Source organism: Alteromonas sp. 5NW40-0090, from assembly GCF_057552975.1.
In genome coordinates this window covers 403,700-461,370 of sequence record NZ_BAAJLT010000001.1, presented here as the reverse complement: position 1 = coordinate 461,370, position 57,671 = coordinate 403,700, and the positions used below count along the sequence as shown (strand labels likewise).

Genomic DNA, 57,671 nt, shown 5'->3' with positions numbered 1-57,671 from the left:
GCAAACGAAGCGGGTTCTGCCCTCATTACAGGGGCTTACAAACCGAGAGAAAGATGTATTGAATGGTATTTTGGAAGGGTTAAGCAATAAAGAGATAGCAAGAGAGCACGGTATTACTGAGCGTACCGTTAAAGAGTATGTCGGTACGCTCCTTCACAAGTTTGAAGCGAAAGACCGGATAAGCTTATTGCTTCGCTTAGGTGAGTTTAGTCATCTAAAAGATGCTCTATAACTTCAATATGAGAAACCACACCATCTATCCCTAATTCAATGAATAATTCTTGATGATCTGAGCGTTTAACGCCATCTGCATAGACCTTTATACCAAAAGTATGAGCAAGAGAGCAGAAACCACGTATAAAGGCGTGATTGGCTGGATTGAAATCGATATCTGCCATAAAGGCTGAATCAATTTTCACGTAGTCTAGACCCATCTCTTGAACGTTCAATAGTTGCGAAAAGGATTCTCCAACTCGCTTTAAACCCACTTCGCATTCTTTGGCTTTAAGCGTTGTACAAAAGTCTCTAAACTCATCGGGGAAGCGCGTAGCGGTGGATTCTCGCACCTCAAGGCATAATTGTTTTGCAGCTTTTTCGTTGGTTCCAATTTGATAATAAAGTTGAGCAAGAACTTCAGGATTAAGCATCAATTGCTCAGAACACAAAAAGGCAAACTTCGAGTCTGTATTGGTGCGGTTTATATAGTTAATTAAGCTGGTAACCGTAGTTAGCTCAAGCTGGGGTAAAAGCCCCAGATAGCGAGCCCAGTGGGTATAATAACCACTTTTTCTTAGTTCGCCATCTATCGTTACTCCCGCCCAACTTTGGTAGTGAACCAAATTGCGATCAATATCCAAAACGGGGAAGTTAAAGGTTTTTACGCCACATTCGTCAATAGTATTTTGTAATTCTTTTTCCCAGCGCTTTTGCTCTACTAAGCTAATAAATTCTTTGAGCGTTGACTCTATGAAGGGTTCGTCCATATCTAACAATTCTGCTTCGTCAATCATCGCATCTGCCCGCATTAACAAGGCAGAAAAACTGTCGTCAGCGCGGAGTTTAACAACGGATTGGAATACTTTCGGATCGCCAGCTTCACTGAATGCACTTAAGCAAGCGCCGTGGACTGCTTCTGAAATACCCATAGCGTCATGGGTTTCTGTAAGCAGAATAGCAAACTCGTTCTTCTGCATTCTTGCAATTCGACTGTCGGTAAACTGATGATGATGTAGTGATAAGCAGTCGTTAATTTCCTCGACGAAATCGCGAATACGCTTTTTTCTAATATTCGCCGGTGAGCGCAAAAAGCCTTCGCCTTCAGTGAATCTAACAAAGAACAGGCAGTTCACACCTTCTGTGTCTCTAAAAGCCAGCTGTCCTTTTAGAATTGAGATGAAATAATCCCTATTTGCTACACCAGACTCGTCATCGAATTGTGTTTTGTAGCGCATAAGGTCAAGACGCGTGTTCTCTTCCTCCATGATCTTTCTAGAATTAGTGGCGAGAAAATTCATCGCGCGAACAACGCGCTTGAGCTCTAATGTGCGAGGCTCTTTGAGCTGGATAAATTGCATTTTCTGGAATGATTCAGCCTGGCGCACAACACCGTCTAGAGGGCGAATAATGAAGCGTAATGCCCAGCCTCCCAATAGGCCCGCACATATACCTACAAGTGATAAACCGAAAATAAGTCGCTGTGTAGCTCGCCACATAGATGCAACCGCAAAGCTAGTGTCGGTTTCTACATAAACCGTGCCGTACTGACCCCAACCTTCGCTTACTTGAGCAATGCCTGGTTTGACGATGGGGGAAAAGTTGTGTGAGAACCACTGTGGCGTATCCTTATCTAATTGCACTTCATGTGTATGCGCAGAGACAATTTCGCCATCAGATTTTTGAAGTACGATAGAGGCATAATGACCAATATCAAATTGGGACATGATAAAGAGGTCTAGAGAAACTGGGTCTTTTTCAAGGCCACTTAACGTAAGAGCAAGCATGCTCGCATTGTCTAAGTTTTTTGAATAGAGTTGTTCTTCTACGTATTGTTTCGTAGTAAACCCATGAATTGTGACACTACCCGCAATTGCAACAAGGACGACAACTGCTATGGCAAGCCATAATTCTCTTGTTATTGACATAAAATCCTAAGACCTTCTGCTAATCCCCTCTTGCTTCATGCGTTCAATAACGTCACGCCACCTTGATAGTCTGCTTGTAGAAGTCGAGACTTGCGTCGTTTTCCCAGGCTGCCAAATACCTGAATCATTAAAACTGAAAACAGGAATTAAGTCTGTCCGTTGAGAGCCTGGCAACACATTAGACACTAAGCTGTCGAGCACTAGAGGATCCGATGAAGGGGTGTCATAGTATCCTAAAACCATGTGTGCTTGGGTTACCCGGCTTCTACCAATCTTTGCTTTAACATAAATTAAGCGAAGTTTAGAACTATCGATACCTAAGTGTAGCAGAGCTACGTATTTTGCAATGGCATAATCCTCACAATCTCCGCGAGAATGGCCAAAAAGTTCAGAAGGTGTTGCCCAATAGTCTTTTTCTTTAAAAACGACATCGTCAGTGGCGTACTGGATATGCTCGTCAAAGAAAGCGTTTACACCGATAAGCTGCTCTTTAACGGCCTTGTTTTCAAGGTCGTGAAGTTTAATTTCTAGCGCGCTCACATGTAATGCTTTGTCCGCGCCAAAATTATTTTTAACTTCCTGTTCGAGTTTTGGGAACTCGATTACGTAGTGATCCCTCAGTTGTTGTCCAGCCAGTAGCAAGGCTAATAATGCTAAGCAATGCGACGCAAACAGAGAAAGGGTCATATTTGATTTGTGTAGGTCATACTAAAGTATAAGGTAGAGTACTTGTCTTTACCTAAATTTTAAGTATCGAATATAATACGTTGTTATAGGTATAACACGGCCTTGTTGATATTCCAACCATAGCGATAAGTAATTGATAAAGAGAAAGCTGACTTACTTCTTAACTACAAAATCGTTTTCCTGAATATTCGCTGTAATACCCGTCGTGGCGTTGACTACCACAGACGAATTGCCAAATGCACTATCAACAATAAAGGTACCGGGGTAGAGCGTATACTGAAGATATTTTCTACCGCGATTGTCGACCACCTCTTTAGCCTGATAAAGATATAGTTCATCTTTTTCAGAAATGCCATTATCTCGCCCGAGAGATACCGAAATTTTATTGTTCGCAATACTGATGACTCGCCCAGTGACTGGTTGGCAGGCTGTCGCTTCTTTAATATCTTCTATTAATTGATTGATCGCCCCGTCTATTGCTTGGCCGTAGCGCGACTGCCAAAAGGTTGACGAAAATTCATCGACGTCTTCAAACCTATCAAATGCCCACTCTTCATTAGTATCGTAAGAGGAACTGAACAAAAGACCGCCGTTTATTCCGTCATAAACTTGTACAGACATCGCAAACGCACGATGTGAAGTGTCGCTTCGCCACGGTGTAAACACGGATGCCTCTTTTTGCGTGACGCTTAAATCATCAATAACCCCGATAATAACGAATTGCGTGTTACTTTGATCTGATAACGTACGAACGTTTTGGTCGGTATAGCGGCTATCAAACTTTGCAGTATGGGGCGCAACGTAAGTAAGGCTCAGATTATCCGTCTGTTCTTGCATTGCCTTAGCTAATCGCTGTGTAAACGCCTTATCAAAGTGCGGAATATTTCCTTGGGTTAATTGCGCTCTGTTTCTTATCCTAAAATGTGTCGTTGCAAAGTGTTTTTCGTCGTGCTGTGCTGAGCATATTTCGCCTCTAGGAAAAATGTCTGCGCGCACACTAACTGTGACTACATCACCGTTGTAAGTCTCGCTCACGAGCTCTAATTGCTCAACTTCGCCCGTTGTTCGGATCGTCATTTCTTCGTTTTTCAGAAGCCCATTGGTGAGTTTGGCTACACTTTGTACTGATGCCCCTGCAAATAACATAGCTTGTTTAAGAGCTTCTTGAGTTGCTGCGCGTTTTGCCGCTTCCTTGTTACCGTTCATTACCACGGCTTGTCCTGTGGCTTCATACCAAACGGCATGGGCTTGCCCCGCTACCAGGCCAAGTAGGCAAAGTGCCGCCATGGTTCTACTTAAACATGTCATAAGCGCTGTTCTGCTCGGTTGTCGCACATTGCACCTCTGTGGTTGCTTAGTTGTTGCGCTGAAATAATGTCGTAATCTTGGTGGAAACTATGCGAAAAAAGTGCCAATTAAAGAGAGAAGTTGTCTTTGAAAGAAAACGGGCGCATTTATTGCTTGTTTCCCTATTATTAAGATGTGTGACTGCAAAGCGACTTTATGGAGTTTAACGTTATCCATAAAACTTTGATGAAATGCTATTAGCCTATAAAGGTTAATAAACTCAACATTTAAATGTCACTAATTCGTTACTGATGCATACAGAGGTTTTAAGTTATGTGGTTGAACAGACTAAAGCATTCAAAGTTACTTTTGCGGTCTTCCATATTTGGCCTAGCAATCTCATTGAGCGGTTGCGGCATTATCGATAAACACGTTGAATGGGAAACTGTTGAGCCTGAAACTTATCCTGTTTTAAAGGCTGTAGGCTATGCGCCTATTTCATCGCAAAATGGCGAGTCCGACAGTATGAAATTGATCATGGCAATGAAAGCGTCGAAATTAGATGCATACCGTGAGTTAACCGAGCAGGTATACGGTCAAAAAATTGAAGGTAGTCAGTCTGTATCTGGTCTTGTTGTTGACAGCGAAACATTACGCGCGTCGGTCGAAGGAGTGATAAGAGGTGCCGAGGTGATAAAGACTTATCCTGTGGGAGATGATACCTACGTTACCGAGCTTTCTCTAGACATGCAGCAGGTTTACGATATTTACTTGTCGACTGCAAAGCCTCGTCGAGTGAAGGATGTAAAGTATTACTAGAGGTAAACCCAAAAGAGAATCGCACCAGCAACCTTGTCATTCAGCACATAAAGATGCGTAATAAGGAAGTGAAATTACCTGCGGGTTCGACATAGATACCGCGGCGTAAACGCCTAAGCACTCACTCCAGAGCCCAAAGTTCCGCCTTTCGGTTTCCCCTTTTTGTCATAAGTAAGCGACTCTTTTGCCCGAACTTCCATCATCAAATTCCGCAAATGTGTGAGGCGTAGCTGTCCTTGCTCTACGGCTTTTTGATTGACCTGTGTTCGATACTTACAATCTTCGAGAAGCTTCTTAGCGTCAGCCATTAACGCTTCATCTTCTTCCGACATTGTAATTTCACTGCCGATAGCATTTTCGATACTGGCATCCAGCGCTTGGATAGACGTCAGAAGGGCTGTTTTTTCATCCAACAAATTCATTAAAGATTCAGCATCACGTGAGCTAATAAGCTGCAATTCTTTCTCAAGCAAAACGGCAAGTGAAGACATCTGCTCTACTTGACGTGATAATGCTTGTGTTAAATCGCTTGCTTGTTCTGTCACTGTACTTATCTCATGAAACGGGTATTAATTACTGCGATCGATTACGTAGGGCTGATTAAATTAGCGCAGTATTATTTAGCGCCAAAAATCTCGGATTCAAGTTTTGCTATTTTATTAGCCAACACTTCTGGATTTACTTTGTAATCACCGCTTTGGATCGCTTTCTTAAGGCGGTCCACTTTCTCTTGGTTCACAGGTGCTTCAGTCCCTTTCTTTTGAACTTGATTCAGCTGCTGAGCAGATTGCGTCAATGAAACCGAGTCTTGTCTTGGCGCTGGAGCTGTTTGTGCCGACTGCGCTGAAGCTTGTTGTTGAGATTGTTGCGTCTGATTTTGCTGCGCAACTTTCCCGTTATCAACGGGTGTTTTAGGTAACCCATTGTTTATATTGTTAATTGCCATATCTAGTCCTCACTACTCTTTCGCCTCTGTGATATATATCGGCCTTCAGGCTAATATCTTTAGCTAAATTGGAAACAAAATAGTAGATATTTCACGCTCACTTTTATAAGTGTATCACGACTTCTTCAGGGCTTGCGACTCTGGCTATTACGGCCTTCTGGCTACTGGCGTTAATCACCTTTATGTTATCGCCAACTACGCCATCTTGCTGCGCTATTCCTGCCGTCTTAACTTCCATTCCCGCAACCTCTGCGGTAATTGTAATTCTGTCGCCCTTACATACAAAGCATAGCATATTTGACTGTATAGCTTGACCACCGGTGATACGACGCTTCATTCTGGCGCCAATTAGCGAATCTAACTCCGTAAATGCGGTATGACGCAACCGTCGTACGTCAACTTTTGCCAGGGTTAAATTAGATGACGTTAAAACAGTTCCCGGGCTTATTGCGCCTTGAGTGACTACAATTTCTTTGGTTCGCGTTACCTGTCCGCTAGTGAACAAATACCATTCATTGTTTTTACAGCTTACTCTCACTGATATGTAAGATTGGCTAAGTGCTTCCTGCGATACATTGTATTGAAAGCCCGTTGGGCAGTCAGGAATATTTATCCTATCGTCTATCTTCACAATGTCGACATCAATGTTAGTATCCTGCGTAGTATCAATGAGTTGATTTATCAAATACTGCTTGGCACCTTCTTCAACTCGCTCATGGTTAGTCGTTGCCCCATAGCATTGTGCGCTAAGTAAACTGAGCACTAAGCTGGTGAACGAGCGATAAAATGTAATCCGCATTTTGTTGTTTATATTTTTCATCATGACTTTTCGTGTTCAGTTTGCGAGTTATTGACTATGCTTAATAAAATACATATTTGTGAATATCAGGTTTGGCGACAAAATAAACTTCAAAGGTTTGCTTAGAAAGCTTCAACAACGACTCATCTAGCGGATAACGTTAAAATGCATGTGAAGCTTAAATTAACCATAGGCGTCATTTTTCTGTCGTTTGACCTGCAAAAATTTAATGATATTGTCTATCTTTACCATAAGAGGCAATGATCATGCCCAGTATTACTTAGAGGTGACCTATGTCGGGGATTTTAGATTCGGTAAACCAGCGAACACAGCTTGTCGGGCAGAATCGCTTAGAGTTGTTGCTGTTTAGACTGAACGGTCGTCAACGGTTCGGTATTAACGTGTTTAAAGTACGTGAGGTGCTTCAGTGCCCGCCGCTTACTGCAATGCCGAAATTAAATCCATTGGTTCGCGGTGTAGCGCATATTCGCGGCCAAACTATTTCGGTCATCGATTTAAGTATGGCAACTCGTGGTCGCAAAATTGAAGATCTTTCTAATGCTTTTATCGTAATTGCTGAATACAACCGTTCTGTTCAAGGTTTTTTGGTGGGGGCTGTCGAACGTATTATTAATACCAACTGGGATGCCATTATGCCACCGCCACAGGGTACAGGGCGAGCAAGCTATTTGACGGCAGTGACCGAAGTTGAAAACGAACTCATTGAAATTCTAGACGTGGAAAAAATTCTAAACGAGATTTCTCCGCTAAATGCTGAAGTGAGTGCAGACGTTGCTGAAGGTCTGACTACCGAAGGGCAAGAAAATAAAATTATCTTCATTGCCGATGACTCGGCAGTAGCGAGAAATCAGGTGAAAAAGGCACTTACATCGCTAGGCCTTGAAATTGAGCTTGCGAAAAATGGTCTTGAAGCACTCAAGCGACTTAAAGAAATTGCCGAAGAGTACGGCGATGTAACAAATCGTGTAGGTGTATTAGTCTCAGATATCGAAATGCCGGAAATGGATGGCTATACCCTTACTGCAGAAATTAAAAATATACCTGAACTTCAGAAACTTCATGTGGTACTGCACACGTCGTTAAGCGGTGTTTTCAACCAAGCTATGGTACAGAAGGTCGGTGCGGATGACTTTATCGCGAAATTCCATCCAGACGAATTAGCGACAGCAGTTCAGAAATGGCTAATGACTGAGTGCGAGTAACGGAGCAAAAACGGATTGGCTAATAAAGACGTTTCGCCTGCAAGTTATCTAAAGTTTAGAGAGTTTCTTGAAAAGCAATGCGGCATAGTATTGGGGGAGAATAAACAATATCTTGTTCGGAGTCGTTTGGCTTCGTTGCTTTTTAAGCATAAATATGGGTCAGCAGACGAACTCATTGATGTTGTTGTACGTGGTTTTGATAGGACCCTGTTGCAAAGCGTTATCGACGCGATGACTACTAACGAAACATTATGGTTTCGCGATAATTATCCCTTTGATCTTCTTATAAAAGATCTATTGCCGTCCCTATCAACGAAAAATCAGAAAATCCGTATTTGGAGTGCTGCGTGTTCTTCTGGTCAGGAACCCTATTCCATTGCCATGTGCGTGCTTGAATTTCAACGTCAACGCCCAGGAGCCTTGAGAGCTGGTGTTGAAATAGTGGCGACTGATTTATCATCTGAAATGTTGCAGAAGTGCGAATCTGGCATTTACGATGAATTGTCGTTGGCGAGAGGTTTATCTCCTCAGCGAAGACAAGCATTTTTTCAACAAAACGAAGAAGGTCTAATGCAGGTAAAACCTGAAGTTCGCCGTATGGTGAGCTTTAGAAGTTTAAACCTGCTCACGAGTTATGCAGCACTTGGCCGCTTTGATATTGTATTTTGCCGCAACGTTTTGATTTATTTTTCAGCAGAAGTAAAACAACGGATCCTGCAACAAATTGCCGGGCAATTGCAGCCAGAGGGCGTGCTATTCCTTGGCGCATCGGAATCTATCAGTGCTGCAAGCGATATATACAGCATGGTAAAATGCCACCCTGGCCTTTACTACCAAAAAAAATAACTTAATTCACTGACCTGATTAATAAAGGCTTTTATAGGTCAGGTCAGAATTATAACGACTATATTTCTCTTCAAAATCTCATTCTGGCATCTGCCTTGCTAACTATTTCTACAAACGACAGTAAAACGGCAAAAGTCTGACTTTAAATACGCGCGTTTAGTCTGTCATCAGGAAATATTTTTAAGTTTGTCAGAGGTCATGTTATGGCTATTAACCTAGATAAGTTGGTGGGTTTTCACGAATCAGCGCTCACTATACGTACCGAGCGTATGGAAGTGATTGCCGGTAATTTGGCCAACGCTAATACGCCTGGTTATAAAGCACGAGACATCGATTTCAATAAAGCTATGCAATCTGCTATGCAAGAGGCGTCAGGCAGTTCAACAGGGCACTCTTCAAAAATGGTGCGGACTAATGAGCGCCACCTAAGCGGCAATTCCACGTCAGTGGCGGCAAATTTTGACATGCAGTACCGCATTCCGACTCAGCCAGACACTGGTGACGGGAATACGGTGGAAGTTCAAGCGGAAAGAAACCGATTTTTAGATAATGGTTTGCGTTACCAAGCTAGCCTCGAATTTTTAAACGGAAAAATTAAAGGCATGAAAAAAGCGCTTAGCTCAGGAGGTCAATAGTCATGAGTTTATTTAATGTTATGCAAATCTCGAGCACTGGTATGGAGGCAGAAAATGTTCGCCTTAACACCACGGCTAGTAATATCGCCAACGCAAACTCGGTAAGCAGCAGTTACGACGAAACCTACCGAGCTCGCCATCCAGTTTTCGCAACAGCATTACAAGACGCCATGCGCGATCAGTCCAAAGGGGCAGGTGTTCAGGTTAAAGGCATTGTAGAAAGTGACGCACCGCTTAATGTGGAGTATTCGCCTAATAATCCAATGGCAGATGAAAACGGATATATCTATAAGCCAAACGTCAACATAGTCGAGGAGATGGCAAACATGATGTCGGCGTCTAAGGCGTATGAAACAAACGTACAAGTAGCGGATACCACTAAGCGAATCTTCCGCCGCGTATTGCAATTAGGTCAAGGGCAGTAATTTGCCGCTTGAATAATGTGAGGATTTATCTGTGAACACCATAAATAACAGCGGCTTAAATACTGATCTGTATTGGCAGGAAGAAACCGTCAAAATTGCTGATGGTACAGAGCAGCAGTTAACTCAGGAAGATTTCTTTTCAATGTTGACTGAACAACTGGCGAACCAGGATCCCACGGCACCGGTTGATAATGATCAGATGGTGGCGCAGATGACATCATTTACTATGGCAGACGGCATTTCTCAGCTTAACGAGAAGTTCGAATCTTTCGCCGCTTCAATGACATCAAATCAAGCACTGCAGGCGTCGAGTCTCATAGGACAAAACGTGCTAGTTCAAGGCAACGTTGGTTACATGGCAAATGAAGGTGATGGAATCTCAGGCGTCATCGTAAATGAGAAAACGGTTCAAAACATGACAATTAGCATTGAGAACCAGTTTGGTGAAGTGATTAAAACCATTGATGCAGGTACACAAAGTGCAGGCAACATAGAGTTTGAATGGGACGGCAAAGATAAACATGGCAACCAGATGGCGCCGGGTGAATATGTTATCAGTGCCACTGGCGAACTAAACGGTGAAGGTGTGCAGCTTAATACTGCCGTTAATCGTCATGTTGGAAGTGTAAGCTTGGCCGGCAGCGGTCAGGGCGTAATTTTGAATTTGGATGGTGATGTCAGTATCAATCTTGATGACGTCATTCAAATCGGCAGTTAGTAGGAGAATCAATAATGTCTTTTAATATTGCACTGAGTGGCGTATCGGCCGCGCAAAAAGATTTGGATGTAACCGCCAACAACATCGCAAACGTTAATACTGTTGGCTTTAAAGAATCTCGTGCTGAATTTGGCGATGTTTATGCGGCATCACTGTTAGCAGGTGGTAAAACGAAAGTGGGTGACGGTGTACTAACTCAGGAAGTTGCACAGCAATTTTCTCAAGGTAGCCTTCAGTTTACTAATACGTCGTTAGACCTAGCGATTACAGGTAACGGTTTCTTTGCGACAGTACCTGAAATTACATCACGTGACTTTTCATTTACTCGTGCCGGCCAGTTTAAGCTCGATAGTGACAACTTCGTGGTAAACAGTAATGGCGACAACCTTCTGGGCTTCCCGGTAAATGCTGATGGAACCAGTGCATCTGTTGCGCTAAGTACTACCGAGCCTGTTCGTATTCCTGACTCTTCGGGTTCACCGCAACAAACCTCAGAGGTTGATATTCGTATGAACCTTCCTGCTGGCGACGCAGGTCTTGATCCACAAGACTTTAACCCTGAAGATCCATTGACTTATAACGCGGCCACGTCGGTTACTGTGTATGATTCACTGGGTGATAGCCACGTTATGACCTATTACTTCATCAAAGACGGTTCACCTGGCGTTGATAATGAATGGTACGTGGCTACAGCAGTTGACGATACCCTCGTTGATATGACAGATTCAACGGGTGCTGACACCGACCCAGCTACAGCTGTTAACTCAGTTGGCGGAAATACAGGTAATGCCGTAACCGCGTCTAAGCTTATTTTCTCTCAAGGTGGTGATTTCTCGGGTATGGAAACACCCGATGGCTTAGCGACGCTGGATTTTAAAATGCAAACTGAAGCACTAGGCGCAGGCATTCTTGCAAATGGTTCAGATCCGACGCAACAGATAAGTATAGATTTTAACCTTGATGTGAATAACGCTACGCCTAATGAGCCGACTCAGTTCGCTTCAGCGTTTGAAGTAACGTCATTGGAGCAAGATGGTCTGCCAGTAGGCCGGCTAACGGGTATCGATATCGGCCCTGATGGCCTAGTTCGCGCTACTTTCTCTAACGGAACCTCTGAGCCTATTGTTCGTGTTGCACTGGTGCGTTTTTCTAACGAACAAGGCCTAACACAAGAGAGCAGCACACAGTGGAAAGAGAGTATTCTGTCAGGTGAGGCTCTAGCGGGTGAAGCAACAACCGGTACCTTCGGTGAGATTAATTCATCAGCTCTTGAACAAGCCAACGTTAACCTGACCACCGAGCTAATAGATATGATCATTGCTCAGCGTAACTTCCAGGCTAACTCGCGAGCGCTTGAAGTTAATAATTCACTGAACCAGACTATTCTGAACATTCGATAGTTAGCGTTTAGACTTGTTTAATAACACAAAAAAGCGGCAATGATTAGACCGGTAAATTTTCTATCGTTGCCGTTATTAGAAAGAGCCGCCGCACAGCGGCTCTTTTATTTTCCTATAAATATCAATTCAGTACCTTTCATATTGTCTATCTGACGTAAAAATCCACAGATTGGCATCGCCTTTGCAAAATCTCGTTTAAGGTTTAATCAGAGTCAAAAGTCAGTCATGGACAAACTTCTCTACATTTCAGCGAGTGGCGCCTCCCAAGACCTATTAGGAACGGGGATTAGAGCCAATAATTTAGCTAACGCACAGACGACGGGTTTTAGAGCTCAGTTAGAGCAAGCTAGATCAATGCCGGCCTACGGCGAAGGCTTGCCAACCCGCGTGTTTTCTATGACTGAAAGCCCGTCTAACAATTATGAATCGGGCCCTATGATTAAAACGGATCGCGATTTAGATGTGGCTATTCAAGGGGATGGTTGGTTCGCGGTACAAGATCAAAATGGTCAAGAAGCCTATTCCCGTGATGGTAACTTTAAATTAGGCGATGACGGAATTTTGACAGACATTCACGACCGTGTCGTGTTAGGGGACAACGGGCCGATTTTTTTACCTGTGCCTCTTGATAACCTAAATATTGCCGCCGACGGTACCTTGTCGATGAGGCAGTTAGGCGCCCCGGCCAATGTTATCGAAGAAGTAGGCCGCCTTAAATTGGTTAGTCCTAACTACGCTGATATGGAACGTGGCAACGATGGCTTATTTAGGATGGAAGATGGCTCAATTGCCCCAGCTAATGCAAATGTCAAAGTAATGTCTGGCATGCTTGAAGGCTCAAACGTTAATGCCGTTGAAGAGATGGTGGACATGATAAGCCTTCAACGTCATTACGAGTTACAAGTCAAAATGATGAAGCAAGCAGAAGAGCTTGATACTCGCGGTAACCAGTTACTACGCATCTTGTAAAAGAATTTTTATCACCGTTGCCCTATGAGCAACGTCGGAGGTTAACATGCATCCAGCATTGTGGATTAGTAAAACCGGACTAGACGCCGCACAGACCGATGTGGCAGTGGTGTCTAACAACCTTGCGAACGCTTCAACAGTGGGCTTTAAAAAAGACCGCGCGGTGTTTGAAGATTTGCTTTATCAGAATATCAATCAGCCAGGAGGGCGTTCCTCTGCTGATACAGAGTTGCCATCTGGACTTATGCTTGGTTCAGGTTCGAAAGTGGTCGCTACGCAAAAAGCGCATACACAAGGCAACTTGCTCACCACTGAAAACGCGTTGGATATGTCAATTCAAGGCCGAGGTTACTTTGAAATTTTGCAGCCTGACGGCACTATCGCTTATTCACGAAATGGTCAATTTTCATTAAATGACCAAGGGCAAATCGTTACATCTGGTGCTGGTTTCTTGCTTCAGCCTGAAATTGCAGTTCCTGAAGATGCACAGCAGATTACTATTTCTCAAGATGGTGAAATTAGCGTGAGCATACGGGGTCAAGCTGAACCCCAGGTACTCGGTCAGCTTAATATTTCCGACTTTGTTAACCCGACCGGCTTACAACCAACTGGGCAGAACCTTTATGTCGAGACGGCGTCAAGCGGTGCACCTATTCAGGGGATCCCTGGCTTACAAGGTTTGGGGTATATCTCTCAAGGCACGCTAGAGACATCTAACGTGAACGTGACCGAAGAATTAGTAAACCTTATCGAAAGCCAGCGTTTGTATGAGATGAACTCGAAAGTTATCTCGTCAGTTGACCAAATGCTTGGTCAGGTTATTCAGCAACTTTAATTAGGTAGCATCATGCGTATTTTAGGTTTATCTGCTGCACTACTTTTACTTGGCGGTTGTGCCAGTACAAATGAGCCCCCCGTTCAGGCAAATGATCCCTCGTTTGCGCCAGTAGTGCCAGATTACCCGCGTGAAACCGTGGTAGAAGACGGATCGTTATTCCGGTCGCATATGGCTAACAGTTTGTATTCGGATGTTACCGCGAGAAGAGTAGGCGACATTATCACTGTGACGTTAAGTGAAAATACGCAAGCGAGTAAATCAGCAGATACCAGTACAGCGAAGGATACCAACGTTAATCTTAATCCTATTACAGGGCTAGCGGGTCAAGCTATAAATATTGGCGGTCAGTCTGTACAGCTAGGTATAAGCTCATCGCGTGACTTCACGGGCGATGCGGCTGCTAATCAAAGTAATAGTTTGATTGGTGCTATTTCAGTTACGGTGGTGGATGTGCTGCCAAACAGTAACTTAGTTATTCGTGGCGAGAAGTGGTTAACCCTTAACCAAGGTGACGAATATATACGCTTGACTGGCATCATACGTCCCGCTGATATCAGTCCAGAAAATGAAATTGTTTCTACAAAAGTGGCTAACGCACGCATCCAATACTCAGGGACTGGCAGTTTTGCTCGCGCCCAAGAGAAAGGCTGGTTAACCAAATTCTTTGATTCAACTTGGTGGCCTCTTTAGGTTTTAGGATAGGAGAGTAAAAATGCGTTTATTTTCAGTTGCATTAGCCGTACTGACGCTGCTTTTATCTTCACAAGCAGCGGCGCAGCGCATAAAAGATCTAGCAAGTATTCAAGGCGTGCGTAGCAACCAATTGGTAGGCTATGGACTTGTCGTTGGCTTGCCCGGCACCGGTGAGCAGAGTCCTTTTACTGAACAAAGCTTCAGAACCATGCTAAGCAATTTTGGTATCAGCCTTGATGCTAATACCAAACCAAAAATCAAAAATGTCGCGGCGGTTGCTGTTCACGCAGAGCTTCCCGCTTTTGCCAAGCCAGGTCAAACGATTGACATTACAGTGTCGTCGGTGGGCGAGGCGTCGAGTCTTCAAGGTGGAACCTTGCTTCAAACGTTTCTTCGCGGTGTTGACGGTAAGGTCTACGCGGTAGCGCAAGGCAGCTTGGTTGTTAGTGGTTTTGGTGCACAGGGCGGCGATGGGTCGCGTATTGTTGTTAATACGCCTACCGTGGGCAGGATTCCAAATGGCGCAATGGTAGAGCAGTCTGTACCAAGTGGCTTCGCTAATGGCGACACGCTAACACTTAACCTGCATTATCCAGACTTTTCAACAGCCAAAGCGCTGGCAGATACCATCAACGAGCGTTTAGGCGCACAACCTGAAAACGGTTACGTCATTGCTAAACCTATTGATGCTGCGTCTGTGCGCGTGACTGCCCCTCGCGATGTGGGTCAGCGCGTGGGCTTTTTAGCTACGCTTGAAAACTTTGAATTCACGCCTGCTGATGCGCCGGCGCGGGTAGTCATTAACAGCCGAACGGGCACCATTGTTATTGGCAGCGACGTACGTTTACTTCCTGCGGCAATTACTCACGGTGGCTTAACCGTGACTATTTCTGAAAACCAGCAGGTTGCTCAACCTAATGCCTTTGGCGAGGGCGAAACTGTAGTGACCACTCAATCAATAGTTGATGTCGACTTGGCTGATAGCAGAATGTTTAAGTTTGAGCCTGGCGTTACCCTCGACCAATTGGTGCGTGCAGTTAACGAAGTTGGCGCGGCACCAGGCGACTTAATGGCGATTTTAGAAGCACTTCGCCAAGCGGGCGCATTGCGCGGTGAGCTCGTGATTATCTAAACGAACTAATCACACCAATAATAGCTCGCGAGAAAAATAGGTATCAGCGGAACAAATACGATGGAAGCATTAAGTACAAAAAATCAGCTTGATATGGCGCGCAACGTTCATGATTTGGGCAGCATCAACAAAATGCGTGAAGCCATTGCGTCAGGCGATGAAACGGTATTGCAAGAAGCTGCCCAGCAGTTCGAGGCAATATTTGTGCAAATGATGCTCAAATCTATGCGTAAAGCACAAGATGCCCTTGCTGATGAGAACAGCCCATTTAATTCGCAACAAGTGAAGTTTTATCGCGATATGCACGACCAACAGCTTGCTACAGATTTAACATCAGGCGGTGGCTTGGGGTTGGCTGATGTGATTGTGAAGCAGCTGGGCCAAACCGAAAACAGCTATACGCCGGCAAGTGTCATCAGAAGTGACGGTGATATTTCATCGTTAAATAGAAACCGTGAATACAAGGTCGCCCAAGCACAAGACATGGCGCTTTCTTCAAACTCAATTAAAACGCCGTCGGCACAAAAAAACGCTATGTTCGAAAGTCCAGAGCAGTTTGTTGAGAGCCTTATGCCTATTGCCGAAAAAGTAGCGGCCAAGTATGGCATGGATCCAAAAGCGATAATTTCCCAAGCAGCCGTAGAGACGGGTTGGGGAAAATTTGTCATTCACAAATCCGACGGTACTAGCTCTCACAATCTATTTGGCATAAAGGCTAACAAAGGCTGGCAAGGGGAACAGGCGGTGGTGGATACATTGGAATTCAATAATGGACTGCCTCAGAAACAAAAAGCGGCATTTAGATCTTACTCATCAGTAGAAGACGCGATGGAAGATTACGGACGCTTTATTTCCACACAGCCTCGCTATAGCCAAGCTGTCGAAAATGCTTCTGACGCTGCGCGTTACACAAGTGCGCTTCAGGAGGCGGGCTACGCTACCGACCCTGAATACGCGAGCAAGATAATGGCTGTGTATAACAGCGAACGTCTTAGCGCGTTAATGCCGTAGTCGAGGGGCCATAGGTGAGGAGAATACAGTGAGTTCTGTTGATTTATATTCATTAGCCACAAGCGGCGTAAACGCTAGCAGCAAGTTACTTCAAACAACGAGTAACAATATCGCCAACGTCAACACGCCAGGCTATGTTCGCGAGCGCACTGAGCTTCAAAACAGCCAAGTTTTTGGTGTGGAGATCGGCAATACTGAGCGTATTATCAACGTTTTTGCACAAAATCAGCTGCGTCGCGACATAACAGCGGTAGGAGAACTGGAAGCCTTTTCTAGCAAAACAACGGCTATTGATAACCTGTTGGCAAGTGAAGCGAACTCAATTTCAAAAGGACTGAGTGAGTATTTCTCTGCTTTACAAACGGCAGCAGATGACCCAACTAATTTGGCGTCACGCGAACAAGTACTGAGTAAATCCGAGTCTTTGTATAACCGAATGAGAACGTTATCGGATTATATGCTAGAAAAAGAGGAAGAGCTCAACCTAGAGTTCACGTCGATGGTGAATCGAGCAAACACCTTGATTGGCAATATTGGCGACTTGAACCGCAACATAGTTATCGCCAATGGTAACAATACGAGCGATCAACCAAGCGCTCTGCTCAACGAAAGAGACCAGGCTATCGACGAGCTTGCTTCTATCATGGGTATTACGGTTAAAGAGAGCACTACGCAAAATGGTGCTGTAACCATTAATCTTACGTCAGGTGAGTCACTCGTTCTTGAAAACGGTGCATTCAACCTTTTTGAGTTAAGCTCTAGTGCGGATTTAACGACGAAAGAAATTAAGTTAGAAACTGACTTTGGCTCACAAACCAAAAACAACGCATCATTACGAATTTTGGAAAGTGATCTTGGCGGCGCATTGGGTGGGTTGTTTGAGTATCGCAATGAAGTGTTAGGGCCAACAATGCGTGATGTAGGTCAGCTCTCCGTCGCTTTCGCCGATGCGATGAATACTCAAAATAAATTGGGTATGGATTTAGACGGTCAAATCGGCACTAACATTTTCGATATTCCTTCGTTCAGAGGTTTAGCCTACGAAGATACCAATGGCGACTATGTTGTTACTGCGCAGATTACCGAGGGTAAAGGTGCTGAATTAACTGACGCCGATTATAAAATTGAAGTGACTGCTGTTGCTGCAGGCGTGCCCAGCGAAATAGAAATTACGTTTTTAAATCCAGATGGCACACCGAAAAAAGATGGTTCAGGTAATGACATCATTTTTTCAAACTTTGCTGTAACCCCTGGTTTTAACGAACTACCTGGTGGCATTGAAATCGACTTTTCAGGCAGTGACCCTTACACCGTTGGCAATGAGTTTCTAATTCAACCCACTAAAGACGTGGCTTCAAAAATAAGTTTAGCCACTAATCGTCCAGAAGATTTAGCCTTTGCAAACCCGGTAAGAGCGGGGGCTGATAGCACTAACTTGGGCAGTGCCAACGTAACAGATGTAACTGTGTCAAATACGGAATTGGGCACTTCTGCTTTTGATGGTGCGGGTGGCCTTTTAAACTCAGCTCCCGCTCAAATTAGCTTTACCGCTGCAGATACTTATGAGGTGTTGGATGGAAGCGGTATGGTGTTAGCTACGGTCACAGGAACAACAAATTTAAATAACCTTATCAGTCAGGCGGGAATAAGCCCAGATCCTGGATTTGACCTAAGCTTAGACGGTGTGCCAAAAGCTGGGGATAGTTTTTCGATTAGCTATAACACTGATGGCTTTAACGACAATAGTAACGCGCTCAATTTAGCAGCTATTCAAAACGAAAATAAAGTTCAGGTAAGTAGCGAAGCCACTAATACACCGAGAACCTTCCAAGATGCATACGCATCTATGGTAGGACGTATTGGTGAAGATGCATCAATGGCTAGTGTCTCATTGGCTTCCGCTGAAGCAATGAAAGTACAATCGCAAAATTGGTTTGAATCTGTGTCGGGCGTAAGCTTAGACGAAGAAGCGGCAAACTTGATAAAATATCAACAGAGCTATGCTGCTGCAGCACGTATCTTGTCTACGGCTCAAGAATTATTTAATACCATTTTGCAGTCAGCAAGGTAGGTGAACTATGCGTATATCAACGAATCAAATTTATGATCAAAACATGCGCTCGATTATGCAAAATCAGGGCGATTTGGCAAAGACTCAAGAGCAACTTGCTTCCGGTAAACGCATTATTACGCCCAGTGACGACCCTGTTGGCGCTGCGAAGGTACTTCGTTTAACCGAAGAAATTGATGAGCTTAATCAGTTCCAGCGGAATAACGATTTGGTAACAGGTTCACTTGAGCAGCAAGAGGCTGTGCTAACGAACATTACCGACTCTATTAACCGTGCCCGCACGCTTATCGTTCAGTCTGGCAATGGCATATTGTCTGACCCAGATAAGCGCGCAATTGGCGCTGAATTAGAGCAAATCAAACTCGAAGTGTTTGACCTGATGAACACCCAAGATGCAGACGGCAATTATTTATATGCAGGTTTTCAATCTGGCAATCAGGCATTTGAATATAATCCCGCAGCGGGTGGGAATGCCATTACCTTTGCAGGCGACCCCGGTGTGAGCTTTGTTCAGCTATCTAATAGCTCGAAGATTCAATCAACCAGTAACGGATATGAAGTTTTTGAAAACGTGCTATCGCGATTTAAGTTTTCAGTTGATGGCACTACTGGCGCTACGATAAATACAGCCGCGGTTAAGCAGCAGGGCACATTTGATACCTTTTTTGACAAAAATTATGACCCGGTCAATGCTGCAAATAACGATTATCGCATTAATTTTTTAGCGTCAGGGCAGGCTGAACTTGTCAATCAAGGAACCGGTACGGTTGTCGATTCTGTTTCCTATACCTCTGGACAGCCTTTTACCATTAAAGGAATGGAATTCGACGCCACAGCAGCTCCTGGTGATAGCATCGATCTATCGTTTGATGCCCCAGAGAAAAAAAGCATGGCCCAGTCAATTCACGAAATTCAAACCATTCTAATGGATTCCACGATTGATAATTCAGCGCTTCAGGAGTCGATTGCAGATGCATTAGTGGGTTTAGATAACGGGCTTGAAAAGCTTTCCTTAGAACGGGCTTCCATCGGTAGCCGTTTGAATATCGCTGAGAGTACTTATGAAAGTAACCTTGATATGGAAATTGCGGCAAAGGCACAGCGCTCATCTATTCAGGATGTGGATTATGCAGAAGCATCGACTGAGTTCGCAAAGCAGGAAACTGCATTAAGTGCTGCGTTGGCTACTTTCCCTAAAGTAGCTAACTTGTCGCTATTTGATTTTGTTTAACGGTCTTAATTTATCAAGTCATTAATACCGCTCAAGTGCGCCATGTAGACTCTGGCTTGATTGTCGATATGGCAAGAGTAGTAAGAGATATAAAGGTTGTCTCCTTCAATCACCAAGCCAGGATAACTTGTATCTCCTCCGCTTGGCAGCGTTTTTAGTTCAGTTAATATTTTAGTTACGCTATCAAATAGCCATACCCTAGTTGTAAATTGATGTGACCCCCAATCTATATGTCGTCCTGCAACGATATATAGGTTTTCACTTAATGCCACAGCTGCGGGACCACCAATATAGATCCCCAAATCATGCCAGTTCCATTTGGTATAAGGCGGTTTTGACGTACCAAATTGCGCACTGAATGTATCGGCATCTCGTCTTAAAAATACCGAGGCATTTCCGTAATCATCAAACAAGATCGTGCTTTCATTGGGGTAACCCTTACCTTGTTTGTCCAAACAAAAAGCCTCCTCCTTGTGAACGTGCATTGAACGTGTTGGGTCACCCTTATAGAGCGAAACTGAGTTCGCTCGTCGATTGTATGCAAAGCCATAAGCTTCTGAGTTATAAAAAGTATTGTTCCACAACCACCAACCGCTTCTACCGTGACTATTCCCTGCAGACCATGAATAGCCGGTGGTTGAGAAAAAAGTCACCATTTTTGTGACCACTTTTCTATTATCAAGGAAGGATTTTGCATAGGTAGTAAGCATGAGACGAGAGCCATCGTATGAGAACTTCGGATCTCGTAGGTCTGCATTATTCTCTCTAATAACTACTCTGTTGCGAACTTGAAACGAAGTTTTATCAAGAGTTAATACAATAACCACACCGTCAGTACTGACATGGTCGGTAGCTTGTCGGTAACAGCACATCAAGGTTTTACGACTTTTGTCGAACGGATTTTCTATTAAATCAGTGAAAGCGCAATGGGTTGCAGGCTTGGATATGCGCTTTATGTTGAACAGCATCAAACTATTTTTCACGCTAAATCTCCCTTAAAAATCCACCAGTTATGTCGTGTCTTACCGTCAATCTACGGCAATATCTTACCGCCTATCGGCAAAAATCGTAATTTTTTCTAAAGGGATTCTAAATGATGTCGATACAGTTTCTGAGAGAGCCAGTTCATCAATTACCCCTCAGGTCTTGATGACTACTAAAACAAAACGTCGGCAATGCCGACAGCCAGCGCACGCTGGACTGAGAGTGTAGGAGAGACTTTATGTCTATGTTCGTTAATACCAATGTATCCTCATTGAATGCCCAGCGTCAGCTTTTTGATGTTAGTAATTCTTTGAGTACGTCTTTTGAGCGCCTTTCTTCAGGCTTCCGTATCAACAGCGCTGCTGATGATGCCGCAGGTCTTCAGATTACCGACCGAATGACTTCACAAGTCCAAGGACTTAACCAAGCCGTACGTAACGCAAACGATGCGATTTCACTGTCGCAAACTGCAGAAGGTGCGCTTTCTGAAACTACGACTGCGTTACAGCGTATTCGTACGCTAGCGGTTCAATCACAAAATGGCATCAATAGTGACTCTGATAGAGAAGCGCTACAAAAAGAAGTCGATGCTTTACGTACAGAGATTTCGCGCATAGCTACAACAACTCAATTCGCGGGTGTTGATGTTCTGTCTGGGGCATTTTCAGCTAAGTTTCTTGTTGGGGCTAATTCGGGCCAGACTATATCTGTAAATCTTTCTAGCCAAGCCTTAACTCGGGCCAACGTTCAAGGTTTCAGTGCAACGGGACTTGGCCTTGTTGGTGGAAACAATGATGTTTTAACAAGCGAAAACGCTTCCGCGATGATGGCGTCTATTGACAACGCTATCTCAGCAATTGGTGGACTTCGCGCAGACTTGGGGGCGCTGCAAAATCGTTTCCAGTCCACTATTCGTAATCTAAGCAATATCTCAGAAAATGTATCTGCTGCTCGTTCACAGATTAAAGATACAGATTTCGCTACAGAAACTGCGAATTTGACGCGAAATCAGATTATTCAGCAGGCAAGTACTACTGTTTTAGCGCAGGCTAATCAGCGCCCACAGGCTGCATTGTCTCTATTGGGTTAATTGTTTAGCGAGAGTGGAGTCAGGAGGTAGTGCTCTAGGCCACGAGTCGATGGAAAAAAGCCGATACTCTTATGGGGTATCGGCTTTTTTATTTTAAAGTCATGTAAAACCATCGCTTACGTAGAACATGATATAGCGCATTCCTAACCAATTTACTAGCCGCTCTTCCTGGTTAACGACTTCATCGCTTACTTGAAAGCCCTAGGGCGCCAATGACTGAAGTCTAACGGCACCTTAATATTAATTTTTTAGTTACCTGTCTGAATATAGTGAGTTTTTACTTACTTATCATTTGCCACCAAAAAAATCCCAAAAAAGACTAAAGTAATTTTCCGAAAGTGACGATAACTATTACAAAGGGCGATATAACTTGTTTTATGTCTCCTAGGTCAAAAAAAAGATGGTTTACATTATGGTTTTTTGAATCCTGGTATGTGTTTTTTTTCTTTTATTTGACTTAAAGTTTAATAAAAACATTATGTTACATGTCGAAAATAAATTTTTAAAAATATCTAAAGAAAATTTGTTTGAATGACGATAAATAGGAAGGTTTGCTAAGAGTGGAGCTGCTGACTGGCAAGAATGAAGCCAGGAGGTAGTGAGAGGTTTGAGGTCTGGAACATCAAACCCACCAGTCAGCAAAGAGAAGTAACTTCTCTATGTAGCAATTTTACCGGTTAGTGTGCCGATAAAATGTCAGATTAAACTGACACCTTAATGAAGCACAGGCTATGCCAAAATTTTTTAACTACTGCGCACATAATAAAACCAATAGCGCAACACTCGAAACTGTTAGGAGAGACCCATGAGTCTATTTGTAAATACCAATGTGTCATCGCTAAATGCACAACGCCAACTATTCACAACAGGCAATAACTTAAGCACTGCTTTTGAACGTCTATCATCTGGTTTTCGAATCAATAGTGCTGCTGACGACGCTGCTGGTCTTCAAATTACTGACCGTATGACATCTCAGATTCAAGGTCTGAACCAAGCGGTACGAAACGCAAATGATGGTATATCGCTTGCGCAAACAGCTGAAGGCGCCATGGCTGAAACGACAACTGCACTTCAACGTATTCGTACATTAGCAATTCAGTCGCAAAATGGTATTAACAGTGATGCTGATCGCGAAGCTCTTCAAAAAGAAGTTGACGCATTGCGAACAGAGATCTCACGAATCGCCACGACAACACAGTTTGCTGGTGTGGACGTATTGTCAGGGGCATTTTCTGCAAAGTTCTTGGTAGGAGCAAATGCAGGTCAAACCATATCTGTTAATTTATCTGCCCCTGCTTTGACAAGAGCTAATGTTGCTGGCTTTAGTGCTACAGGTCTTGGTATCACAAGCGCTGACGTATTAACCGAAAGCAGTGCTTCAAGTTTGTTAACTGCTGTAGATACAGCAATATCTGCTATAGGTGGTCTACGTGCTGATTTGGGTGCACTACAAAATCGATTCCAGTCGACTATCCGTAACTTGAGTAACATTTCTGAAAACGTGTCTGCGGCAAGATCGCGTATCAAAGATGCTGACTTTGCCACCGAAACGGCAGAATTAAGCCGTAACCAGATATTACAGCAGGCAAGTACCACTGTTTTAGCACAGGCAAATCAGCGCCCTCAGGCTGCATTGTCACTGCTAGGCTAATAGTCCTAGTTGATGTTAAGCGCTATTTGGGAAGGAGTTGAGAGGCCATCCCCTGAAGAAAGGAATGCGGCCATTAAGGCCGCCCCTTTGAGAAAGCGCCGACTAACAGGACTGAGAGTGTAGAAGTGTTGGTTGAGAGGCCAGTTTATCCTACTAAACCCTGCCAGCCGACAGAAACTGAATTTGCTCTATCTCCTAACGTGAGCAAATTGGCCGAGATATCGTTGTCTCGGCCTTTTTTTATTTTTTACCGAAACATCTCACCAATTTCAAACTACGGTAGAGCAACGCCGTAGTCCACTTAAAATTATGCATATTAAGTGCCAACTTCTGTAACTCTATCACCTGAATATTCCTCAAAAGTACTGTTTTCCGATAAGGCTGGGTTATTGTATGCAATTGATAGAGCACCAAGGCAACGATTATTTCTAGAATAAGTGTGTCTTGTACCAATCCACGTAGATCATTATCCACTTAGATTTCGAAAAATTACTGTAAATATTGAAAAACTAAATTTATTAATATTTCGAATAATCAATAATTTATTTGTATTTTAGTAAATTTTTTAAAAAAACAACAAAAAAAGCTAAAGAACCTAAAGCATTGGCCGATACCTATTGTTGAGGGGTAATTTAATTTACTTTTATATTGAGGTGTTGGCGGGAGTAGTGACCCAGCTAATATGAACTGGAAGGATTTGATGATAGCAGGTTTGCCGTCGAATCCCTAGGAGGTAATCTAATGTCTTTATTTGTAAATACAAATGTTTCAGCTATTAACGCTCAACGTCAGCTTTTTGACGTAAGTGATCGACTCAACACATCCTTTGAAAGGCTTTCGTCAGGTTTTCGTATCAATAGTGCATCCGATGATGCTGCGGGTCTTCAAATTTCAGATCGTCTCACATCACAGGTACAAGGGTTAAATCAAGCGGTAAGAAATGCTAACGACGCAATATCGCTGACTCAAACTGCGGAAGGTGCGTTGGGGGAAGTTACGACAAGTCTCCAACGTATTCGCCAACTGGCCGTGCAATCTCAAAACGGTATAAACAGTTCGGCTGATCGAGAAGCTTTACAAAAAGAAGTTACGGCTTTACGCACTGAAATTTCTCGCATAGCTACAACCACGCAGTTCGGTAATGTTAACCTCCTTGACGGAAACTTCTCTGCCAAGTTCTTAGTAGGGGCTAACGAAGGCCAAACTATCTCGGTTAATCTTTCGTCAACTAACCTCGGACAAATCAATGGTTTCAGTGCTACTGGTTTGGGGATTGTAAGCAATGATATTTCAACGGCGACCGGTGCATCAGCGTTGCTTGGTGATGTAGATGCAGCTATATCTGGGATAGGTGCTGTAAGAGCTGATTTAGGTGCTCTCCAAAATCGATTCCAATCAACAATTCGTAACTTAAGTAATATCAGCGAAAACTTGTCCGCTGCACGTTCTCAAATTATGGATACGGACTTTGCAGCTGAGACTGCGGAATTAACGCGAAACCAAATTGTTCAGCAAGCATCAATTTCTGTACTGAGCCAAGCAAATCAGCGCCCTCAAGCTGCTCTATCTTTGCTTGGATAAGCTATAATAAAAATTACCTTGGTTTAGATATTACGGGTGCTTGCTGTATGGCAGGGACCCGTTTTGTCTTTTAAAAAGAGGAGTTTGTTTTGGACATTGTAAATAATCAAAGCGGCCAGGATTTTGCTGGTCGACTGTCAACAGATAAAAACTTGGCAGTAGCAATAGACGGTAAAGAAAGAAAACAGAATAATGCTTCTGACCGAAGTGGAATATCGTCAAGCCCCCTGTCGCAACCAGAACAAGATAGTAAAAGTGTAGGTGGACGTGGCGAAATTGCTAAAGCTCCTCGTGAAGATGCCGATAATGAAAGAGAAACCGGAAACAAGTTAGCTCTTGAGAATGCTTTACGGGATGTTGAGTCCTTTGTACAAATGCAAAATCGTAATCTAACGTTTACTATTGACGAAGAAACGAAAAAGTCGGTAGTTACAGTTAAGGACTCGGCCTCAGGCGACGTTATCCGACAAATACCTTCCGAAGAGGTGCTAAAACTTGCTGAGCGGATTCAAAGTTTGCAAGAGGATGTCGGCAGTAGTGTTGGTGTTTTTATCAACAATCAAGTGTAGTGAGGTAGATTATGACAATTCAGTCGTTAGGAGTCGGTTCAGGATTAGCATTAGATGACTTGGTTCAGCAGCTTCTTCAAGCAGAGCGCGCACCGAAAGATGCGAGGCTAAACGAAAAAGAAGAACGAATAGAGGCCGAAATTTCTGGCTTAGGACAAATAAAGTCTAAATTATCAGCGTTTGAAGACGCGGTTGATGAGCTGAGAAGTGATGCAGATATTAATGGCCGCGAGCCTACTATTAATAATCCGTCAGAAGATAATGATGTGCTATCAGCTGATGCGTCAAACTCTGCTCTTCGTGGAAAATACGACATTACCGTAGAACAGCTTGCCTCTGGTAGTCGGATAACTACTGACGAAGGTGCTTTTACGTCTAGTAGCGATGCAGTCCTCAGTTCAGGGGCTGGCTCGCTCACCTTTGATGTTGGGGGGAGCGAAAGCTTCTCTATAAATGTTACCGCAGGAATGACTCTTACCGAGCTTCGTGAAGCCATTAACAATGCTGACGATAACTTTGGTGTTACTGCAAATATTATTGATACGGGCACGAGTGCGGGACCTCGTCTTGTGTATTCTTCAAACGAAACAGGTCTTGGAAACGACCTAGTGATAACGAATGATTCTGGTGCTGCTGAATTGGATAGATTATCTACGACAGGAGGAACCAGTAGCATTAGTTCAGGCAATGTACAGTCCGCAAAGAACGCTATTGCCTACATTGACGGTATCCAAGTGCAAAGTGAGTCGAACGAATTTGAAAATACCATCCAAAATGTGTCGTTTGAAATTAACGAGGTTTCACCTAAGGATGCTGCTGGTGAATTTCTTCCTACCACTCTTGAGATAGGCTACGACAAAGAAGGGTTGGAAAAGAAGATTCGCGATTTTGTTGATAACTATAACGCGTTAATAGATGAGATCGGTACTCTAACACGATACGGTGAATCTGAATTAGAAGAAGACGGCGCATTAGCTGGAGATTCTTTACTGAGAGGCATACAGACGACCATGGCTAATATTGCTGGAGGCAACGTCAGCTCGTCAGCGCTTGGTGGCTTATTTCAAGTTGGGATTGAGTTTACTGATGATGGCAAACTAGAAATTGGTACCACTGACTTTGGTTTAGGAACTGGCGAAGATCGTCTCAAAGATGCGCTAGAGGATAATTTTGACGAAATAGCAAAGCTGTTTACAGACGAGCAAGAGGGAATTGCAACCCGGCTCTATAATTTTGCTGATGAATATACTTCATTCGGTGGACTTATCAGCTTGAGAGAACAATCGGCGAAGGATAATCGCGAGGTTCTGTACGATGAAAGAGAAACATTAGAGCTGAGAATGCAGAGTTATGAAGACGTGCTACGTAGCAAGTATCTGAATCTTGACCAAACAGTAGCTCAGTTGAATCAAACTAGTTCAGCACTACTAGCATCGCTGGGCTAGGATCTATTGGAGTTTTTTATGTCACTTAAAGGTATTAATGCTTATAAAAAAGGGAATCTAAAACAGGATGTCGCTTCTGCGGACCCTCATAAGTTAACTCTTCTTTTACTTCAGGGGGCACTAGACCGTGTTGCCTACGCAAAAGGAGCTATGGAAAGAAAAGAGCTTTCATCAAAAGCAGACTTCATTTCAAAGGCCACTGCGATTCTTATTCATTTACGAGATACTTTGGACCTTGAGATTGGTGGTGAAGTAGCACAAAACCTATTCTCACTTTACAACTATATGATTGAACGTTTGAGCGATGCGCATATTAATAATAACTTGAATATACTCGATGAAGTGTCTAGCCTGTTAACACCAATTCGAGATGCTTGGGTTCAAATTCCTGAAGACGCCAAACAGGAAGCCTTTGAAGCTCAACGTCAAAAACGACAAGCTGTGTGACTGATATCGACCTAAACCACCCTTATACTCCAACTGCGCTGCGCGAACTCAACGACAAAATTGCGTCGCAGTTGGATGAATCATCTTCCTCTGATTTCTCACAATTACTCGAATTGGTTAACGAACGAGATAGCCTGATAAATTCCCATTTAGCTTCACTGAATGATGAAGATAAACAAGCGTTTGCAAAACATGAGATAGGCGTCAATAATAAGTTAAAGGAGCTGGCGCAAAGTTTGCTTGGGTCTTCAAAGGATGAAGTTACGCGGCTTGTTCGTGGCAAAGCCGCGGTTAAAAAATACAAGTAAGCTTGTTGGGCATAATTAAGCGGTGTGCTCTATTCAGCTATCCAACCGGTAGATAGGGATACGCGCTAACTGCCGTGTGATAAAAACTAGAACTTAGTGAGAGCCTCTAACATGGCAGATTTCAATGAAAAGTCTATTCTAATTACTGGAGGGACTGGCTCCTTCGGTAATCAATTTGTTCGCTATCTACTCGATAATTACTCCCCAAGAAAAATCATCATTTACTCTCGGGACGAGTTGAAGCAATTTGAGATGCAGCAGCGGTTTTCACAGTCTTGTATGCGTTTTTTTATAGGAGACGTAAGAGACAAAGAAAGGCTTAAAACCGCAATGAAAGACGTAGATTACGTAGTTCATGCCGCTGCCCTTAAGCAGGTTCCTGCTGCTGAATATAATCCAAATGAATGCATAAAGACTAATATCAACGGTGCGCAAAATGTTATTGATGCGGCTATTTTTAACAATGTGTCGAGTATCATAGCGCTTTCTACAGACAAAGCGGCCAACCCGGTTAATTTATACGGTGCGACAAAGCTCGCGTCAGATAAGCTTTTTGTAGCAGCAAACAACATATCGGGCGCTACTGGCCCTAGGTTTTCAGTCGTGCGATATGGCAATGTTGTCGGTTCTAGGGGGTCAGTTGTACCCTTCTATCGCAAATTACTCGCTGAGGGAGAAAAATCACTACCCGTGACTCACCCTGAAATGACCCGATTTTGGATTACGCTAGACGAAGGCGTGAGGTTCGTAGTTAAGAGTTTTTCACGTATGCAGGGTGGTGAAATATTTGTGCCTAAAATTCCCTCGGTACGTATCGTTGATTTAGTTGAAGCAATGAGCGGTAGAAAAGACTTCCATATTATAGGCATTCGCCCGGGAGAAAAGCTGCACGAAATTATGGTGCCAGAAGAAATGTCTCATCACACGGTGGAGTTTTCTGATCACTTTGTCATTGCTCCGGCGATCACTTTCTTTGACAAAAATTTGGATTACTTTAAAAACAAACTCAATGAATCGGGGACGCCTTCAAAGGAAAAATTTGAATATCATTCTGGCACCAACTCTCATTTTTTATCGGTCGATGAATTAAAGGAATTAGATAAGGTAACGCTATGATTCCGTATGGTAGACACACTCTTTATCCTGAAGATATCGAGTCTGTCACTCGCGTTCTCAACGAAGGATTTTTGACGCAAGGAGAGCAAGTTCCTTTATTTGAGGAATCAGTGTGCACCTACACAGGTGCGCGTTATGGCATTGCTTGCAACAGCGGTACATCAGGTCTACACATCGCCTGCTTGGCTGCTGGAGTTGAAAAAGGCGATTTAGTCTGGACGGTTCCTAACTCTTTTGCAGCTTCAGCGAACTGTGCGCGCTATTGCGGTGCTGATATAGACTTTGTCGATATTGATCCAGCGACCCGTAATCTAAGCTTATCAGCACTTGAACACAAACTAAGCGTGGCTAAATCGGAAGATCGGCTGCCGAAAGTTATCATTGTTGTTCATTTTGCGGGTAGCAGTTGCGATATGTCTGCAATAGCCGCATTAACGTCTGAGCTCGGAATTATTTTAATAGAAGACGCAGCTCATGCTCTAGGTGGAACAGATGTAAATGGTCATAAAGTGGGGCGATGTGAATATTCGTCGATGAGCGTTTTAAGCTTTCACCCGGTTAAGTCTATCACCAGTGCAGAAGGCGGAATGGTGGTCACCAATGATGAGAAAATCGCGTCATTACTTCGCCTTTATAGAAGCCATGGTATTTCTCGCGATACAGAGCGATATTTAGACCTACCATCTGACGAACCGTGGTTCTATGCGCAATATGAACTTGGCTATAATTACAGGTTGAGCGATATCCACGCGGCGCTGGGACGAGCGCAACTAAAGCATATTGAAAAGTTCGTGGACGCAAGATACGCCCTTGCAGAGCGTTACGACTCGATGTTGGCAACGCTTCCTCTTAAACGTCCAGTTTTAGATAAAAATAGTGCATGGCACCTCTATATGGTTGAACTTGAACGCCATGACAGAAAAGCGGTATTCAATGAGCTACGTGCCCGAGGCGTAGGCGTAAATGTGCACTACATTCCAATACACCTTCATCCGTATTACAAAAAACTGGGTTTTACCGAAGGAATGTTTCCGAATTCGGAGCGTTATTATGACGGCGCGTTAACACTGCCTCTTTTTCCTAGCCTAACGCTTGATGAGCAAGATTATGTTATTTCACAGCTCAATGAGATATTAAAATGAACGTTGCTGTTATCCCTGCTCGTGGTGGGAGCAAACGCATCAAACAAAAAAATATAAGAGCATTTGCAGGACAGCCCTTAATAGCCTATTCACTTGACGCGGCTAAACGCTCTTCTTTGTTCGACGATATTATTGTATCCACAGACTCAGAAGAGATTGCACGTGTGTCTCTCACGCATGGTGCCACCCACATTATACAGCGTGCGCCTGAGTTATCTGATGACTACACCGGCACGACCCCTGTTGTCCAAGATGCTATTAAGCGCTACGAATTAGCAACAGGTAACAAAACTACGCGAGTCTGTTGTATTTATGCAACCGCCCCGTTTCTTACTGCTAGTGCGTTAAAAAAGGGACACGATAAACTTGTTGGCAACGCAAATGCTAATTTTGCTTTTTCTGTTACCTCTTTCGCATTTCCGATCCAGCGCGCTATAAAAGTTGCCGGCTCTGGGGTTGAGCCTGTCTTTCCTGAGCACATTGGGAAGCGTTCTCAAGATTTAGAAGAGTGTTATCACGATGCAGGGCAGTTCTATTGGGGGATCAGAGAGGCATGGCTAGATAACGCGGGTATGTTTAAGTCTCACAGCTGCCCCGTGGTCCTTCCTCGTCATTTGGTTCAGGATATCGACACCTACGAAGATTGGCATCGCGCTGAGCTTATGTATTATGCATATGTAAAAAGACAAGATGATGAATAACTGGCAAAACGTATCAATAAATATTGGCGGCAGACTTGTAGGCGCCAATCATCCCCCTTTTATTATTGCTGAATTAAGCGGTAATCATAGTCAATCACTCGAAACTGCCTATGAAATGATAAAAGCGGCGAGTGAATGCGGCGCTGACGCTATAAAACTGCAGACGTATACCGCCGATAGCATGACACTTAATGTGCACACACCTGACTTTGTAATTAAAGAGCAAGATAGCCTATGGCATGGCGAAAACTTATACGGCCTGTATCAAAAAGCCGCAACGCCATACTCTTGGCACAAAGAGCTTTTCGACTACGCAAAGCAGTTGGGCATGTTAGCATTTAGCTCTCCTTTCGACGAAGCCGCGGTTGATTTTCTCGACGCATTGAATGTCCCCTGTTACAAAATTGCATCGTTTGAACTTACGGATGTACCGCTTGTGAGAAAAGCGGCAAGTAAAGGAAAACCGCTTATCATGTCTACAGGCATGGCAAGTCTCAGTGACATAGAGCTTGCTGTAAATACTGCAAGAAGCGCAGGGTGCAGCGACATTATATTACTTAAGTGTACGAGCACTTATCCCGCAGAGCCTATAAATACGAACCTTCTTACTATTCCCCATATGTCCGATGCATTTAAGTGCCCGGTGGGTTTAAGCGATCATACTGCAGGCCTTGGTGTGGCGGTTGCCGCCGTCAGCTTTGGCGTCCCTGTGATTGAAAAGCACTTCGTTTTAGACCGTTCAGCAGGTGGTGTTGACGCCGAGTTTTCGCTGGAACCCAACGAGCTTAGCGCCCTAGTGACCGAGACAAAACGTGCATGGCAATCCCTAGGGGAGGTGACGTACGGCGGTAGTCAAGCAGAAGAAAAAGCTAAGCAATATCGGCGCTCAGTCTATGCTAGCGAAGATATAGCGGCTGGCGAAACATTTGGCGCGCATAACTTAAAAATTGTTCGCCCTGCTTTTGGATTAGCGCCAAAGCATTGGGACAGCGTCATTGGGAAAAAGGCAACGGTAGCATTGGCAAAAGGGACCGCTTTGGCGTGGGAGCATGTGTCTTCATGAGCGAACTTTTGTTCGTCGTTGAAGTATCGTCAGAGTCAGGAATAGGGCACCTAATGCGTTGCTTAGCGTTGGCTCAAGCGGCGCAAGAACGTGGAATTGATAGCGTTTTCTTTGTGCCTGCCTTTGCGCAACGCATTTGTAAGTCGAGGCATGATTGGTGCGGTACGATTGTCGTTGCTGAGCAAAACTCATCGATAAGCCTTTCGTTAATTGAACAGCGCCTTCAGAAAAAGCGAGCGCTGGGGATCGTTGTAGACGGTTATCATTTTGAGCAAGCGTTTATAGAAAGGGTAAGTCAGCTTGGCTCCCCGCTTTTAGTACTTGATGATGTGAAGAGTCCGATATGTCAATATGCCAATCTTATAGCTAATCCCGCGGGTGTAGATTGGAAATCCGACTATCAGAGTATAAATCCTCACGCCACGTTGTGTTTGGGGCCGCGCTATCGATTGTTACGTCGTTCGTTTCGCCAGCCTCCCGCACTGCCGCTCTCACGTCGACATTGCCTTACAATTAGCTTCGGTGGAAGCGATCCTAAGCACTTTACCTTGCCTGTGCTCAGTGCAGTTGTAAAATATCTCCAAGATGTTCCCATTCGTGTTGTGACCGGCCCAGGCTTTACACAGAAAGCCGAGTTAGGTGAATTTTTGACATGTTGCGATGCACCCGTTCAACATATTCATAACGGCCAAGATATGGCAGATATTTGGGTAAACTCTCGACTAACAATCGCAGCTGCAGGTGGTTCTCAGTTTGAGCTCGTAGCGTGCTCAAGTCCTTCAGTTTTGGTTGTTGTTGCCGATAATCAAGTTAGTGCGACAACCCAAGCAGTAGAGCAGGGTTGGTGTGAATGGTGGGATGCTCGACAGGCGCTTAACGTTGATTTGTTGGCGCAGAAAATAAGCAACTTGTGGAATGATGAAAAACAATTGTCACAGATGTACGCTCGTTCGGAGCATGCTTCTTATCTTGCAGGCACCGATAATCTGCTTGATGCATTAATCTGCTATGAAGCTTAACGTAAAGGATGTGACAGTGAATAAGCAAACATTTACTGCTTATCAAGTAACGCTGACGCCGATAGCGCGTGAACATCAACATGTTCTTAGGCAATGGAGAAATGATCCAGAAATTCAGCAACAAATGTTCTCGTCAAACTATATTACAGAAGAACAACAACTTGCGTGGTTTAACCGAATTAATGACTGTAATACCCAGTGGCATTGGATCGTGTCATACAAAGGAGAGTTTATTGGCTCGACAAACATTAAAGCCATTGAAAAAGGGCAAAGCGTAGTTGAATCGCAAACGCTCGAGGCAGGCTTATATATTGGCGACGCTAGGTACAAAGGAAATGTTTTGGCTTTCGCGCCTACGCTGGCGATGTATGATTTTTGTTTTGAAAACTTAGCCACCAAAGAGTTCAAAGCGTTGGTTAAAACCACAAACAGCGCTGCCATTAATTACAACCAGAAGTTGGGGTATAAAATACAAGCGCAAAGCCCTGACACCGACGTGTGTGAGATGATACTAACGGAACAAGACTATCGATTGAACACAACGGTGTTAAAACAACTACTTTCAAGAGCAAAGAAGCAATAAAAGAGGAAAGTGTGAATAACAACGAGAAACTTATCAATGCGTTTACAACAGCACTTGGCATAGAAGCAGAAAATGTCACCGATGACCTGACTTACAACACAATACCTCAATGGGACTCTACCGCTCATATGGTACTCATCGCTGAAATTGAAAACGTGTTCGACGTTATGTTAGATACCGATGACATTATTGATTTAAGCTCGGTTGCACAAGCGAAAGTAATTTTACAAAAATATGACGTCAATACTTAATCAGTCTTCGCTAGCCGAGACAACGGTCGTAGTTACAGGTGCGACGGGCGGCATTGGTCAGGCTATTGCGTCTAAAGCCATTGCCAATGGTGCGTTTGTCATTGCATGCGGCAGAAACCGCGACAAACTGGAATGTTTGCACGAAGAACATACGGACCACGTACATACGCTTTGCTACGATGTAACAGATTCAAAAGCTACCGTTGATGCGTTTAAAAACATACAAAAAGGCGTGTCTGGCGACAAATGGCCAGCATTGTATGGGTTAGTGAATGGTGCGGGCGTCATGGCCGAATCTGTTTTGGCAATGACAAGCGACGCCGTGTTGCATCAACAAATGGCCGTTAATTTCTTTGCTGCTTATCATCATATGCAGCTTGCTAGTCGTCTTATGGCGAGACAAAAAGCAGGCAGCATAGTTAACATTGTGTCTCAAGTCGGTGAATTAGGAAGTGCTGGAATGAGCGCTTATTCTGCAAGTAAAGCGGCGCTATCAGGGGCGACCAAATCGCTTGCCAAAGAGCTGATGTCTACGGGCGTTCGCGTAAATGCCGTCGCGCCGGGTTTTATCAATACTGAGCTTACTGCCCATTATGACGAACAGGCAAAACAACGTGTGCATGAGCGTTGTGTAATGAAGAGGTCGGGAGAGGCGCACGAAGTAGCAGAAGCTGTCGCATTTCTTCTTTCCAAGCGGGCCAGTTATACAACAGGCCATATTCTGCCGGTAGATGGATTCTTTTACCCGTGAAGTCAAATTCAGTCAACAGTGCAAAAGGGCAAACCCAGAATGCTTTAACTATTCCCTTTATTTCGTCACACTCTGACAGCAGTGCTGTTGCAATAAAAGATGACAACGCCTGTTTAACGTATCGTGAACTAACGCATCTCGTTGCGCACCAAGCTAGCTTATGGCAAAAAAATATCGTTTCTAATGAAGCCATTTTTTTAACAGCGCGTGGCGCTTCTGCGCGACCGATAGTGATGCTGTTTATCGACAACACAATTCAAAGTGTTATCGATTATTTAGCGGCACTTTCTTTAAATTTTGTTGTGTTGCTACTAAATCCAAAGTGTTCAGCAAAAACAAAAGCACAGTATAAAAAGATGTTGCGGCCCAACGCTGAAATTCGACAAGGGGTGTTGTCGTTGTTTCACAGCGAACCGATAAACGTAGATCCGCGGCTATGTTTATTGTTATCTACCTCTGGTAGCACGGGAGCGAGTAAATGTGTCGCACTCTCGCTGCGAAATATCACAGCAAATTGCAATTCAATTTTGTCTTATCTGCCTATTTTAAGTGACGATAAGACGCTATTGACATTGCCGCTAAGCTACTCTTATGGACTGTCCGTTTTACACTCACATTTAAAAGCTGGCGCCACAGTATGTTTTACTTCATATGGTCCCTTTGACAAAGCATTTTGGCATGTCATAAAACAGCAGGGCATTAATTCTTTGTCGGGTGTGCCGTCGTTTTATGAAATGTTATCACGACTTAGGTTTACGACTATGCGCCTTCCTAAACTGAGGTACTTTACACAAGCGGGCGGAAAGTTAGCCGAATCATATGTAAAGCAATTCGCGAATTACGCTCATGAATCCGGCAAAGCATTTTACGTGATGTACGGACAGACAGAAGCCACTGCACGAATGGCTTATCTGTCGCCTGAAAAGGTCTTGTTTAAGCCCCAGTCAATAGGTCAAGCTATTGAGGGCGGAGAGTTCAAACTGGTAGGTGGCGGCGCCAGTGAAGGTAAAGGCGAGCTTTACTATCGCGGTGAGAATGTCATGTTGGGCTATGTATCCGAGGTATCAGATTTAAACCATTTAACCCAAGAAGAGTGGCTTGCAACGGGCGATTTAGCGCAAGTAGATCACGATGGTGACTATACCATTACCGGACGCATAAAAAGGATGATTAAAATTGCGGGTGAACGAGCAAGTTTAGACTTGGCTGAGCGGTCACTGGCTGAAATTACAGCGCAACAAGCACTTGATTTAACTACCTGTGTTATTGGAAAAGACGACAGGCTTGTTGCTGTATTTGCAGGGGAGTTGACGTCAGCGCAGTATGATTTAATCGTCGACAGCCTTTCGACGTCGCTGGCCATACCAAAACGAAATATTGCTCTGCATAAAGTAACCGCCATTCCGTTATTGGGTAATGGTAAAGTCGATTATGCAAAATTGTCTGGTCAAATATTGGGAGAAAATTAACGTGTTTTCCTATCCTACAGGAGTGTTTGATTTACCTGTTTACGGCGTTGCCAAAAAACAGAAGCAAACCATGTTAAATCAGATTATCCCTTTGCTCAGTCAATACCATTATCAACATAGTGATACTTATAAGCGATTAATAGATAGTCGCTTTTTTGATGTTGTTAGAGCCCCGCACGACCAACAGCTCCCCGTGGCATCGCGATTGTTTAAAGATTTGACGCTTACGAGTATTGCGCCTAGCGATGTGTTTCGGCAAATGCGCTCGTCCGGTACGACTGGCCACGCTTCCAAGATTACTCTTGATGGAGAGTCAGCAAAGCGCCAAAGTCGAGTGCTTGTGAAGATCCTGCAAAGTTGGGTAGGTAAACAACGGCGCCCTATGTTATTGATTGATGCGCCTTCCACAGTGAGAACCGCCGGCCCAATGACCGCCAGAGCAGCTGGGCTTCAAGGCCTGTCTTTTTTTGGTCGAGATCACTGCTACGCACTTAACGAAAACATGGAATTGGACCTTGAAAAGGTGCAGGCGTTTTGTGCTAAATATGCTGATGAACCCGTCTTAATATTTGGTTTTACTTTTATTGTTTGGCAGCAGTTTATTCAGGCACTGATTAACAACAATCTGAAATTAAACTTTTCTGATGCTATGCTGATCCACGGCGGCGGCTGGAAAAAAATGCAAGAGCAAGCGGTGACGGACAGCGAGTTCAAAACTGTAATTCGGCGCACACTGGGCCATGTAACTGTACATGATTATTACGGCATGGTTGAACAGACTGGCACCATCTATGTTCAGTGCCAAGAAGGGTTTCTTCACACGCCAGTTTGGTCTGATGTACTGGTGCGTAGTCCGCAAGACCTACGCTTACTGGAGCATGGTGAGTCTGGTCTGATTCAGGTTAATTCAATACTACCCACAAGCTACCCTGGCCACTGCATATTGACCGAAGATCGCGGGACAATTGTCGGAGAAGATGACTGCGCGTGCGGAAGGTTAGGTAAATATTTTAAGGTTCACGGACGGTTGCCGAAGGCACAGGTTAAAGGCTGCAGTGATACATTTAGATAATAGGCATGTAGAGTGGTGCATTCCACTCTGTGAGGCTAGCCGTAAAGATAAAAAGCTTACTCAAGATAAGCTGGTTGCTTCTGTAGCCGGCTTTTCTGCGTTTCTGTTAGCGCAGCCAGGTGTCAAGCAGTTTCCTGAAATTGTTGCACTTGCCTTTTGGTTTCGAAAAGCGCATTTGCAACAATTGGAACAAAAATTAATTACAGAGAAAGCCGATAACGAGGTGGATAAAGTCTTTCATATTGCGCCTGCGAACGTAGACACCGTGTTTATATATACCTTGCTTCTATCGGTATTATGCGGCAATACAAATATCGTCAGAATTAGCCACAGAAGCGGTGATATTACTCGTCAATTAGTCGACTTTCTTCACGCTTACCTAAAAACACCGAATGGTGAAGTGTTAGCCCCTTTTATCGGTGTTGTTCAGTATAATGCTGAACATGTCGATGTTACTGAGCGCCTCAGTAAGTGGTGCGACCTCAGAGTGGTATGGGGCGGCGATGCTGCTATTGAATCGGTATCGAGGCTTGCCCCTGAAACTCGTCAAATAAGTTTTCCAGACCGTTATTCCGTCGCGGTGTTACAACTCAATAACGAAGACGATATAGAACGCTGTGCCAATAGTTTTGTCAGTGATGTAGTGCCGTTTACGCAACAGGCATGCTCTTCACCGAAGGCGCTGTATTGGCTTAATACAAAGCAAGCGCTTCAAGAGCGCTTTTGGGATAAGGTGGGATCGGCGATAGTCCTCAGTAAACACAACTTTGAGACAATCCACAAAGTTGAGCAGCATATCGCGCTGCAGTATTTGAGCGGTTGTTTCGCGGTCGTGCTTCGGGACAGTATTGGCAAAAAACTTGCTGAATTTGCGCAGGTAACCAATGTTGGGCCGATTGCCAGATGTAAGGTCAAAACCTTGACGGCATCAATCTTAGAAGCACATGGCGGGAATGGTCTGGTGTTGGAAAGTGATATCGTGTCGCTTGAGGAAATTGCGTATTCTGCAAAACTACAAACGATAAGTTATGCATTACCTCATGGGTGGCAGGAAAGGTCAGGGCAATTTAAACGAGCAGTGCCTTTGGGAAAGGCTTTGGAATTCTCGCCAATATGGGATGGTGTGGATCTACTGCAATCCTTTAGTCAGTAATTTTAACAATAAGAGGAATGGTGATGTTAAAGGATATCCGCTTTCATTTAGCGGACGCAGAAGATGAACAAAAGGAAATGGAACAGGCGTTATCTCGGCATATAATTACAAATCATCGCCGAAGCGTGTTGGCTTTTTCACATCATGTTCCTTCGCTAGCCTCACAGGTTAAGGATGTAGCCACAAGCAATATCGCCTTGTTTGCAAACAAGTTTGGTAAGTTCAACATCGTCAATTATACAAGTGGGCGTACCCTATATGGCCTTGATCCTAAAAATGAGGTGCAAGAGCAGTACCGACTTTTCTCGCAACATGCATCCTATCTCTCTTTTAGCGACGATACTGCGCAAGATGAAGCATATGACCAAGAAAACATAAGAGACATCGCGAACGTATCTGATTTGCCTTACTTCAGGCGCCAAAAAAAATACGCTACATTGCCAGAATCTGTAAATGCACTGGTTGTAATGGGGTTAGGCCTCGGTTATCACATTGAAGAACTAATAAACAATCACACCATTCGACATTTGGTTATTTATGAGCCCGAGTTGCAATATTTTCAGTGCTCAGTCCTTGCATTAGACTGGCAAAGGCTGCTGCAAACTATGGCATCAAAGGGAACGGCGGTATATTTACTCATTGGTAATGATGGTAGCGGTATTGTAGATAATATCTCCGAGCTTCGCCAAGCTTATAATATTGAGGGTTTTTATTTTTACAAACATTACAATAATGATGTTTTTGACAATATAGATGTTGGTTTGAAGCTCAATAGCTGGGCGCAATATAAGGCTCGCCCCGTGGCGCGTCTAAATCAGAAAGGAGTGAACACTTTTTTGCCGGCGTGGACTGACAGTATTGATGTAGATACGATCAAGTCGGTCGATAAATCAAATGAGTTGTTCAGACGGAATTTATCCGCATTTCAAAAGTACTTTCCTGAAATTTACCAAGAATTTTCAGAATTTACGCCTGTAGATTGGTTGCCAATTATAGATGACTGCGGCGAAGTGAACGTTGTTTTAAAGGAATCGCTACAATTATTCGGTGGACGACTGCCGAAAAACAATGCAGTGGAACATTTAAATTACTTCTACCAAAAGCCGCAAAAAGATAGCCTCGTGCTAGGCTATAAAGGCACGAAGCTTAAACATTATAAACACTATCAGTTTGTTGAAGAAACGGAACGCTTTTTACAGGATATATCTGAAGAAGTAGGTAATTTGCCTGATCACGTAAAGTCTTTGATCATGTTTGGCGTTGGTCTTGGTTATCAAATTGAGGAACTGTATAAGCAGAAAACGGTTGATAAATTGTTTCTGTGTGAACCCAATAAAGACTTTTTTTACGCATCGTTATTCGCGATTGATTGGCATGAAATACTCACTAAAGTAGACAAAGAAAAAAGCCGAATCTACATCAATATCGGCGACGACGGCTCTAACATATTCAACGATTTGCTCGGTCAGTTCTATTCAGTTGGGCCATACATTCTGGCCAGTACGTATTTCTACCAGTCTTATTACAATGCAAACTTAGTGAGCGCTCTTGCACGTCTTCGAGAACAGTTACAAATTGTCATATCAATGGGGGAATATTTTGACCATGCATTCTATGGAATTTCGCACACGGTTGAAGCAATAAATCGCGGCTATCCCTTATTAACCGTCAATGCCGAGAAAAAGCTTAATGCTGCACAGCGAGAAACTCCGGTTTTTATTGTAGGTAACGGACCCTCCCTTGACAGTTGTATAGAAGCAATAAAGGAGTTGCGTGAAAAAGCCATTATTGTGTCTTGCGGAACAGCGCTTATGCCACTTTATAAAAATGGTATTGTGCCTGACTTCCATGCGGAAATTGAACAAAATCGGTCCACGTTTGATTGGGTAAGCCGAATTGGCGACTTTGACTATCTCAAACAAATTAGTCTATTAAGTTGTAATGGTATCCATCCTGACACGTGTGATTTATTCAAAGACGTTTTTATTGCCTTTAAAACGGGAGAAAGTTCGACAGTTTCTTCGGTAAATCTTATTGACCTCAAAAAATATGAAGAATTAGACTTCGCGTTTCCTACTGTTTCTAATTTCGCATTGAATCTATTTACAACCATGGGATTCAATCAAATATATCTGTTCGGTATTGATTTAGGGTTCACTGATAGGAAAAAACATCACTCTTCTCAGTCTGGTTATTACAGTAACGACGGAGAAGAAATTTATGATTACAGCAAAAAAAATGACACTTCTTTTGTCATAGAAGGGAATTTTCAAAAAACCGTTTTTACTAAGTATGAATTCAAAGTATCTAAAGACATTTTAGAACGCGCTTTGGCCAAAAAACCTGTTTATTGCTTCAACTGTAGCAATGGCGCGAAGATAAATGGGGCGTTACCGCTTCTTGTTGACGATGTGCTTCTCGTCAATTCCGAAGAGAGTGTTGCTTCGGTCGTTGATATTGTCAAACAGAATATATTTGAATCTATTCCTGAATATGACAGTTATACGACGCGTTTTAAGGAAAAATATCGTCAGGATGTACTTCATGAGGAATTAGAAAGTTTACTGACGTTGGCACGTGAGCCTGTCCATTCTCTTGTCGATATAAATGCCTTAATTGAAAGGCAGAAAGATCTCCTTTTCGACTCCTACAGAAAAGGTTCATCATTACTTTTCTATTTACTGTTTGGCAGCATGAACTATTGCAACGTAATGCTTAGCAAATGTGAATATATTAAAAGTGAGGCATCTGCGTTAAGTTATGCCAACAAATTATTGCAGCGCTGGACTGACTTTTTAGCTGAAGCTAGAGATGAAGTAACACATATTGAGTCAAACTTTGATATTTCAGAATCTTTTGGAAGCATTAGACAAATCGCACATTTAAAGAGGCATAAAGCACACATTCTCTGCATTACTAATATTAATCAGAGCCACATGTTCAACCAGTTCAATGAACGCCTATTTAGCCCAAACGTTGTAGAGATTAAACAGTGTGGACCGGGTCTTACAGAAAGCTCGCAACTCAAATCTTCTGTCGACATACGATTTGCGCTGTGGGTACAAAAACAATCGCAAGTCGACGCGTTTATTCATACGCTAAACACAATGGAAGTGCCAAATGCAGAAGTTATCTGGTTTGGCACTCATGTCACGTCGCTTGACATGACTCAATTAAATATGCCTATGAGTAAAGTTGTGCATCCTGACTTTGTTTATGGAAACGCTGGGCTTGAGAATATTATTAAAGGTGCATCACCCTACTGGGTAGAGGAAAGAATGCCATTCGTAGCGCTGAAGCATAATTTTGGTTCTGTTTTCAATAAAGTCCTCGTTCCGAAAATAAAGGTAAAGCGAAGCGAATGTTTTGACGATATTCTGCAAGGCTTGTTTAACGCGGTAGTGAAAAGCACGTTTGAATATGAGTACTACCTTGATTTTGGTGAATTCATTGTTTTCGCAAACTTAAATGACTTGCGCTTGAATGCTGTCGATATGTGCGGTAACCGCGGGATATTATGCAAAAAAGACTTACTTAAACCTCAAGCGCTATTAGACCAAGAGATATGCGATGATGTAGAACACTCAATAGTACTTACCTTTAGCGCGGGAAAGGCGGGCGGTCGCTATCAGATGCAGTAGCTTTTTATATCAATACGTAAAGGGCATTCATTAGCGCTTTACACTGCACATGTAGCTTTACTTCGGCGTTTAGCGCGAGAACTTTTACATTTGAGTTTTTCTAACCTAGGTCGATAACCCAAATAACGACGACGATTTTTACCACTAAAACCTGAAGCATAGCGGCTTTGGGGTTTTAGAATTAATGAGGCCGCTGAAGCTGAACTCGCGGAGAACCTTAGTTTGCTATCACTTTCAGACATTTCAAGTATTTGTGCTGCTTTTATTCTTTATTTTGTTTCTGCAAGCAGCCTTCTTGCTGTGAATAAGAAAATCCGTGCTCGACGTGGGGCGCTATCGAAGGTTGTTAACTTCAACGATATTAAGATCCTTTTTGTTGCTTCGCTTTTTGTTACCGTCTTTCTGGCTTATACACCATGGCTAGGCTTAAGCGTGATTGTTTGTGTTCTGTTTTTTTTGTATGGCGTTCTTGTATGGCTTGATGCCATTCTTTTCGTTCAGTACCGCATTGAGATAAACAGGCAAAGTTTTGCATGGTTTTTTACCGGCTCCAAAGGACTAGCTAAGGGCATACCTCACTTGTTAGTACTGGTAAAACAGATACCCTATATCCTGCTACTCCCGCTAGCGTGGGCGAGTGTGCAAGTTTGTGTCTTATATATTTTTGCACTGCCTAAAGGAATATTCTCTGAACCAGCTATGCTATGGCTCGTTGGCGTAACGCTAGGCATTATTGTGGCAATTTCAGCGCTCGCTATCTACCGCATAATAACGAATGCTTCAGCACAGTTTTATACAGCACCCAGTCTGTTAGCAAATATCATTATGAGCGACAAGTTTTCTTGCAATAAATCGATAGAAATAGACCCGCGTCACCAACCGTTCGTTAAACCAGAGGTCCGCGATAATACGCGGGGCGACTTATATGGTGCCTGTAAGGGCGCCAATATCATATTAATCACCATGGAATCCTTAGGTTACTATCTTGATAATGGAAATGGGGCTGGCGTGCGCTCAAAGCTGAAACAGCGATTTCAAGCAAATAGTTGGGAAGGTAAGAAGCACTACTGTTTGTGTCCAAACACCACAGTAGCTACTAACCAAATATATTCAGGAAATTATTCCAACAACCCGTATAACAAACAGGATAGTTTGTATCCTGGTAGTGAGCCATTACACCTACAAACACTCAAAAAAAATGGCTATACAACAATGTTTTTGGACAGTGCGGATATTGCGCTCTATGACTATCACAAGCTACTTAACAGAATTGGCTTCGATTTTATATGGGGCACGCACCAATTGCCTAGTGATGGACTCAAGGCCGACTATAGGCTTTGGAGCATGGTGGAACCTGTTGCGAATGCGGCGAAAAGTGGGCCTTTTTTTCTTCACATTATCAATGACCAGTCTCACATACCTTACGAGACAATAGACAAAAAAACGTTCAATCGTCACAAATCGCGTGATGCGAAGTCACAATACATGAATGCTGTGGAAGAGGCGGACTTCATTATTGACGAGTTCCTGAATAGACTTGCTGAGAAGGTAGATTTATCAAATACAATATTAGTGTTTACCGGTGATCATGGTGAATCATTTGGTGAGTATGGTTATAGTTTTCACAGCAACTCTGTGATCCTCCCTCAAATGCATGTTCCCTTGTTTATGCGTCACCCGAAATTAAGTAAGAAAGTTATTGAACATTCATGCCATTTCGATTTATTTCCCACATTTTTTGATTTATTGGGCATCGGTGCTGATCACCCCCATCTTGGTGCATCCCTGTTAAATGATGATAGGGCTTTCGCCTACTTCTTTCACTCCGCAACACTGAAGGGAAATACACCCGCTAATTTTGGTTTCTTAAATGATGAAGAGTTGCTGTGGGTTGACCGATTGTTTAATCAAGTTAAACGCGTGCAGAAAGGGCAAAGTAAAACGGTAGTGCAAAAAGAAGAGCAAGAATACATATCATCGTTATTGCACCGAATGTTGATTGAGCGGTCATTAGCATTATGAATGGAGCATTGAGTATTTTTGCAAGCTTCCCATGGACCACTGGCTTAGCCTGGAAGGACGTTTTTGACGACTACTTCTTACCAGTGAACCTGCTAATTAATGAGAAACAATGATGGAAAAGATGCAACCTTTGAATTTAGTTTTCTGTATTGATGATAAATTTGCAGTTCACCTTGCAGCACTTATGCGAAGTATACTTTCAAATACTGATAGCCAAATAAGTTGGCATATCTTTTATGCAGCGCTTTCGAGCGCCAATCAGAAGAAGCTTACACAAACTTCTGGCAATGGAAATCATATAAAATTCTATCAAATTGAAGGCGAAACTTTTTCAAGTGCGCAGATTAGTAAAGACTTTTCCGATCGACTTTCAGTAGTAACGTATTTTAGGCTTCTTATCCCGCAAATATTAGCCTCTATCAACACCAAAGTGTTGTTTTTGGATGCAGATATGATTGTGAATGCCGATGTCAGCGACCTGTTCGCGATTGATCTAGAAGACAAAGCCGCCGGAGTGGTAGTTGACTCCCTAGTCGCTAAAGGTTCTCACAGCCAAACGCTAGGATTGAAATCACACAGCTATTTCAATGCTGGAATGCTACTGATTGACCTGCCTATGTGGAGGAGTAAACAGATAACAGAAACCGCAATGCGTATGGTCGATAATGGTACCGATTATAAATTTAATGATCAGGATATTCTCAATTTAACGCTAGACAGTAACGTGATGGTGTTAGACGGCGCATGGAATATCCAACAGTCTTGCCTTGAAGCGCTTAGTAAAGAAAGTGAAGTGAAGATTGTTCATTTCAACGGCGCAGAAAAACCTTGGCAGCACTCCTCAATTCATCCTTTTACACACCTTTATCGCAAATACAAAAGTGAAACTGTGTTTGCTGATGTTGAATTAGAACATTATCTCGACGAGCATGATCATGCGCTAATAAAGAAAGTCCAAGATAAGAATATCAGACACTTATATATATATGGCGCCGGGCAAAAAGGGCGCAGAGTTGCGCGGTATTTACAGCACTTTTTTTCTGACATTCACATCGAAGGCATGCTAGATAAGTCACCAAAGATAGATACGTTTTTTAAGATTCCAGTGCTGGCATCAGATATCAGTTTAAAAAATATACCGGTTATCGTGGCATCTGCTGCGTTTGAAAAAGAGATAGTCGCACTACTGGGCCAAAAGAAGGTCCCTGAATCAAATATTATTACAATCACCGATCAGTGAAGAGCAAAATTTTAGCCATGAATAATACACCTACCGTTTCTATTATTGTCCCATGCTACAACCATGCTCGTTTTTTACCCGAGAGGTTGCGCTCTATTAAGGAGCAAACCTTCACTGATTTTGAAGTGATCTTACTTGATGATGCAAGTTTTGATGATAGCCAAGCTATAATGAAAGCGTTTGCAAACCATGAAGCCAGGGTCACTGCTATTGATTTTAATGTCGAAAATGGTGGGTGTGTTAACGATCAATGGATAAAAGGCGTAAATTTGGCAAAAGGAGAGTTTGTCTGGATTGCCGAAAGTGACGACATATCAAGTGTTACATTTTTAGAGACGCTGTTAGCGCAATTTAAACACCATCAAGACATAGCGATGGCATATAGTGATTCATGGATCGTAAACGAACAAGGTAAGCCGCTCTATCGCCATGATTACACAGCCGACTTTTATAATACGCTTTGGAAGCGAGATTTTGTTATCGATGGTGCAACCCTCATTAAAGACTATTTGGTTTTCAAAAATGTAATTCCGAATGTGAGTGCTGTGCTTTTTAAAAAGCAACACCTAAAGGCTGCATTGAAGAAAAGTACCATGAAGTATTGTGGTGACTGGATGTGCTATATACGAATACTGGCTGACGCATCGGTTGCTTATGTCCATGAACCGCTCAACCTTTTCAGAGCACATTCCCAATCAACAAGGTGGCACAATGAGCAGAGCTACAAACGTGCATTACTAGAAAAAAGAATGATCTTAAAAGAGATAAAAAAAATGGCGCTACCAGAGAGTGGGCCAAATATTCTCAAGTCATTGAAAACACTGTTTAACAATCGCCATAAATTTAAGCGCATTAGTAAACTTTATACGCGAGTAAAAAGGGAGTTAACGGCTCAAGATAAGGTTGCGCTATACGGATGCAACGATGTGAGTGAATATCTCGTTGTTGATCTCTCTTTATTCATAAATTTTTCGGTCATTTTTGATAGCGATGTGAAAAAGCAAGGGTCAACAAAAGGTGGCGTGGCGGTCACTAAATTAAATGGCAACTCGCTAAATAATATTGATGCTGTAATAATTTGCTCATTTGCGTACGCAGATGAAATGAGAGCATCGCTAAAAAAGTTAGCGTTTGAAGGAGCGATTATTACGCTTTGAGGCGCTGCGACAATACTATTATTTTATTTTTCACCGCTCAATGATGTGGCTAAAAATCAAGGTTATTTGATGTCTAAAAATCAATTAGTGCTAGTACTAGGAATGCACAGATCGGGAACTAGCTTAGTCACCAGCATGGTAGAGTCTAATGGTTTCTTTTGTGGTAAGCACCCCATGCAACCCAGTCGAGACAATCCAAATGGCTATTGGGAGGATGACCACGTTGTCGACATCAATAATAGGCTGTTAGCCTCGTTGGGGTATTACTGGTTCTCACTGGTTTGGTTAGACTTACCTACCTTACAGCAAAGTACTGAGTATAAAAGCCTTAGGGACATGGCCGTTAATTACATTAATGAACTCCTCGAAGAGAGCAATAGATTGGTGCTCAAAGACCCAAGGTTTTGCATTTTACTCCCGTTCTGGTTCGATGTTTTATCTTCACTTGATTTGGATGTAAAAGTTGTTTTAGTTAAAAGGGACTTTATATCCACAGCGAGTTCTTTAGTTAAAAGAGACCATTTTGATTTTGAGTACGCCGCACAACTTATCTATTTACATTGGTCTGCGGTTGTCGCGTTTTTACCTGAAAGCATTGAGCGTATTCTCGTGACATATGAAGACATTAGCCACAATGAACTGGGCGTACGTCATATGTTGAGAGACTTTTGTGGTGTAAAAACGCCTATTAACAATACGTTGTTTCAAAAGGAACTAGAGCATAACGTGGGCGTTCAAAAAATAGAGTGTGGGTTTTGTTGGCAGCAAGACATGTTGAGAAATTTTCCTGATAGCCGCCCAGACAAAGAAAAAATAGCATCACTTCATGCATATTATCATGCGCTGAATGTTGCTTATTTCCAGCCATTACATCGAACTTATATTATTAATGAAATAAAAAATATTGCCGATAGTTTAAAGGGCAAGCGGGTTATTTTATACGGTGCAAGTGAGCTAACTTCTATTTTAATAGGGCAGCTTTCAGAGACGATAGTATTGTCAGTTGATTATGCAGCATCTGATACGGTAAGTATCGACAAATATGGAACGAGATTTTGCTCGCCACAAGCAATTTCAGATGTCGAGCATGACATTATTTTTGTGGGAGTGCTTTCTAGAGAGGACGAAGTGCGCGCCATTGTAAGTGAGTACTCTAATAAGCCGATTATTTTTGCTGAAGCATTGTTTCTACAACATCGCTAAGTACTGCGTCGTCCGATTGATTTAATATACACCTACATCTTTACAGAGGTAAACAATGCAAAAAACCATTGAAGAAACAATGGAATCTTATCCTTATGAAAAAGGTGGTATTACGTTAATTGAAGCTAAAGCCCTGTCTAAGTACGCAGAGTGCGTCACGTCCGGTGTGATAGTTGAAATAGGTTCATACAAAGGAAAGTCGGCGCTTGCTATAGCCCATGGTGTTAACGCGCTTAAGAGTGACAATCCACCGCAGATTTTCTGTGTCGATCCGCATAAAGCATTCGTGGGTGAACTGGGTGGTATTTTTGGCCCAGAAGACAGAAAAGATTTTTTTAAGTTGATGCTAGATAGTGAAGCATATAAATATGTGAGCCTCATTAATGTAGAGTCAACGGTTCTGACCAAAGGGTGGAATAAACCAATTGGCTTGCTTTTCATAGATGGTGATCACAGGTACGGTGCGGTAAGAGATGATTATGAAAGCTGGTATCCCCACGTTATAGACGGTGGAATTATAGCGCTCGACGACAGTAAACCCTTACCTGGGCAGAAATTGGGTTCTGCTGAATTCGCTCAAGAGTTGATTAATACGGGTTGTGAACCGGTTGAAACTGTCGGAAAGATCACATTTTTCAGAAAGCCATGTACCATCAATACGACAATTAAGAATGCAAGCATTAGAACCCTACTTATTTATGCCGAACAAAATATAGTTAGCGGCGGGTTGATTCGGTTTGCACGCCTAGGCCAACTGCTTAGAAGTAGAGGCATACAAGTCAGTTTCTGTTTCGAAAATCACCACGGTAAATGGCACCCTGAAGGTTTTGAAGTGCTCAGCCCAGAAGATGCGTTGAAACGAAAATGGGGGGCAACACTGGTTCCCGGAGCGGGATTCTCCCAACGTTTTATCAGTGCATTGGAAACGAAAAGAGGTGAGCAATTTGGATTTCGCATACAGGCTGTTTTAAATGATAGGTCCTGTAAAGAAAAATTCATTGCAGTGAACAGAGCATTCAAGCCTACCTCAGTCTTTTTTAACAATACGGATTGGTTTGAAGGCAGCTACACCGATTTTTTAGCTAAAAAATTTCATGTTATCGAAGGGGCAGTTGATTCATCGCGGTTTTATCCTTGTATTGCGCCAAAATCTCGTTCTGAGTTTGTCATTGGGATCAGTACCAAATCACTTGAAAGAATGTTACCTGTTATGCAAACCTTACGAGGCAATGAAGTATTGCACGTGATGGGAGAGATCCCTTCTTCAATTAGAGAAAACAGTATTTTTCAGCAGCTTAATGAGCACAAAAAAATAATAGAAGCCGGCCAACTGAACGAAGACGGATTGGTTGATTTTTATCACCAGTGTCACTGTGTAGTTCACGTTGAGTCATTTGCAGGTTGGGCAAATACGGCAGCTGAAGCGATGGCGTGTGGTGTCCCGCTGATTTGCACGCATGCAGGAACAAAAGGATTTGCTAGAAATCGAGATACGGCGCTCGTTCTAGATACTTACTCGACCGATGCGTGCGTAAGTGCCATTGAAGAGGTTTCTACCTATTACGACAAGGCTCTGTTACGCGCTCAATGCGCTCGAAAAGCAATACAGAAATTTAGCTGGGATAAATTCTGTGATGATTTCATGGCAATGCTTGTTGATGACGGCAGAGAACATTACTTACGTCTTCCTCAACTAAATATGCATGGAAAGTGGCCTGTAAGTACCCGTACTGAAGTCCTTCCGTTTCTGGAGAAGTTTATAGATGAGGCCACGGTATTCGATGCAGGCTGCGCCGAGGGGTACATTGCGCATAGGCTTTTAAACGCGGGGTGTGCTAGGTTAGATGGTGTAGAGCTGGACGGTGGCAGAGTGCTTACCGCAAGGGCGCTAAGCGCGAACGATCCAAGAGCAAACTTTATGCATGGAAGCGTCGCTCCATGGTGCGAATTTCAAGATGAATTTGGTGAAAAGCTGTTGGCCAAATACGACATGGTATTGTATTTAGCTGTTCATCAGCATCTACCAAAAGCAGAAAGAATAACAACCTTAACTGGCCTTTTAGATTTAGCTGCTACATGGTTTGTTATGCGTGTACCTGCGACCTTCTATGAGGATGATGAACTCGCTAAAACGATAAGCGATGCGGGTTTCAACATGTATTCAGAACACTTAACTGGTCATCACGGAGGTGCGGGGCCCATTAGACTTTACAAACGGGACAAATCGCTATGACCAGAAAACGCGTTATTTCTTTTCCGAAATCTGGTAGAAGTTGGCTTCGCTATGCGCTTGAACTTACTGAGCAAGCGCAAGACATCATATTTTCACATGACGAATTTGAATACAATGATGGCGCCAAGCCGCCGCTGAATTTCGATATTAACAGGCGCTATCAAAACTATAACATTGGAAGCGATAAGATCCTTTATATTGAGCGCGATGCGAGGGATACCATCGTTAGCTTATACAACCAAATTACCGGAAGGTTTGTTGACTTTTTCAATTATCAAGGTGATATCTCAACATTTATTCGTGATCCATATTTTGGTGTTGATAATTTACTCAAGTTCCAAAAGCTGTGGCGGCGCCTCGCAACAGAGAATAACTTACCAATTATTCGCTATGAAGACATGCACAGCGATTATCAAGCTGTACTGGTAAAAGTGTGCGATTTCTTTGATATCAATGTCAGTTTGCATGACATTGAACGAATATCTGAAATGGCCTCTTTCGACAATATGAAACATGTTGAGTTGAGCGGGCAATCTCAGCGCCCATGGTTATCGCCAAGAAATAGTCATTGTAAGGTAAGAAAAGGTAAAGTGGGCGGGTATTCGCTTGAACTCAGTGACGAGGACATTGCGTACATTCAATCAAGAATGAAGCATTTCGACGTGTAATGATAGCGCAACCTAGGCTTCGCTGTGTGCTGTGGTGACGGTGCGTCATTGATGGTCGTGTAATGTTGCAGGCGATGAAATGTGGTTATGGACGTTCATCGCTTCTTTTAACGGCGTATGAATGCATATACCTCAAATCGGTTAGAAGATGTACAGTGATATGCTATACTTAGTAACCCATAGCGGAGGAATGTTTGTATGCAAGTTAACAATAGCAGCTCATCGTCATTGATTAGCCAAATTCAAGAAAGGCAAGAGAGCCTTTTTGAGAAACTGGCGTCTGGAAAAAAGGTTAACAATGCATCTGACGGCGCAGCAGCCCAGCAAATTATCGACCGATTAACATCTGAAGTCGAAGGTAACCGCCAATCATTAAACAATGTATATGACGGAATTTCACTGGCGCAGGTAGCTGAGGGTGGTTTAGGTAGCATCAACGACGATGTGAATCGCATTCGTGAACTGACGTTACAGTCTGGCAATGGTGTTTTGAGCAGTGGCGATCGCCGTGCTATCCAATCTGAAATAACACAGCTACAAGAAAACATCTCGCAAACCATTGAGCAGACGAATTTTGCCGGCAAGCCATTATTGTCTGAAAATGGCTCACTTGAATTCCAATCAGGTTCTAGTGCGGGTCAATCAATTAGCGTCAATACACAGGATGTTGCTGCTCAATTAAACGATGTATTGTCTATCGATATTACGTCGGGAACCAGCATTGAAGATGCGCTAGGCGCAACTGATGCAGCAATTGAAACGCTCGGCAGTGCGCGGGGCGATTTAGGTGCTACACAAAATCGTTTCGAAAGTGCTGCGCGCTCACTAACTCAAGCTAATGTAAATACTGCAGAAGCGCGGAGTCGTATTCAAGATTTAGATTTTGCGCAAGCTACTTCGCAACAGGCTTCAAACGACGTGTTAGGCCAAGCGGCCCTTACCGTTCAAGCGCAGGCGAATCAGCAGCAAAGCCAGGTTTTATCATTGTTAAGCTAGTCTAAATTGGTTAGAACAAGCCAAATTTAATCGAAAGAAGCAGGGTAACCTGCTTTTTTTATTGATATATTTCCCAAAACAGCGGTTGCGCTCCGATCTTTTGTCGTTACAATTTAGAAATGCGCTAAACTGTAAATAATAACAAAGCGTTCTCGGGGAATTGATGAAGAACATTTTGCTGATTAGTGATAATCAGGAACTTATTCAAAACTTGGAAACTATCGTTACCTTCATGGGAGAGTCGTGCCAGTCACGAGGTTTCAGTGAATGCGAGCGATACCTCCATGAAAGTGGTGCAGACGCCGTGCTTATCGAGTACCGCTCGCCCACTGCTGTAAGTAATCTGGTAGAAAAATTTCCACATATCCCGTTCGTTGCGCTTGTCGAAAGCAATACGCAAGCGACAGCGAGTTGCAACCTAGTTAGTGTTATTGCTACGCCATTAACTTACCCTGTTTTAACGCAAGCTATACATCGTTGCCAAGAATACTCGAGACGTAAACCCGGTTTATCTCGAGCTTCGGGTACAAAAACGCGTTTGTTCAGAAGTCTTATCGGTAAAAGTGAACAAATTCAAATTGTTCGCCGCTTGGTAGAGCAAGTTGCCCCTACGGACGCCACCGTATTGATTTTAGGTGAGTCTGGAACGGGTAAAGAAGTAGTTGCCCGTAATGTTCACTTTTTATCAGAGCGCAAAGACGGGCCTTTTATCCCGGTAAACTGCGGCGCTATTCCCGGCGAACTGCTAGAGAGCGAGCTATTTGGTCACGAAAAAGGGGCGTTTACCGGCGCAATCAGCGCGCGTAAAGGCCGTTTTGAGTTAGCAGAAGGCGGTACACTGTTTCTGGATGAAATCGGTGATATGCCGCTTCAGATGCAGGTTAAGTTGTTACGCGTGTTGCAAGAGCGTACCTTCGAGCGCGTAGGCGGCAACAAGCCTCTTCAATGCAACGTGCGCATTATTGCTGCTACACACCGCAACTTGGAAACCATGATCAGTGAAGACAAGTTCCGTGAAGACTTGTATTACCGACTCAACGTGTTCCCAATTGATAGCCCTGCACTTAGACAAAGAAAAGACGATATCCCTTTACTACTCCAAGAGTTAAACAGCCGTATCCAAGGTGATGGGGTGGAAGGTGTGCGCTTTACCGAGCAAGCCATTGCTTCATTGATGGAGCATGAATGGGCTGGAAACGTCCGTGAGCTTTCTAATTTAGTAGAGCGATTAACGATCCTTTACCCTGGTGAAATTGTCGATATCGCTGATTTGCCTGAAAAATACCAATACGGCGACGTACAGGCTTACGAGCCTGACTATCCCGAAGAAATACTTGAACGCGAAGCGTTTAACGCGTTATTTGCTGAAGCGGCAGCGCAAGAGCCAGATGAAGACGTTAATGAGCAAAGCCACGAAGGTTTGAACGGTATAGTGTCTTCATCTTTACCCGAGGAAGGGGTTAATCTTAAAGAATACCTATCTGAGCTTGAAGTGAATCTAATAAAACAAGCCTTAGAGAACCAAGATTGGGTAGTGGCTCGTGCCGCCGATAAACTTGGAATGCGAAGAACCACGCTTGTTGAGAAAATGAGAAAATACGATATTCAGCGTACTGAAGAAGCGTAATGTCAGGTAATTGACGTTACGCTTTTCCTCTAATTTTGCCCTTAAGTATCTAATATTTAAGCTAATTATAAGTTGGCATATCTTCTGCTTTATCTAAGCCATAGTTTAACAGCGTCTGCAATTTGACGAGGATAATATGGCTTTTGACAGCACACCACAATCTACAGAGTATTTCGCGTCTGCCTATGCACTTAATGGTGGCGGTTCAGCGTTAACTCGTGATGATTATCAAACCTCGCACAGTGATGATATTGAATCGCTGCGGTTGCAGGCGAGTAGATTGGAACATTTACTTCAAGTAATGCCAGCGGGCGTTATCGTAATAGATGGGAAAGGCATCGTTCGTCAAGCCAACGAACAAGCGAAAGCGCTATTAGGCGAACCGCTTGAAGAAGAAGTGTGGCGAAGCATTATTACACGCTCGTTCAAGCCTCGCGCTGATGACGGCCATGAAGTCTCGCTTGTTGATGGTAGACGTGTAAAACTCTCTATTACACCGCTGGAAAACGAGCCAGGTCAGCTAATCGTTATTACTGATTTAACTGAAACTCGTCAGCTCCAGGCGCGAGTAAGCCACATGCAGCGTTTATCATCCCTTGGGAAAATGGTGGCATCGCTTGCTCACCAAATTCGTACCCCACTTTCTGCAGCCATGCTTTATGCGTCGAACTTAACGCGCAAAGGTTTAGGCGAAGAAGCGCAAACCCAGTTTGCCAACAAATTAACTGACAGGCTTAAAGAGTTAGAAAGCCAGGTTAATGACATGCTGCTTTTCGCTAAATCAGGAGAAGAACAGGTGGTCAGCCAAATCAGCTTGGATGAGTTGTTTACCTCGATAGAGGGGAGTGCCCATAGCATGGCAGCCCAAGCACAGCAGACGTTAACGTTTTCAGGGTTTGAGCAAGATGTTTCTATCACGGGCAATCTTACAGCACTCCAAGGTGCAGTATTAAATCTTATCCATAATGCCAGTCAGGTTACTCCGAAAGGCGAGCTTGTACACGTACAGGCAACAGTGAGTGAGCAGCGTTTACATGTATCTGTGGTCGATAAAGGGCCTGGGGTGCCAGATAATCTAAAAAGCAAAATCTTTGAACCGTTTTTCACAACCAAAACTCACGGTACAGGTTTAGGTCTTGCGGTAGTGAAGTCAGTGGTAAATGCGCATAGCGGTTCACTTAACATCATTGATGTACCAGAAGGTGGGGCTTGCTTTAGCGTGTCATTACCGTGCTCGGCGCATGCTAAAACTTCACAAACATTGACTCATGTCGCGTAAGTCATAGGAGAGAATAATGTCTAAAACTACCATACTAATTGTTGAAGATGACGCGGGTTTACGCGAGGCGCTCCTAGACACTCTTTTGCTCGGTAACTATGACGTGGTTGCTGCCGATTGCGCGGAGCAAGCATTGATGATGCTATCGTCACAGAATGTGGACCTAGTGGTTAGCGATATACAAATGGGCGAAATGAGTGGCTTAACGCTGCTAAAAAGTATTAAAGCTAAATACCCCAATATGCCTGTGCTGTTAATGACGGCCTACGCCACCATTGATGATGCGGTTCAGGCCATGCGGGATGGTGCAACCGATTACCTATCAAAGCCTTTCGCCCCCGAAGTATTGTTAAATCTAGTGGGTCGCTACGCGCCTGCGCAAAAGATTGAGTCACGCACACCAATAGTAGCCGATCCTTCAAGCTTAAAATTACTTGAGCTTTCACGCAAAGTCGCGAAGTCTGAAGCGACCGTTATGGTCATGGGGCCAAGCGGGTCGGGTAAAGAGGTACTGTCTCGCTATATTCACGACCAGTCACCGCGAAGCGACGCGCCTTTTGTTGCCATCAACTGTGCTGCTATTCCAGAAAATATGTTGGAAGCGACTTTGTTTGGTTACGAAAAAGGGGCTTTTACTGGCGCTATCCAGGCCTGTCCGGGCAAGTTTGAACAAGCCCAAGACGGCACTCTGTTACTTGATGAAATAACCGAGATGGATTTGGCACTGCAGGCTAAATTACTGCGCGTGCTGCAAGAGCGTGAGGTAGAGCGCCTTGGCGGACGTAAAACCGTCAAACTCAACGTCCGTGTTATTGCTACTAGTAACCGAGATTTAAGAAAAGCAGTAGATGCAGGCGAATTCAGAGAAGATTTATACTACCGTTTAAATGTTTTCCCTATCGAATGGCGTCCATTGGCTCAACGTCCAGGAGATATTGTTCCGCTTGCGGAGCATCTTGTGCAGCGTCACGCTAGTTCACAAGGGCTGGGTACTATCAGATTAAGTGCTGCTGCGCGTAATAAATTGTCGCAATACAGCTGGCCAGGAAACGTTCGAGAATTAGAGAACGTGGTTCAGCGAGCGCTTATTCTTTGTGAAAACAATGAAATAGATGCCGGCGATTTAATGATTGACGAAGACATGTCAGCCTCGCTTGATGTTGTACAAGAGCAGGTTGAAGATAACAAACTCGGCTCAGAGCTTCGATATCAAGAACACCAAATTATTCTTGATACTTTGGTGTCGTGTAATGGTAAGCGTAAGGATGTTGCAGAAAAGCTAGGAATAAGCCCTCGAACCCTTCGTTATAAACTGGCGCGCATGCGTGAAGACGGCATTGAAGTGCCAGCCTAAGGTAACGACGACCTTAATATTATCTTCCTAAACCTTAATAAAGCGTATCCTCATAATCCGTCGCCTCTGTTGTGAAGAAGGCGGCGGTTTTTTGTTACTCACAATAAATCAAACGCCATAAATTTGGCTTACCCTCTCTTTTGTCACTTATCCTGTTGATGTAAAAGGGTTTTAAAAGTTGGCAAGCCCTTTGCTAAATCACTCATATAGATTATGTATTCGCCGGTGTTCAGGCGGTTTTTAAAGAAACACTAGGAGTGGTTATGGACGTTAAAGCCAATAGTTTGTATCAAGAAATGCAGAACATGATTGGGCAAACTCGTCTTCAAGTTAACGAGCCTCAACAGCAGCCGCTTAGTGAAGTTAATAGCTCGGCAAGTGATTTCTCGACCATGCTTAAGAATGCGGTAGATGGTGTAAATGGCATGCAGCTAGAATCAAAAGATGCACAGCAACGTTTTGAAATGGGTGATCCAAGTTTAAGTTTAGCGCAAGTTATGCTGACGAAAGAAAAGGCGGGCATTGCTTTTGAAGCCACTGTTCAAGTACGTAACAAAGTACTTGAAGCCTATAAAACAATAATGAACATGCCGGTATAGGTGGAGTAGGTTATGGCTGAAGCTACAGGTACAAACCTTACGGTTCCTGATCAAAATCAAGCGATGGACAATGAGCCAGAAAACAAATCTGGTTTTATGGATACGTTAGGGAGTGCAGATATGATGCGCCAAATGGCCCTTGTGGTTGTTTTGGTCATCTGCGTGGCCATCGCTATCTTTATTCTTATTTGGTCGCAAGAGCCTGATTATCGCCCCCTTGCGAAAATGGAAACCCAAGAGCTTATTGAAACCCTCGATTATATGGATGCGAATCAAATCGATTATAAGCTTGAAGGCAATACTGTTTATGTAAGAAGTGACGAGTTTCAAAATATCCGCCTAGGTATGACCCGCCAAGGGTTAACTAAAACCTCGGATGCAGGTACCGATATCATCATGCAGGACATGGGGTTTGGTGTGAGCCAGCGTGTTGAGATGGAACGTCTTAAACATGCGCGTGAACAACAGATTGCCTCGACCATCGAAGATATCGCAAGTATTCAAAAAGCCCGTGTTCTTTTAGCTATGCCAAAAGAGAACGTGTTTGCGCGAAGAGAGAAGAAAGCGTCGGCAACCGTTGTCCTAACGGCTAAGCGCGGCGCCGTAATCGCCGGTGAAGAAGTGGATGCGGTCGTTGATATCGTGGCATCTGCAGTTCAAAACATGGAGCCGTCTAAAGTAACAGTAACAGACAGCAATGGCCGCCTGCTTAATTCGGGTTCACAAGATTCAATGAGTGCCCGTGCCAGAAAAGAGTACGAAATTGAACGTCAGCGCGAGCAAGAGTATCTAGAAAAAATTGACGCTATACTGATTCCTGTATTGGGCATAGGTAACTACACGGCGCAAGCTGACGTTACCATGGACTTCACCGCTATGGAGCAAACCCAGCGAAGCTACAACCCAGATTTACCTGCAGTTCGCAGCGAAATGATCATGGAAGAAAATAGCGTTGGCGGAGGTGTTGGCGGTATTCCGGGGGCATTATCAAATCAGCCTCCGTTAGATTCTAATATTCCAGAAAATGCCGTGGGCGGCAGTCAGCAAACTATGCCAGGGCGCACAGCGAAAGAATCGACCCGCAACTACGAACTTGATACCACTATCAGTCATACCAAGAAACAGACAGGGGTTATCCGCAGATTGAGCGTGTCAGTAGCGGTTGACTACACCCAAGTCGCAGGCGAAGACGGGGCGATAACGCCAACGCCACGGAAACAAGAAGAAATTCTTAATATTCGCAGACTATTGCAGGGCGGTATTGGCTTTGACGTAACCCGCGGCGACTCGCTAGAAGTGGTTAGCGTACCCTTTACTCGTATGGATGCAGGTGAAATTGAAGATGCGCCTTTGTGGGAAAAGCCTGGTTTTCTGCCAATTCTTAAG

Annotated in this window: 53 protein-coding genes (2 of these 53 running past the window's edge); 46 read left to right on the top strand and 7 right to left on the bottom strand. The window is 43.5% G+C overall.

The window, feature by feature from the left end:
• Nucleotides 1–232: the final stretch of a response regulator transcription factor gene (locus AC27KT_RS02035; RefSeq protein ID WP_487126960.1), read on the top strand. It extends 365 nt beyond the left edge of the window; 232 of the gene's 597 nt are visible here — the last part of the coding sequence; its start codon lies off the left edge, out of view; it ends in the stop codon at nt 230–232.
• On the opposite strand, the gene AC27KT_RS02030 is transcribed toward AC27KT_RS02035, so the two are convergent.
• The 3 genes from AC27KT_RS02030 to AC27KT_RS02020 form a co-directional block, all read right to left on the bottom strand.
• Nucleotides 207–2,141 carry a bifunctional diguanylate cyclase/phosphodiesterase gene (locus AC27KT_RS02030; RefSeq protein WP_487126958.1) on the bottom strand — a complete coding sequence of 645 codons (1,935 nt, stop codon included), beginning with the start codon at nt 2,139–2,141 and terminating at the stop codon, nt 207–209. The two genes, AC27KT_RS02035 and AC27KT_RS02030, sit on opposite strands and share 26 nt — an antisense overlap.
• 6 nt (nt 2,142–2,147) lie before the next feature.
• Nucleotides 2,148–2,828 carry a transglutaminase-like cysteine peptidase gene (locus AC27KT_RS02025; protein ID WP_487126956.1) on the bottom strand — a complete coding sequence of 227 codons (681 nt, stop codon included), beginning with the start codon at nt 2,826–2,828 and terminating at the stop codon, nt 2,148–2,150.
• A 153-nt stretch (nt 2,829–2,981) separates the two neighbouring features.
• The gene (locus tag AC27KT_RS02020; RefSeq protein WP_487126954.1) at nt 2,982–4,163 is read right to left on the bottom strand and encodes a flagellar assembly protein T N-terminal domain-containing protein; all 1,182 of its coding nucleotides are present in this window, start codon (nt 4,161–4,163) and stop codon (nt 2,982–2,984) included.
• Nucleotides 4,164–4,448: 285 nt separating this feature from the next.
• Here AC27KT_RS02020 and AC27KT_RS02015 point away from each other — a divergent pair, with 285 nt between their 5' ends.
• Complete coding sequence (locus AC27KT_RS02015) at nt 4,449–4,934, top strand: LPP20 family lipoprotein (RefSeq protein WP_487126952.1); 486 nt, start codon at nt 4,449–4,451, stop codon at nt 4,932–4,934.
• Between the two features lie 113 nt (nt 4,935–5,047).
• On the opposite strand, the gene flgN is transcribed toward AC27KT_RS02015, so the two are convergent.
• The 3 genes from flgN to flgA all read right to left on the bottom strand — a co-directional run bounded on the left by flgN (nt 5,048) and on the right by flgA (nt 6,700).
• Nucleotides 5,048–5,479, bottom strand: coding sequence for a flagellar export chaperone FlgN (gene flgN, locus AC27KT_RS02010; protein WP_487126950.1), 432 nt, complete (start codon nt 5,477–5,479; stop codon nt 5,048–5,050).
• A 71-nt stretch (nt 5,480–5,550) separates the two neighbouring features.
• Nucleotides 5,551–5,880: a flagellar biosynthesis anti-sigma factor FlgM gene (flgM, locus tag AC27KT_RS02005; protein ID WP_487126948.1), complete on the bottom strand. Its 330-nt coding sequence runs from the start codon at nt 5,878–5,880 to the stop codon at nt 5,551–5,553.
• 103 nt (nt 5,881–5,983) lie between these two features.
• The gene (gene flgA, locus AC27KT_RS02000) at nt 5,984–6,700 is read right to left on the bottom strand and encodes a flagellar basal body P-ring formation chaperone FlgA (RefSeq protein ID WP_487126984.1); all 717 of its coding nucleotides are present in this window, start codon (nt 6,698–6,700) and stop codon (nt 5,984–5,986) included.
• A 272-nt stretch (nt 6,701–6,972) separates the two neighbouring features.
• Between flgA and AC27KT_RS01995 the strand changes: the two genes are divergently transcribed.
• The 13 genes from AC27KT_RS01995 to flgL all read left to right on the top strand — a co-directional run bounded on the left by AC27KT_RS01995 (nt 6,973) and on the right by flgL (nt 19,871).
• Nucleotides 6,973–7,902 (top strand): chemotaxis protein CheV, encoded by a 930-nt coding sequence (locus AC27KT_RS01995; RefSeq protein ID WP_487126946.1) that lies wholly within the window; start codon nt 6,973–6,975, stop codon nt 7,900–7,902.
• Between the two features lie 15 nt (nt 7,903–7,917).
• A complete protein-coding gene (locus tag AC27KT_RS01990) occupies nt 7,918–8,748 on the top strand; it encodes a CheR family methyltransferase (protein ID WP_487126944.1) in 831 nt (276 codons plus the stop codon).
• 203 nt (nt 8,749–8,951) lie between these two features.
• Nucleotides 8,952–9,383: a flagellar basal body rod protein FlgB gene (gene flgB, locus AC27KT_RS01985; RefSeq protein ID WP_039223176.1), complete on the top strand. Its 432-nt coding sequence runs from the start codon at nt 8,952–8,954 to the stop codon at nt 9,381–9,383.
• Nucleotides 9,384–9,385: 2 nt separating this feature from the next.
• Complete coding sequence (flgC, locus tag AC27KT_RS01980; protein WP_025254327.1) at nt 9,386–9,808, top strand: flagellar basal body rod protein FlgC; 423 nt, start codon at nt 9,386–9,388, stop codon at nt 9,806–9,808.
• Nucleotides 9,809–9,839: 31 nt separating this feature from the next.
• A complete protein-coding gene (flgD, locus tag AC27KT_RS01975; RefSeq protein ID WP_487126941.1) occupies nt 9,840–10,526 on the top strand; it encodes a flagellar hook assembly protein FlgD in 687 nt (228 codons plus the stop codon).
• A 14-nt stretch (nt 10,527–10,540) separates the two neighbouring features.
• Nucleotides 10,541–11,926, top strand: coding sequence for a flagellar hook protein FlgE (flgE, locus tag AC27KT_RS01970; protein ID WP_487126939.1), 1,386 nt, complete (start codon nt 10,541–10,543; stop codon nt 11,924–11,926).
• A gap of 225 nt (nt 11,927–12,151) precedes the next feature.
• The gene (locus AC27KT_RS01965) at nt 12,152–12,895 is read left to right on the top strand and encodes a flagellar basal body rod protein FlgF (RefSeq protein ID WP_487126937.1); all 744 of its coding nucleotides are present in this window, start codon (nt 12,152–12,154) and stop codon (nt 12,893–12,895) included.
• A 46-nt stretch (nt 12,896–12,941) separates the two neighbouring features.
• On the top strand, nt 12,942–13,730 hold the full coding sequence (gene flgG / locus AC27KT_RS01960; protein WP_039223165.1) for a flagellar basal-body rod protein FlgG: 789 nt from the start codon (nt 12,942–12,944) through the stop codon (nt 13,728–13,730).
• A 12-nt stretch (nt 13,731–13,742) separates the two neighbouring features.
• Nucleotides 13,743–14,423, top strand: a complete 681-nt coding sequence (gene flgH, locus AC27KT_RS01955) for a flagellar basal body L-ring protein FlgH (protein WP_474873589.1) — start codon at nt 13,743–13,745, stop codon at nt 14,421–14,423.
• 22 nt (nt 14,424–14,445) lie between these two features.
• Nucleotides 14,446–15,558 carry a flagellar basal body P-ring protein FlgI gene (locus AC27KT_RS01950; RefSeq protein ID WP_487126935.1) on the top strand — a complete coding sequence of 371 codons (1,113 nt, stop codon included), beginning with the start codon at nt 14,446–14,448 and terminating at the stop codon, nt 15,556–15,558.
• 60 nt (nt 15,559–15,618) lie between these two features.
• Nucleotides 15,619–16,569, top strand: a complete 951-nt coding sequence (gene flgJ, locus AC27KT_RS01945; protein WP_487126933.1) for a flagellar assembly peptidoglycan hydrolase FlgJ — start codon at nt 15,619–15,621, stop codon at nt 16,567–16,569.
• 28 nt (nt 16,570–16,597) lie between these two features.
• The gene (gene flgK, locus AC27KT_RS01940) at nt 16,598–18,640 is read left to right on the top strand and encodes a flagellar hook-associated protein FlgK (RefSeq protein ID WP_487126931.1); all 2,043 of its coding nucleotides are present in this window, start codon (nt 16,598–16,600) and stop codon (nt 18,638–18,640) included.
• A gap of 7 nt (nt 18,641–18,647) precedes the next feature.
• Nucleotides 18,648–19,871, top strand: coding sequence for a flagellar hook-associated protein FlgL (flgL, locus tag AC27KT_RS01935; RefSeq protein ID WP_487126929.1), 1,224 nt, complete (start codon nt 18,648–18,650; stop codon nt 19,869–19,871).
• Nucleotides 19,872–19,876: 5 nt separating this feature from the next.
• On the opposite strand, the gene AC27KT_RS01930 is transcribed toward flgL, so the two are convergent.
• A complete protein-coding gene (locus AC27KT_RS01930) occupies nt 19,877–20,854 on the bottom strand; it encodes a hypothetical protein (protein ID WP_487126927.1) in 978 nt (325 codons plus the stop codon).
• Between the two features lie 239 nt (nt 20,855–21,093).
• Here AC27KT_RS01930 and AC27KT_RS01925 point away from each other — a divergent pair, with 239 nt between their 5' ends.
• From AC27KT_RS01925 to fliF, 31 genes are all read left to right on the top strand, one after another.
• Entirely contained in the window at nt 21,094–21,945 is an 852-nt protein-coding gene (locus tag AC27KT_RS01925) for a flagellin N-terminal helical domain-containing protein (protein WP_487126925.1), read from the top strand.
• A gap of 805 nt (nt 21,946–22,750) precedes the next feature.
• Entirely contained in the window at nt 22,751–23,596 is an 846-nt protein-coding gene (locus tag AC27KT_RS01920) for a flagellin N-terminal helical domain-containing protein (protein WP_487126923.1), read from the top strand.
• Nucleotides 23,597–24,337: 741 nt separating this feature from the next.
• On the top strand, nt 24,338–25,177 hold the full coding sequence (locus AC27KT_RS01915; RefSeq protein ID WP_487126921.1) for a flagellin N-terminal helical domain-containing protein: 840 nt from the start codon (nt 24,338–24,340) through the stop codon (nt 25,175–25,177).
• 89 nt (nt 25,178–25,266) lie between these two features.
• On the top strand, nt 25,267–25,746 hold the full coding sequence (locus AC27KT_RS01910) for a flagellar protein FlaG (RefSeq protein ID WP_487126919.1): 480 nt from the start codon (nt 25,267–25,269) through the stop codon (nt 25,744–25,746).
• 11 nt (nt 25,747–25,757) lie between these two features.
• Complete coding sequence (gene fliD, locus AC27KT_RS01905) at nt 25,758–27,191, top strand: flagellar filament capping protein FliD (RefSeq protein ID WP_487126917.1); 1,434 nt, start codon at nt 25,758–25,760, stop codon at nt 27,189–27,191.
• Nucleotides 27,192–27,209: 18 nt separating this feature from the next.
• Complete coding sequence (gene fliS / locus AC27KT_RS01900) at nt 27,210–27,638, top strand: flagellar export chaperone FliS (protein WP_487126915.1); 429 nt, start codon at nt 27,210–27,212, stop codon at nt 27,636–27,638.
• Entirely contained in the window at nt 27,635–27,946 is a 312-nt protein-coding gene (locus AC27KT_RS01895) for a hypothetical protein (RefSeq protein WP_071813984.1), read from the top strand. Before fliS ends, AC27KT_RS01895 begins: the two co-directional genes overlap by 4 nt.
• A gap of 111 nt (nt 27,947–28,057) precedes the next feature.
• Nucleotides 28,058–29,062: a UDP-N-acetylglucosamine 4,6-dehydratase (inverting) gene (pseB, locus tag AC27KT_RS01890; protein WP_071813985.1), complete on the top strand. Its 1,005-nt coding sequence runs from the start codon at nt 28,058–28,060 to the stop codon at nt 29,060–29,062.
• Nucleotides 29,059–30,204, top strand: coding sequence for a UDP-4-amino-4,6-dideoxy-N-acetyl-beta-L-altrosamine transaminase (gene pseC, locus AC27KT_RS01885; protein ID WP_487126912.1), 1,146 nt, complete (start codon nt 29,059–29,061; stop codon nt 30,202–30,204). Before pseB ends, pseC begins: the two co-directional genes overlap by 4 nt.
• Nucleotides 30,201–30,905, top strand: coding sequence for a pseudaminic acid cytidylyltransferase (gene pseF, locus AC27KT_RS01880; RefSeq protein ID WP_487126910.1), 705 nt, complete (start codon nt 30,201–30,203; stop codon nt 30,903–30,905). The genes pseC and pseF overlap by 4 nt, the downstream gene beginning before the upstream one ends.
• Nucleotides 30,898–31,968, top strand: a complete 1,071-nt coding sequence (gene pseI / locus AC27KT_RS01875) for a pseudaminic acid synthase (protein WP_487126908.1) — start codon at nt 30,898–30,900, stop codon at nt 31,966–31,968. The genes pseF and pseI overlap by 8 nt, the downstream gene beginning before the upstream one ends.
• Nucleotides 31,965–32,987, top strand: a complete 1,023-nt coding sequence (gene pseG / locus AC27KT_RS01870; RefSeq protein ID WP_487126907.1) for a UDP-2,4-diacetamido-2,4,6-trideoxy-beta-L-altropyranose hydrolase — start codon at nt 31,965–31,967, stop codon at nt 32,985–32,987. Before pseI ends, pseG begins: the two co-directional genes overlap by 4 nt.
• A gap of 16 nt (nt 32,988–33,003) precedes the next feature.
• Nucleotides 33,004–33,570: a GNAT family N-acetyltransferase gene (locus tag AC27KT_RS01865; protein ID WP_487126905.1), complete on the top strand. Its 567-nt coding sequence runs from the start codon at nt 33,004–33,006 to the stop codon at nt 33,568–33,570.
• 11 nt (nt 33,571–33,581) lie between these two features.
• Entirely contained in the window at nt 33,582–33,821 is a 240-nt protein-coding gene (locus tag AC27KT_RS01860; RefSeq protein WP_487126903.1) for an acyl carrier protein, read from the top strand.
• Nucleotides 33,805–34,572 (top strand): SDR family NAD(P)-dependent oxidoreductase, encoded by a 768-nt coding sequence (locus AC27KT_RS01855; RefSeq protein WP_487126901.1) that lies wholly within the window; start codon nt 33,805–33,807, stop codon nt 34,570–34,572. Before AC27KT_RS01860 ends, AC27KT_RS01855 begins: the two co-directional genes overlap by 17 nt.
• Nucleotides 34,569–36,041, top strand: a complete 1,473-nt coding sequence (locus AC27KT_RS01850; protein WP_487126899.1) for an AMP-binding protein — start codon at nt 34,569–34,571, stop codon at nt 36,039–36,041. Before AC27KT_RS01855 ends, AC27KT_RS01850 begins: the two co-directional genes overlap by 4 nt.
• Nucleotides 36,004–37,113: a LuxE/PaaK family acyltransferase gene (locus AC27KT_RS01845; RefSeq protein WP_487126897.1), complete on the top strand. Its 1,110-nt coding sequence runs from the start codon at nt 36,004–36,006 to the stop codon at nt 37,111–37,113. The genes AC27KT_RS01850 and AC27KT_RS01845 overlap by 38 nt, the downstream gene beginning before the upstream one ends.
• Nucleotides 37,097–38,266, top strand: a complete 1,170-nt coding sequence (locus AC27KT_RS01840) for an acyl-CoA reductase (protein WP_487126895.1) — start codon at nt 37,097–37,099, stop codon at nt 38,264–38,266. The genes AC27KT_RS01845 and AC27KT_RS01840 overlap by 17 nt, the downstream gene beginning before the upstream one ends.
• Before the next feature lie 23 nt (nt 38,267–38,289).
• Nucleotides 38,290–41,907: a motility associated factor glycosyltransferase family protein gene (locus AC27KT_RS01835; protein ID WP_487126893.1), complete on the top strand. Its 3,618-nt coding sequence runs from the start codon at nt 38,290–38,292 to the stop codon at nt 41,905–41,907.
• A 222-nt stretch (nt 41,908–42,129) separates the two neighbouring features.
• Complete coding sequence (locus AC27KT_RS01830; protein WP_487126891.1) at nt 42,130–43,929, top strand: sulfatase-like hydrolase/transferase; 1,800 nt, start codon at nt 42,130–42,132, stop codon at nt 43,927–43,929.
• A gap of 109 nt (nt 43,930–44,038) precedes the next feature.
• Nucleotides 44,039–45,169 (top strand): glycosyltransferase family 8 protein, encoded by a 1,131-nt coding sequence (locus tag AC27KT_RS01825; protein WP_487126889.1) that lies wholly within the window; start codon nt 44,039–44,041, stop codon nt 45,167–45,169.
• A gap of 17 nt (nt 45,170–45,186) precedes the next feature.
• Nucleotides 45,187–46,326 (top strand): glycosyltransferase family 2 protein, encoded by a 1,140-nt coding sequence (locus tag AC27KT_RS01820; RefSeq protein ID WP_487126887.1) that lies wholly within the window; start codon nt 45,187–45,189, stop codon nt 46,324–46,326.
• Nucleotides 46,327–46,395: 69 nt separating this feature from the next.
• Complete coding sequence (locus tag AC27KT_RS01815) at nt 46,396–47,529, top strand: sulfotransferase family protein (RefSeq protein ID WP_487126885.1); 1,134 nt, start codon at nt 46,396–46,398, stop codon at nt 47,527–47,529.
• 55 nt (nt 47,530–47,584) lie between these two features.
• Nucleotides 47,585–49,762: a class I SAM-dependent methyltransferase gene (locus tag AC27KT_RS01810; protein ID WP_487126883.1), complete on the top strand. Its 2,178-nt coding sequence runs from the start codon at nt 47,585–47,587 to the stop codon at nt 49,760–49,762.
• Nucleotides 49,759–50,430 (top strand): sulfotransferase domain-containing protein, encoded by a 672-nt coding sequence (locus AC27KT_RS01805; protein WP_487126881.1) that lies wholly within the window; start codon nt 49,759–49,761, stop codon nt 50,428–50,430. The genes AC27KT_RS01810 and AC27KT_RS01805 overlap by 4 nt, the downstream gene beginning before the upstream one ends.
• 198 nt (nt 50,431–50,628) lie before the next feature.
• On the top strand, nt 50,629–51,426 hold the full coding sequence (locus AC27KT_RS01800; protein ID WP_487126879.1) for a flagellin N-terminal helical domain-containing protein: 798 nt from the start codon (nt 50,629–50,631) through the stop codon (nt 51,424–51,426).
• Nucleotides 51,427–51,589: 163 nt separating this feature from the next.
• On the top strand, nt 51,590–53,053 hold the full coding sequence (locus AC27KT_RS01795) for a sigma-54 dependent transcriptional regulator (RefSeq protein WP_487126877.1): 1,464 nt from the start codon (nt 51,590–51,592) through the stop codon (nt 53,051–53,053).
• A 136-nt stretch (nt 53,054–53,189) separates the two neighbouring features.
• Nucleotides 53,190–54,332 (top strand): sensor histidine kinase, encoded by a 1,143-nt coding sequence (locus tag AC27KT_RS01790; protein ID WP_487126875.1) that lies wholly within the window; start codon nt 53,190–53,192, stop codon nt 54,330–54,332.
• A gap of 16 nt (nt 54,333–54,348) precedes the next feature.
• Entirely contained in the window at nt 54,349–55,686 is a 1,338-nt protein-coding gene (locus AC27KT_RS01785; RefSeq protein ID WP_487126873.1) for a sigma-54-dependent transcriptional regulator, read from the top strand.
• Between the two features lie 263 nt (nt 55,687–55,949).
• Nucleotides 55,950–56,285, top strand: coding sequence for a flagellar hook-basal body complex protein FliE (fliE, locus tag AC27KT_RS01780; protein ID WP_014997639.1), 336 nt, complete (start codon nt 55,950–55,952; stop codon nt 56,283–56,285).
• Nucleotides 56,286–56,297: 12 nt separating this feature from the next.
• Nucleotides 56,298–57,671, top strand: partial view of a flagellar basal-body MS-ring/collar protein FliF gene (gene fliF / locus AC27KT_RS01775; RefSeq protein WP_487126871.1) — the 5' portion only. The gene runs 321 nt beyond the window's last position; 1,374 of the gene's 1,695 nt are visible here — the first part of the coding sequence; the start codon lies at nt 56,298–56,300; its stop codon lies off the right edge, out of view.

What these genes read in the sequence shown, in the direction of transcription:
- AC27KT_RS02030 (WP_487126958.1), bottom strand. Translation starts at nt 2,141, where the DNA reads ATGTCAATAACAAGAGAATTATGGCTTGCCATAGCAGTTGTCGTCCTT.
- AC27KT_RS02025 (WP_487126956.1), bottom strand. Translation starts at nt 2,828, where the DNA reads ATGACCCTTTCTCTGTTTGCGTCGCATTGCTTAGCATTATTAGCCTTG.
- AC27KT_RS02015 (WP_487126952.1), top strand. Translation starts at nt 4,449, where the DNA reads ATGTGGTTGAACAGACTAAAGCATTCAAAGTTACTTTTGCGGTCTTCC.
- flgM (WP_487126948.1), bottom strand. Translation starts at nt 5,880, where the DNA reads ATGGCAATTAACAATATAAACAATGGGTTACCTAAAACACCCGTTGAT.
- flgA (WP_487126984.1), bottom strand. Translation starts at nt 6,700, where the DNA reads ATGAAAAATATAAACAACAAAATGCGGATTACATTTTATCGCTCGTTC.
- AC27KT_RS01995 (WP_487126946.1), top strand. Translation starts at nt 6,973, where the DNA reads ATGTCGGGGATTTTAGATTCGGTAAACCAGCGAACACAGCTTGTCGGG.
- flgB (WP_039223176.1), top strand. Translation starts at nt 8,952, where the DNA reads ATGGCTATTAACCTAGATAAGTTGGTGGGTTTTCACGAATCAGCGCTC.
- flgC (WP_025254327.1), top strand. Translation starts at nt 9,386, where the DNA reads ATGAGTTTATTTAATGTTATGCAAATCTCGAGCACTGGTATGGAGGCA.
- flgE (WP_487126939.1), top strand. Translation starts at nt 10,541, where the DNA reads ATGTCTTTTAATATTGCACTGAGTGGCGTATCGGCCGCGCAAAAAGAT.
- AC27KT_RS01965 (WP_487126937.1), top strand. Translation starts at nt 12,152, where the DNA reads ATGGACAAACTTCTCTACATTTCAGCGAGTGGCGCCTCCCAAGACCTA.
- flgG (WP_039223165.1), top strand. Translation starts at nt 12,942, where the DNA reads ATGCATCCAGCATTGTGGATTAGTAAAACCGGACTAGACGCCGCACAG.
- flgH (WP_474873589.1), top strand. Translation starts at nt 13,743, where the DNA reads ATGCGTATTTTAGGTTTATCTGCTGCACTACTTTTACTTGGCGGTTGT.
- AC27KT_RS01950 (WP_487126935.1), top strand. Translation starts at nt 14,446, where the DNA reads ATGCGTTTATTTTCAGTTGCATTAGCCGTACTGACGCTGCTTTTATCT.
- flgJ (WP_487126933.1), top strand. Translation starts at nt 15,619, where the DNA reads ATGGAAGCATTAAGTACAAAAAATCAGCTTGATATGGCGCGCAACGTT.
- flgL (WP_487126929.1), top strand. Translation starts at nt 18,648, where the DNA reads ATGCGTATATCAACGAATCAAATTTATGATCAAAACATGCGCTCGATT.
- AC27KT_RS01925 (WP_487126925.1), top strand. Translation starts at nt 21,094, where the DNA reads ATGTCTATGTTCGTTAATACCAATGTATCCTCATTGAATGCCCAGCGT.
- AC27KT_RS01920 (WP_487126923.1), top strand. Translation starts at nt 22,751, where the DNA reads ATGAGTCTATTTGTAAATACCAATGTGTCATCGCTAAATGCACAACGC.
- AC27KT_RS01915 (WP_487126921.1), top strand. Translation starts at nt 24,338, where the DNA reads ATGTCTTTATTTGTAAATACAAATGTTTCAGCTATTAACGCTCAACGT.
- fliD (WP_487126917.1), top strand. Translation starts at nt 25,758, where the DNA reads ATGACAATTCAGTCGTTAGGAGTCGGTTCAGGATTAGCATTAGATGAC.
- fliS (WP_487126915.1), top strand. Translation starts at nt 27,210, where the DNA reads ATGTCACTTAAAGGTATTAATGCTTATAAAAAAGGGAATCTAAAACAG.
- pseB (WP_071813985.1), top strand. Translation starts at nt 28,058, where the DNA reads ATGGCAGATTTCAATGAAAAGTCTATTCTAATTACTGGAGGGACTGGC.
- pseC (WP_487126912.1), top strand. Translation starts at nt 29,059, where the DNA reads ATGATTCCGTATGGTAGACACACTCTTTATCCTGAAGATATCGAGTCT.
- pseF (WP_487126910.1), top strand. Translation starts at nt 30,201, where the DNA reads ATGAACGTTGCTGTTATCCCTGCTCGTGGTGGGAGCAAACGCATCAAA.
- pseI (WP_487126908.1), top strand. Translation starts at nt 30,898, where the DNA reads ATGAATAACTGGCAAAACGTATCAATAAATATTGGCGGCAGACTTGTA.
- pseG (WP_487126907.1), top strand. Translation starts at nt 31,965, where the DNA reads ATGAGCGAACTTTTGTTCGTCGTTGAAGTATCGTCAGAGTCAGGAATA.
- AC27KT_RS01855 (WP_487126901.1), top strand. Translation starts at nt 33,805, where the DNA reads ATGACGTCAATACTTAATCAGTCTTCGCTAGCCGAGACAACGGTCGTA.
- AC27KT_RS01845 (WP_487126897.1), top strand. Translation starts at nt 36,004, where the DNA reads ATGCAAAATTGTCTGGTCAAATATTGGGAGAAAATTAACGTGTTTTCC.
- AC27KT_RS01835 (WP_487126893.1), top strand. Translation starts at nt 38,290, where the DNA reads ATGTTAAAGGATATCCGCTTTCATTTAGCGGACGCAGAAGATGAACAA.
- AC27KT_RS01825 (WP_487126889.1), top strand. Translation starts at nt 44,039, where the DNA reads ATGATGGAAAAGATGCAACCTTTGAATTTAGTTTTCTGTATTGATGAT.
- AC27KT_RS01820 (WP_487126887.1), top strand. Translation starts at nt 45,187, where the DNA reads ATGAATAATACACCTACCGTTTCTATTATTGTCCCATGCTACAACCAT.
- AC27KT_RS01815 (WP_487126885.1), top strand. Translation starts at nt 46,396, where the DNA reads ATGTCTAAAAATCAATTAGTGCTAGTACTAGGAATGCACAGATCGGGA.
- AC27KT_RS01810 (WP_487126883.1), top strand. Translation starts at nt 47,585, where the DNA reads ATGCAAAAAACCATTGAAGAAACAATGGAATCTTATCCTTATGAAAAA.
- AC27KT_RS01805 (WP_487126881.1), top strand. Translation starts at nt 49,759, where the DNA reads ATGACCAGAAAACGCGTTATTTCTTTTCCGAAATCTGGTAGAAGTTGG.
- AC27KT_RS01800 (WP_487126879.1), top strand. Translation starts at nt 50,629, where the DNA reads ATGCAAGTTAACAATAGCAGCTCATCGTCATTGATTAGCCAAATTCAA.
- AC27KT_RS01795 (WP_487126877.1), top strand. Translation starts at nt 51,590, where the DNA reads ATGAAGAACATTTTGCTGATTAGTGATAATCAGGAACTTATTCAAAAC.
- AC27KT_RS01790 (WP_487126875.1), top strand. Translation starts at nt 53,190, where the DNA reads ATGGCTTTTGACAGCACACCACAATCTACAGAGTATTTCGCGTCTGCC.
- AC27KT_RS01785 (WP_487126873.1), top strand. Translation starts at nt 54,349, where the DNA reads ATGTCTAAAACTACCATACTAATTGTTGAAGATGACGCGGGTTTACGC.
- fliE (WP_014997639.1), top strand. Translation starts at nt 55,950, where the DNA reads ATGGACGTTAAAGCCAATAGTTTGTATCAAGAAATGCAGAACATGATT.